At 65.8% G+C, this 56632-nt stretch carries 53 protein-coding genes (1 of these 53 cut by a window edge); 14 read left to right on the top strand and 39 right to left on the bottom strand.

The features are described from left to right. The 7 genes from SB751_RS26715 to SB751_RS26685 form a co-directional block, all read right to left on the bottom strand. Window positions 1-419, bottom strand: the 5' portion of a protein-coding gene (locus tag SB751_RS26715; protein WP_144197795.1) for an aldolase. It extends 361 nt beyond the left edge of the window; the window shows 419 of its 780 coding nt (coding positions 1-419); the start codon lies at window positions 417-419; its stop codon lies beyond the left edge, outside the window. Window positions 420-536: 117 nt separating this feature from the next. Continuing rightward, on the bottom strand, window positions 537-1436 hold the full coding sequence (locus tag SB751_RS26710; RefSeq protein WP_410748727.1) for a LysR family transcriptional regulator: 900 nt from the start codon (window positions 1434-1436) through the stop codon (window positions 537-539). A 157-nt stretch (window positions 1437-1593) separates the two neighbouring features. Beyond that, on the bottom strand, window positions 1594-3129 hold the full coding sequence (locus tag SB751_RS26705; protein WP_144197793.1) for a SpoVR family protein: 1536 nt from the start codon (window positions 3127-3129) through the stop codon (window positions 1594-1596). Window positions 3130-3186: 57 nt separating this feature from the next. Then, complete coding sequence (locus SB751_RS26700) at window positions 3187-4464, bottom strand: YeaH/YhbH family protein (protein WP_144197792.1); 1278 nt, start codon at window positions 4462-4464, stop codon at window positions 3187-3189. A gap of 72 nt (window positions 4465-4536) precedes the next feature. Continuing rightward, the gene (locus tag SB751_RS26695) at window positions 4537-6459 is read right to left on the bottom strand and encodes a PrkA family serine protein kinase (protein ID WP_144197791.1); all 1923 of its coding nucleotides are present in this window, start codon (window positions 6457-6459) and stop codon (window positions 4537-4539) included. 468 nt (window positions 6460-6927) lie between these two features. After that, entirely contained in the window at window positions 6928-7074 is a 147-nt protein-coding gene (locus SB751_RS26690) for a hypothetical protein (protein ID WP_186296829.1), read from the bottom strand. A 306-nt stretch (window positions 7075-7380) separates the two neighbouring features. Continuing rightward, complete coding sequence (locus SB751_RS26685) at window positions 7381-8295, bottom strand: SDR family NAD(P)-dependent oxidoreductase (protein ID WP_144197789.1); 915 nt, start codon at window positions 8293-8295, stop codon at window positions 7381-7383. A 146-nt stretch (window positions 8296-8441) separates the two neighbouring features. On the opposite strand from SB751_RS26685, the gene SB751_RS26680 reads away from it, so the two are divergent. Beyond that, window positions 8442-9344: a LysR substrate-binding domain-containing protein gene (locus tag SB751_RS26680; RefSeq protein WP_144197788.1), complete on the top strand. Its 903-nt coding sequence runs from the start codon at window positions 8442-8444 to the stop codon at window positions 9342-9344. 36 nt (window positions 9345-9380) lie between these two features. Here SB751_RS26680 and SB751_RS26675 read toward each other — a convergent pair whose 3' ends face one another. Beyond that, a complete protein-coding gene (locus tag SB751_RS26675) occupies window positions 9381-10409 on the bottom strand; it encodes a tripartite tricarboxylate transporter substrate binding protein BugD (protein ID WP_144197787.1) in 1029 nt (342 codons plus the stop codon). 280 nt (window positions 10410-10689) lie between these two features. Here SB751_RS26675 and SB751_RS26670 point away from each other — a divergent pair, with 280 nt between their 5' ends. The 3 genes from SB751_RS26670 to SB751_RS26660 are packed head-to-tail and all read left to right on the top strand — an operon-like array spanning window position 10690 to window position 14144. Further along, the gene (locus SB751_RS26670) at window positions 10690-11859 is read left to right on the top strand and encodes an acyl-CoA dehydrogenase family protein (protein ID WP_144197786.1); all 1170 of its coding nucleotides are present in this window, start codon (window positions 10690-10692) and stop codon (window positions 11857-11859) included. A gap of 16 nt (window positions 11860-11875) precedes the next feature. Beyond that, window positions 11876-13258 (top strand): MmgE/PrpD family protein, encoded by a 1383-nt coding sequence (locus SB751_RS26665; RefSeq protein WP_144197785.1) that lies wholly within the window; start codon window positions 11876-11878, stop codon window positions 13256-13258. Between the two features lie 13 nt (window positions 13259-13271). Further along, a complete protein-coding gene (locus tag SB751_RS26660) occupies window positions 13272-14144 on the top strand; it encodes a MaoC family dehydratase N-terminal domain-containing protein (RefSeq protein WP_211943480.1) in 873 nt (290 codons plus the stop codon). A gap of 24 nt (window positions 14145-14168) precedes the next feature. Here SB751_RS26660 and SB751_RS26655 read toward each other — a convergent pair whose 3' ends face one another. The 5 genes from SB751_RS26655 to SB751_RS26635 form a co-directional block, all read right to left on the bottom strand. Then, window positions 14169-15590, bottom strand: a complete 1422-nt coding sequence (locus SB751_RS26655) for a DUF1996 domain-containing protein (protein ID WP_144197783.1) — start codon at window positions 15588-15590, stop codon at window positions 14169-14171. A 108-nt stretch (window positions 15591-15698) separates the two neighbouring features. Continuing rightward, on the bottom strand, window positions 15699-16877 hold the full coding sequence (locus tag SB751_RS26650; RefSeq protein WP_144197782.1) for a thiolase: 1179 nt from the start codon (window positions 16875-16877) through the stop codon (window positions 15699-15701). 3 nt (window positions 16878-16880) lie between these two features. Then, on the bottom strand, window positions 16881-17297 hold the full coding sequence (locus SB751_RS26645) for a Zn-ribbon domain-containing OB-fold protein (RefSeq protein ID WP_144197781.1): 417 nt from the start codon (window positions 17295-17297) through the stop codon (window positions 16881-16883). 19 nt (window positions 17298-17316) lie between these two features. After that, window positions 17317-18861 carry an acetolactate synthase large subunit gene (locus SB751_RS26640; protein ID WP_144197836.1) on the bottom strand — a complete coding sequence of 515 codons (1545 nt, stop codon included), beginning with the start codon at window positions 18859-18861 and terminating at the stop codon, window positions 17317-17319. Between the two features lie 70 nt (window positions 18862-18931). After that, window positions 18932-19684, bottom strand: a complete 753-nt coding sequence (locus SB751_RS26635; protein WP_144197780.1) for a GntR family transcriptional regulator — start codon at window positions 19682-19684, stop codon at window positions 18932-18934. A gap of 228 nt (window positions 19685-19912) precedes the next feature. Here SB751_RS26635 and SB751_RS26630 point away from each other — a divergent pair, with 228 nt between their 5' ends. Next, entirely contained in the window at window positions 19913-20410 is a 498-nt protein-coding gene (locus SB751_RS26630; RefSeq protein ID WP_144197779.1) for an acyl-CoA thioesterase, read from the top strand. 23 nt (window positions 20411-20433) lie between these two features. Here the strand turns inward: SB751_RS26630 and SB751_RS26625 are convergent, their stop codons facing one another. From SB751_RS26625 to SB751_RS26615, 3 genes are all read right to left on the bottom strand, one after another. After that, window positions 20434-21870: an ATP-binding protein gene (locus SB751_RS26625; protein WP_410748726.1), complete on the bottom strand. Its 1437-nt coding sequence runs from the start codon at window positions 21868-21870 to the stop codon at window positions 20434-20436. A gap of 247 nt (window positions 21871-22117) precedes the next feature. Further along, on the bottom strand, window positions 22118-22321 hold the full coding sequence (locus SB751_RS26620; protein ID WP_092293408.1) for a CsbD family protein: 204 nt from the start codon (window positions 22319-22321) through the stop codon (window positions 22118-22120). Between the two features lie 28 nt (window positions 22322-22349). Continuing rightward, complete coding sequence (locus SB751_RS26615) at window positions 22350-22922, bottom strand: hypothetical protein (protein WP_144197835.1); 573 nt, start codon at window positions 22920-22922, stop codon at window positions 22350-22352. Window positions 22923-23195: 273 nt separating this feature from the next. On the opposite strand from SB751_RS26615, the gene SB751_RS26610 reads away from it, so the two are divergent. The 4 genes from SB751_RS26610 to SB751_RS26595 all read left to right on the top strand — a co-directional run bounded on the left by SB751_RS26610 (window position 23196) and on the right by SB751_RS26595 (window position 26668). Further along, the gene (locus tag SB751_RS26610; RefSeq protein WP_144197777.1) at window positions 23196-23714 is read left to right on the top strand and encodes a sigma-70 family RNA polymerase sigma factor; all 519 of its coding nucleotides are present in this window, start codon (window positions 23196-23198) and stop codon (window positions 23712-23714) included. Further along, complete coding sequence (locus SB751_RS26605) at window positions 23711-24502, top strand: anti-sigma factor family protein (protein ID WP_144197776.1); 792 nt, start codon at window positions 23711-23713, stop codon at window positions 24500-24502. The genes SB751_RS26610 and SB751_RS26605 overlap by 4 nt, the downstream gene beginning before the upstream one ends. Before the next feature lie 137 nt (window positions 24503-24639). Next, a complete protein-coding gene (locus SB751_RS26600) occupies window positions 24640-25776 on the top strand; it encodes an FAD-dependent monooxygenase (protein ID WP_410748725.1) in 1137 nt (378 codons plus the stop codon). A gap of 40 nt (window positions 25777-25816) precedes the next feature. Next, window positions 25817-26668, top strand: a complete 852-nt coding sequence (locus SB751_RS26595) for an IclR family transcriptional regulator (protein ID WP_144197774.1) — start codon at window positions 25817-25819, stop codon at window positions 26666-26668. Between the two features lie 22 nt (window positions 26669-26690). Here the strand turns inward: SB751_RS26595 and SB751_RS26590 are convergent, their stop codons facing one another. The 4 genes from SB751_RS26590 to SB751_RS26575 all read right to left on the bottom strand — a co-directional run bounded on the left by SB751_RS26590 (window position 26691) and on the right by SB751_RS26575 (window position 31374). Then, on the bottom strand, window positions 26691-28874 hold the full coding sequence (locus SB751_RS26590) for a xanthine dehydrogenase family protein molybdopterin-binding subunit (protein WP_250025552.1): 2184 nt from the start codon (window positions 28872-28874) through the stop codon (window positions 26691-26693). Beyond that, on the bottom strand, window positions 28858-29298 hold the full coding sequence (locus SB751_RS26585; RefSeq protein WP_211943485.1) for a (2Fe-2S)-binding protein: 441 nt from the start codon (window positions 29296-29298) through the stop codon (window positions 28858-28860). Before SB751_RS26585 ends, SB751_RS26590 begins: the two co-directional genes overlap by 17 nt. A 127-nt stretch (window positions 29299-29425) precedes the next feature. Further along, window positions 29426-30397, bottom strand: a complete 972-nt coding sequence (locus tag SB751_RS26580; RefSeq protein WP_377732614.1) for a Bug family tripartite tricarboxylate transporter substrate binding protein — start codon at window positions 30395-30397, stop codon at window positions 29426-29428. Between the two features lie 110 nt (window positions 30398-30507). Continuing rightward, window positions 30508-31374 (bottom strand): IclR family transcriptional regulator, encoded by an 867-nt coding sequence (locus SB751_RS26575; RefSeq protein WP_144197771.1) that lies wholly within the window; start codon window positions 31372-31374, stop codon window positions 30508-30510. 373 nt (window positions 31375-31747) lie between these two features. On the opposite strand from SB751_RS26575, the gene SB751_RS26570 reads away from it, so the two are divergent. After that, window positions 31748-32263, top strand: coding sequence for a MarR family winged helix-turn-helix transcriptional regulator (locus SB751_RS26570; RefSeq protein WP_144197770.1), 516 nt, complete (start codon window positions 31748-31750; stop codon window positions 32261-32263). A 114-nt stretch (window positions 32264-32377) separates the two neighbouring features. Here the strand turns inward: SB751_RS26570 and SB751_RS26565 are convergent, their stop codons facing one another. The 13 genes from SB751_RS26565 to SB751_RS26505 form a co-directional block, all read right to left on the bottom strand. After that, window positions 32378-33802 (bottom strand): MFS transporter, encoded by a 1425-nt coding sequence (locus SB751_RS26565; protein WP_410748724.1) that lies wholly within the window; start codon window positions 33800-33802, stop codon window positions 32378-32380. Between the two features lie 22 nt (window positions 33803-33824). Beyond that, window positions 33825-34781, bottom strand: a complete 957-nt coding sequence (locus SB751_RS26560; RefSeq protein WP_144197769.1) for a PDR/VanB family oxidoreductase — start codon at window positions 34779-34781, stop codon at window positions 33825-33827. A gap of 56 nt (window positions 34782-34837) precedes the next feature. Beyond that, complete coding sequence (locus SB751_RS26555) at window positions 34838-35803, bottom strand: VOC family protein (protein ID WP_410748723.1); 966 nt, start codon at window positions 35801-35803, stop codon at window positions 34838-34840. Between the two features lie 34 nt (window positions 35804-35837). Then, window positions 35838-37313, bottom strand: coding sequence for an aldehyde dehydrogenase (locus tag SB751_RS26550; RefSeq protein ID WP_313819013.1), 1476 nt, complete (start codon window positions 37311-37313; stop codon window positions 35838-35840). Between the two features lie 12 nt (window positions 37314-37325). Then, entirely contained in the window at window positions 37326-38132 is an 807-nt protein-coding gene (locus SB751_RS26545) for an aspartate dehydrogenase (protein ID WP_144197766.1), read from the bottom strand. A gap of 19 nt (window positions 38133-38151) precedes the next feature. Further along, window positions 38152-39915: a thiamine pyrophosphate-binding protein gene (locus tag SB751_RS26540; RefSeq protein WP_410748722.1), complete on the bottom strand. Its 1764-nt coding sequence runs from the start codon at window positions 39913-39915 to the stop codon at window positions 38152-38154. After that, entirely contained in the window at window positions 39908-40711 is an 804-nt protein-coding gene (locus SB751_RS26535) for an SDR family oxidoreductase (RefSeq protein WP_410748721.1), read from the bottom strand. Before SB751_RS26535 ends, SB751_RS26540 begins: the two co-directional genes overlap by 8 nt. A gap of 22 nt (window positions 40712-40733) precedes the next feature. Next, window positions 40734-41573, bottom strand: a complete 840-nt coding sequence (locus SB751_RS26530) for an IclR family transcriptional regulator (RefSeq protein WP_144197763.1) — start codon at window positions 41571-41573, stop codon at window positions 40734-40736. 31 nt (window positions 41574-41604) lie between these two features. After that, on the bottom strand, window positions 41605-42141 hold the full coding sequence (locus tag SB751_RS26525) for a cupin domain-containing protein (protein WP_144197762.1): 537 nt from the start codon (window positions 42139-42141) through the stop codon (window positions 41605-41607). A gap of 19 nt (window positions 42142-42160) precedes the next feature. Then, a complete protein-coding gene (locus SB751_RS26520; protein ID WP_313819008.1) occupies window positions 42161-42943 on the bottom strand; it encodes an SDR family oxidoreductase in 783 nt (260 codons plus the stop codon). Next, on the bottom strand, window positions 42936-43991 hold the full coding sequence (locus tag SB751_RS26515; RefSeq protein ID WP_250025560.1) for an aromatic ring-hydroxylating oxygenase subunit alpha: 1056 nt from the start codon (window positions 43989-43991) through the stop codon (window positions 42936-42938). Before SB751_RS26515 ends, SB751_RS26520 begins: the two co-directional genes overlap by 8 nt. A 27-nt stretch (window positions 43992-44018) precedes the next feature. Continuing rightward, window positions 44019-44324: a recombinase-like helix-turn-helix domain-containing protein gene (locus tag SB751_RS26510; protein ID WP_409558928.1), complete on the bottom strand. Its 306-nt coding sequence runs from the start codon at window positions 44322-44324 to the stop codon at window positions 44019-44021. A 225-nt stretch (window positions 44325-44549) separates the two neighbouring features. Then, on the bottom strand, window positions 44550-45428 hold the full coding sequence (locus tag SB751_RS26505) for an alpha/beta hydrolase (protein ID WP_313819005.1): 879 nt from the start codon (window positions 45426-45428) through the stop codon (window positions 44550-44552). A 496-nt stretch (window positions 45429-45924) separates the two neighbouring features. Here SB751_RS26505 and SB751_RS26500 point away from each other — a divergent pair, with 496 nt between their 5' ends. Both SB751_RS26500 and SB751_RS26495 read left to right on the top strand, forming a co-directional pair. Next, window positions 45925-47019, top strand: a complete 1095-nt coding sequence (locus SB751_RS26500; RefSeq protein ID WP_149138258.1) for a porin — start codon at window positions 45925-45927, stop codon at window positions 47017-47019. Between the two features lie 157 nt (window positions 47020-47176). Beyond that, window positions 47177-48172, top strand: coding sequence for a Bug family tripartite tricarboxylate transporter substrate binding protein (locus SB751_RS26495; protein WP_144197756.1), 996 nt, complete (start codon window positions 47177-47179; stop codon window positions 48170-48172). Here the strand turns inward: SB751_RS26495 and SB751_RS26490 are convergent. The 4 genes from SB751_RS26490 to SB751_RS26475 form a co-directional block, all read right to left on the bottom strand. Next, on the bottom strand, window positions 48153-48542 hold the full coding sequence (locus SB751_RS26490) for a hypothetical protein (RefSeq protein ID WP_211943493.1): 390 nt from the start codon (window positions 48540-48542) through the stop codon (window positions 48153-48155). The two genes, SB751_RS26495 and SB751_RS26490, sit on opposite strands and share 20 nt — an antisense overlap. Before the next feature lie 26 nt (window positions 48543-48568). Further along, a complete protein-coding gene (locus SB751_RS26485; RefSeq protein ID WP_410748720.1) occupies window positions 48569-49579 on the bottom strand; it encodes a PAAR domain-containing protein in 1011 nt (336 codons plus the stop codon). A gap of 211 nt (window positions 49580-49790) precedes the next feature. Continuing rightward, window positions 49791-52007, bottom strand: coding sequence for a DUF6351 family protein (locus SB751_RS26480; protein ID WP_410748719.1), 2217 nt, complete (start codon window positions 52005-52007; stop codon window positions 49791-49793). 246 nt (window positions 52008-52253) lie between these two features. Continuing rightward, a complete protein-coding gene (locus SB751_RS26475) occupies window positions 52254-52619 on the bottom strand; it encodes a hypothetical protein (protein WP_144197753.1) in 366 nt (121 codons plus the stop codon). A gap of 137 nt (window positions 52620-52756) precedes the next feature. On the opposite strand from SB751_RS26475, the gene SB751_RS26470 reads away from it, so the two are divergent. Together SB751_RS26470 and SB751_RS26465 are read left to right on the top strand one after the other, a co-directional pair. After that, entirely contained in the window at window positions 52757-52972 is a 216-nt protein-coding gene (locus tag SB751_RS26470) for a hypothetical protein (RefSeq protein WP_410748718.1), read from the top strand. Window positions 52973-53191: 219 nt separating this feature from the next. Continuing rightward, window positions 53192-53542 carry a hypothetical protein gene (locus SB751_RS26465; RefSeq protein WP_144197752.1) on the top strand — a complete coding sequence of 117 codons (351 nt, stop codon included), beginning with the start codon at window positions 53192-53194 and terminating at the stop codon, window positions 53540-53542. A 1990-nt stretch (window positions 53543-55532) separates the two neighbouring features. Here the strand turns inward: SB751_RS26465 and SB751_RS26460 are convergent. Together SB751_RS26460 and SB751_RS26455 are read right to left on the bottom strand one after the other, a co-directional pair. Next, entirely contained in the window at window positions 55533-55991 is a 459-nt protein-coding gene (locus SB751_RS26460; protein WP_144197750.1) for a hypothetical protein, read from the bottom strand. Between the two features lie 264 nt (window positions 55992-56255). Further along, window positions 56256-56632 (bottom strand): hypothetical protein (locus SB751_RS26455; protein ID WP_410748717.1); only part of this gene is annotated, 377 nt, incomplete at its 5' end.

The raw sequence follows: 56632 nt of genomic DNA, 5'->3' as shown, positions 1-56632 counted from the left end.
ATCTGGGCGATGACCAGCGGCTGGCGCGCTGCGGCCAGTGCCGAGGCCCAGGGCGAGTGCGTATGGATGATCGAGTTGACGTCCGGGCGCGCGTCGTACACCCACAGATGGAAACGCGTGGCGGGGTTCGGCATGCCGTCACCCGTCAGCGTGTTGAGGTCTCGGTCCACCTCGATGAAGTCGTCCGGCGTCGCCTCGTCGAAGCCGAGGCCGAAGCGCAGCGTCCAGTAGGCGCCGGGGCGCTCCGACCGCACACTGATCTGGCCGGCCAGTCCCGCTTCCTGCTCGGTCATCGCCAGGATGCGGCAGGCGTAGGCCATGGTCTCCTGCATGGTGCGCGGCCTGTTGCGCAGGTGCCTGGCCATCTCGTTGGTGGCGCGCGTGTCGAAGTACGACTTGTCTCTGAGGGGGGCGTTCATGTCTTCTCTTCTCCGTGGAATGCCGGCCGGCAACCAGTGCGGCGGCATGAAGGGAAGTATGAAAACGAGGCGCCTGCCGTGCTATGCAGCCACGCGCATAGCTGCTATCTCACTGCGTCACGGCTTGAGGGTGCGGGCCACCTGCAAGGCCGAGGCGAGCAGGGTGTCGGCCAGCGGCAGCGCGTGGCGGGCGGCGTGAGTGACGGCCACCATGCGGCGACGCAGCAGCGGGCTGCGGATCTTCAGCTTGTGCAACCCGTACTCGTGGAGCAGCTTGTCCGGTAGCCGGCACGGCAGAATGCAATCGCCCACGCCAGCGGAGACCAGCTTCAGAATGGCATCAACGGTCTCGGCCTCGGCCACGTAGGTGGGCTGCAACCCGGCGCTCTCCACCATCCGGCGCAGCGCATAGCCGTGCGGAAAGCCGACCAGGCGCAGCGGCTGCCCGCACAAATCGAGTCCGTCCTGCAAGGCGGACTGCGGCGCATCGGGCCGCTGCAGCGTGACCAGGCACATCTCATCCTCAAACAACGGATGTGTGGTCAGGGTTGCCGTATCGACCGCGGTGTCGTAGACCACGCCAAGATCAGCCTTGCCGCTCTCCACCAGCGCCACCACATCGGCAGAGCTACGTCCCATCAGCGAGAGATTGACATTGGGATGGGCGCTGACAAAGCTGGCCACCACATCGGCGATGAAGTAATAGCTGACGGTATGAACGACTGCCAGCCGGACGGTGCCCTGCGTGGTGCCGTGCGCATCGCGGATCGCATCCACAGCCTGGTCGATCGCGCGATAAGGCCCCTCAAGGGCCTCCTGCAGCTTCTGCCCGGCCTCGGTCAAGGCCACGCCGCGGCCCGTTCGCACGAACAACGGCTTGCCGAGCTGCGCCTCCAGCGTCGCCAGTTGCCGGCTGACACCCGACTGGGTCTGATCGAGATCCTCCGCCGCCTTGGACAGCGACTTGAGTTCGGCAATACGAAGAAAAATGCGGAGAAGACGGTCAGGCGTATCCATGGGAGCGGCTGGCTTCCATGGATGGGCCAGTTAAGTCATTTGTCGACACGGTACAGCAGCCGCGTGCGGCTGCAATGCGCAGATACCCGGCCCAGCCATGGGGCATGGCCGAGTCCGGGTATCAGTGCAGCAACGTTCGTGCCAGTAAAGCGCTCCGTTAAGCCGCCTTCCGATGCTGGTGCTTCCGCTCCGGCTTGCACTCGTACTTGAGTTCGCGCCGGCCGTCCTCGTACGCTACCTCGAGCCGCACGGTGAAGCCCCAGAGTCGCGTCACGTGGCGCACCACTTCGTCGAAGCTGTGCGCCAGCGGGCGGCGGTCGCTCTGCAGGTGACGCAGCGTCAGTGAGCGGTCCCCGCCCACGTCCACGTTTGTCACCTGGATATTGGGCTCCATATTGGAGAGATCGTACTGGTTCGCCAGCAGTTGGCGAATCGCGCGATACCCTTCGTCGTCGTGGATCGCCGTGACGCGCAGCTTGCCTTCGCGGTCGTCGTCGAGCACCGAGAACAGCTTCAGCTCGCGGATCACGCGGGGCGACAGGAACTGGAGCAGGAAGCTTTCGTCCTTGAAGTTGCGCATCGCGAAGTCCAGCGTCTGCCGCCAGTCACTGCCCGCGATTTCCGGCGCCCAGCGGCGGTCCTCCTCGGTCGGGTTCTCGCACATGCGCCGCAGGTCCTGGAACATCAGGAAGCCCAGCGTATAGGGGTTCAGGCCGCTGTAGTAAGGGCTGTGGTACGGCGGCTGGTAGATGACGTTCGTGTGGGCCTGCAGGAGTTCGAGCATGAAGGCATCGTTGACCAGCTTCTCCTCGTACAGCTGATGCAGGATCGTGTAGTGCCAGAACGTTGCCCAGCCTTCGTTCATCACCTTGGTCTGGCGCTGCGGGTAGAAGTACTGCGCGATCTTGCGCACGATGCGCACGATCTCGCGCTGCCACGGCTGGAGCTTGGGTGCGTTCTTCTCGATGAAGTACAGCAGGTTCTCCTGCGGCTCGGGCGGGAAGGCGATTTCCGGTTCCATCGCCTCCTCTTCCTCCTTGAGCAGGTGCGGCCGGTGCTTGGGCAGGGTGCGCCAGAGGTCGTTCACCTGCATCTGGAGGTAGCTCTCGCGCTCGGTCTGGCGTGCCTGCTCCTCGGTGATCGACAGCTTCTTGGGCCGCTTGTAGCGGTCCACGCCGTAGTTCTGCAAGGCGTGGCAGGAGTCCAGCAGCAACTCCACTTCCTGCTCGCCATAGCGCTGCTCACACTCGGCCACGTAGTTCTTGGCGAAGAGCAGGTAGTCGATGATTGCGTCGGCGTTGGTCCAGGTGCGGAACAGGTAGTTGCCCTTGAAGAACGAGTTGTGCCCATAGCAGGCGTGCGCGATGGTCAGCGCCTGCATCGGCATCGTGTTCTCCTCCATCAGGTACGCGATGCACGGATTGGAGTTGATCACGATCTCGTAGGCCAGGCCCATGTGGCCGCGCTGGTAGCTGCGCTCCGAGGCGAGGAAGTGCTTGCCGTACGACCAGTGGTTGTACCCCACCGGCAGCCCGGCAGACGCATAGGCGTCAAGCATCTGCTCAGCCGTGATGATCTCGATCTGGTTCGGATACGTGTCGAGCCCGAAGTCGCCGGCAATGCGGGCGATTTCGCGGTCGTAGCGCTGGATCAGCTCGAAGGTCCACTCCGAGCCCGTGGATAGGTAAGCCATGAACTTCCTCCCTTATCCCATGAACGTACGCGGATGCGCCGCCGTGCTGGCGCGCCGCTACCTGCCACCGGGCCAGGCGGCCCGCTTCTGGAAGAGATCGTGCAGCACCGGGTAGATCTCGTCGGCACCGATGATGCGCTGCATCGCGAAGTGCTCGAACTGGTTCTTCACCGTGAGATATTCCTCCCACAGGTTCTGCGGCTCCTCGGATGCCACCTCCACGTAGGCGTAGTACTGCACCAGTGGCAGGATCGATTCGCGCAGCAGCCGGCCGCACAGTTCGGAGTCCCCCGCCCAGTTATCGCCGTCGGAGGCCTGCGCACAGTAGATGTTCCACTGGCTCGCCGGATAGCGGTCGTGAATCACCTCGACCATCAGCTTGAGCGCGCTGGACACCACCGTGCCGCCCGATTCGCGCGAATGGAAGAAGTCTTCCTCATCCACTTCCTTGGCCACCGTATGGTGACGGATGAACACCACGTCAATCCGCTCGTAGTTGCGCTTCAGGAACAGGTACAGCAGCATGAAGAAGCGCTTGGCGAGGTCCTTGCGGCTCTCGTCCATCGAGCCGGACACGTCCATCAGGCAAAACATCACCGCCTGGGCCTGTGGGCGCTTCTTGAGCACGCGGTTGTTGTAGCGCAGGTCGAGCTTCTCAATGAAGGGCACGCGGTCCACGCAGGCGCGCAGGTGCCGCATCTTCTCCATCATCTCCACCGCCGTGTCCGTATACGGGCCGTTCTGCTCGATCTCCTCGCTGTAGGCGATTTCCAGCTCGCGCAGCCGCTTCTGGTACGGGCTCGACAGCGCGATCCGGCGCCCGAGCGAACTGCGCATCGTACGCAGGATGGAGAGATTCGATGGTGTCCCGTCGATGGAAAACCCGGCACGCACCTTGCGCACCTCGGCAATCTTGGCAAGGTGGCGCTTGGCCAGGTCTGGCAGCGCCATGTCCTCGAAGAAGAAATTCAGGAAGTCCTCGCGCGACAGCGTGAAGACGAAATCGTCCTCGCCCTCGCCGCTGTCGCTGGCCCGCGAGCCGCCGCCACCACTGCCCTGCTGCTGGCGATCGAAGCTGTCACCCCGGACGAACTTCTTGTTGCCGGGGTGAATCCACTCACGCTTGCCGCCCTGGCCGTGATGAAAAATCGGCTCGGTGATGTCCTTGACCGGAATGGACACCTGCCCGCTCTGCTCGATGTCCATGATCTTCCGGCCGGACACCGCCTTCGCCACCGCTTGCCGGATCTGCTCGCGGTATCGCTTGATGAAGCGTTGCTGGTTGACGGCACTCTTGTTGCCGCCGTTTTCGCGCCGATCGATGACCGTAGCCATAAGCCGTCCGCCCGCCTTGATAAGCCGCAACCGCCAGGTCGCGTGGATGAAGGAGACCGCGTCCGGTTGCTGTTACGACGATTTCCTGACGCGCAGATACCACTCCACCAGTAGTCGAACCTGCTTCGGCGTGTACCCTTTCTCCACCATCCGGTTGACGAAGTTCTCGTGCTTGTCCTGGTCCTCCCGCGTCGATTTCGCGTTGAACGAGATCACCGGCAGCAGGTCCTCCGTGGTGGAGAACATGCGCTTCTCGATCACCATCCGCAGCTTCTCGTAGCTGGTCCAGACCGGGTTCTTGCCACCGTTGTTGGCGCGCGCCCGCAGCACGAAGTTGACGATCTCGTTGCGGAAGTCCTTCGGGTTCGAGATCCCAGCCGGCTTCTCCACCTTCTCGAGTTCATCGTTCAGCGCGTTGCGATCGAGGATCTCGCCGGTGTTCGGATCGCGGTACTCCTGGTCCTGGATCCACAGGTCGGCGAACACCACGTAACGGTCGAAGATGTTCTGGCCGTACTCGGAATACGACTCCAGGTAGGCGGTCTGGATCTCCTTGCCGATGAACTCCACGAACGGCGTGGTGAGGTACTCCTTGATGTACGAGAGCAGCTTGGCCTCCTGCTCCGGCGGGAACTGCTCGCGCTCGATCTGCTGCTCGAGCACATAGAGCAGGTGCACCGGGTTGGCCGCGACCTCGGTATTGTCGAAGTTGAACACCTTGGACAACACCTTGAACGCGAAGCGCGTGGACAGCCCGTTCATGCCCTCGTCGATGCCGGCGTAGTCGCGGTATTCCTGGTACGACTTCGCCTTCGGGTCCACGTCCTTGAGGCTTTCGCCGTCATAGACACGCATCTTCGAGAATACGTTCGAGTTCTCCGGCTCCTTGATCCGCGTGAGCACCGCGAACTGCGCCATCATCTTGAGCGTGTTCGGGGCGTTGGGTGCCGCCGAGAGCGAACTGCTGCGCAGCAGCTTGTCGTAGATCTTGACCTCGTCCGACACGCGCAGGCAGTACGGCACCTTCACGATATAGATCCGGTCGAGGAATGCCTCGTTGTTCTTGTCAGCCTTGAATGTCTGCCATTCCGCCTCGTTCGAGTGGGCAAGGATGACGCCATCGAACGGAATCGCGCCGAAGCCTTCCGTACCCTTGTAGTTGCCTTCCTGCGTGGCGGTCAGCAACGGGTGCAGGACCTTGATGGGCGCCTTGAACATTTCCACGAACTCGAGCAGGCCTCGGTTGGCCAGGCAAAGTCCGCCGGAATAGGAATAGGCATCCGGATCGTCCTGCGGGAAATCCTCCAGTTTGCGAATGTCGACCTTGCCGACCAGCGAGGAGATATCCTGGTTGTTTTCATCGCCAGGCTCCGTCTTGGAAATCGCGATCTGCGACAGCACCGATGGCCTGAGCTTGACCACGCGGAACTTGGTGATGTCGCCGTTGAACTCGTGCAGGCGCTTGACCGCCCACGGCGAGGGAATGGTATTCAGGTAGCGCACCGGAATGCCATAGTCCTCCTCCATGATCTTGCCGTCTTCATCGGCCGAGAACAGCCCGAGCGGCGATTCATGGATGGGGGAGCCCTTCAGCGCATAGATGGGAATCTCTTCCATCAGCGCCTTGAGCTTTTCCGCGAGAGACGACTTGCCGCCGCCCGGGGGGCCCAGCAGATACAGAATCTGCTTGCGTTCCTCAAGGCCCTGCGCCGCGTGCTTGAAGAAAGAGACGATCTGCTCGATCGTGTCTTCCATTCCGTAGAAGTCGCGGAAGGCCGGGTAGACCCGGATAACCTTGTTGAAGAACAGTCGGGACAGTCGAGGATCGTGGTGGGTATCCACCAGTTCAGGCTGTCCGATTGCGGCGAGCATGCGTTCGGCAGCAGTCGCGTAGGCAGTAGGATCCTTCTTGCAGATCTCCAGGTACTCCTGGATGCTGTATTCCTCTTCCTTGCGTGCTTCGAAGCGCGTGGCGTAGTGGCCAAAAATGTCCATACCTCACTCCCGTCAGAGTCCCACGTCCGAGGCGAAGGCAGTTTGACTCCCCTAAGACATTCGCGGCAATTTTGCGTTCCACCACCCCGGCCTGGCGGAGTTGCCATGTTGCGAAGTCTTTACTTCATCATAGTCAAATAACGGCGTTCATGAGGACGGAGTTGACGTGTTACGCACGTCCCGTTCGTTCCTTGCGACACGCAATGCAACACAACCTGCTTCGCGTTTCGCACTGCACGAATCCCTCGCTGTTCTCATCCCGCTGCGACGGGCCATTGACCATGCTTGTGACACACCTTACACCTTTCCGGCGTGAAGTGCACAACGCCGTGTGTAACGATGTATCGAATCCAGTAACGTCTGACACGTCTGTCGGTCATGCACCGACATCGCTGCCACAGAATGCCTTCACTATGAAGCCGCACGCGGCCATCCGCCATCGTGCAAACGAACGATTCATGCATGACGTCATGCGCAATGCGTGACCACCACCGCACGACGGCCGGCTTGCACGGCTGCCTCCATGACATGTCTTTCGACCATCGTGCGCGTGACGACGATGACCACGCGCGCGTCGGTGTTTTCACTGCGGCAAGTTGCCGCGCGACGATTCATGACGCGCCGTCAGCAGTGTCGGCCTCCGAGTGCCAATTGGACTTGCACCCCACGCCGAGCCCCGCGCCGAATCCCACGCCCGAACCGCGCCCATGCACCGACATTGCGTTTGCTCCCGGCCCCCGCCCGCGCCACGCACCGCGCAAGTGCGCGCAGTGCGGGCCTGTGCCGCTACGGGACGGGATGAGCACTTTGCGTGCCACGATGGGGGCGTTGCGTTTTGCATCGCAGCAATCGTTGCGGCGAGCGCCCGCACGATCACACGTGCGGGGATCAATACGGGATCAATACGGGATCAATGCGGGATCAGATCGGGTCCCAGTTGATGACGTCGGGCGAGCGCTCGAGCGGGAAGAAGCTGCCGCGCATGGCCGGCATGGCGATCTCCGCCACGGTCTCCGGCGTCCAGCCCTCGCTGGTATGCACCGAGCGCACCGGGCGCGGCTGGCTCATCAGCATGATCTCGTTGGCGCGCACGGCGAAGATCTGGGCGTTGACCTCGCGCGCGGCGTCGCTGGCCAGGAACACGGCCACGGGCGAGATCTTGCCCGCCTCCATCTTCTGCAGCCGGGCCACGCGGGCTTTCTCTTCCGGCGTCTCGGACGGAATCGAGCTGGTCATGCGGCTCCAGGCGAATGGTGCGATGCAGTTCGAACGCACGTTGAAGCGGGCCATGTCCAGCGCGATGGACTTCGAGAGCGCCGCGATGCCGAGCTTCGCCGCCGAATAGTTGGCCTGGCCGAGGTTGCCGATCAGGCCCGAGGTGGACGTCATGTGCACGAACGCCCCGCTCTCCTGGTCCTTGAAGTAGTTGGCCGCCGCGCGGCTGACATAGAACGTGCCGTTCAGGTGCACGTCGATGACGGAGCGCCACTCCTCCTCGTTCATCTTGAAGAACATGCGGTCGCGCAGGTTGCCGGCGTTGTTGACCACCGCGTCGATGCGGCCAAAGTGGTCCAGCGCGCATTGCACGATGGCATTGGCCGAACTCCAGCCGGACACGCTGTCGGTGTTGGCCACGGCCTCGCCGCCCGCCGCTCGGATCTCCGCCGCCACGCGCTCGGCCGGGCCGGCGTCGCCGCCCTCGCCGGTCATGCTCACGCCCAGGTCGTTGGCCACCACCTTGGCACCGGCCGCCGCCATGCCGAGGGCGATCCCTCGCCCGATCCCGCCGCCCGCGCCCGTCACAATCACCACCTTGCCTGCCATCAAACCGCTCATCGTCTCGCTCCTGTTGCGCGCTGGGGCGCCATCGCCGCCGATCCGGGGAACATCCCCGTTTTATTGCGGCGCAAGATACGATAGATTGTCGGCGCTGACTTTGGAATTCACAAATCACAAAAGTGGCCTTTGGCACGAACGAAACCATGCACTACGATTTGACCGACCTGCGCCTCTTCCTCAACGTGGGGGAGACCGAGAACCTGACGCGGGCGGCCGAACGCAGCTTCCTTTCCCTGCCCGCCGCCAGCACGCGCATCAAGCAGCTGGAGGAGGCGTTCCAGACCCAGTTGCTGATCCGGCAGGTAAAAGGCGTGCGCCTGACGCCGGCCGGCGATGCCCTGCTGCGCCACGCGCGGGAGGTATTCCGCGAGCTGGAGTGCATGCATTCCGACTTGCGGCCCTACGCCAAGGGCGTGAAGGGGCGCGTCCGGCTGCTGGCCAACACCACGGCCACCAACTCCTTCCTGGCCACGGCGCTGTCGCGCTTCCTGTCCGAGAACCCCGATGTCGATGTCGAACTGGAGGAGCACCTGTCCGCCGAAATCGTCTCCGCGATTGGCGCTGGCGCGGCCGACCTGGGCATCGTGGCCGGCGAGGTAGCCACCCAGGACCTGGACGCGATGCAGCTCTGCAGCGACGAACTGATCGTGATCGCCCCGGTCAACCATCCGCTGCCGGCCTTCAAGACGCTGCATTTCGCCGATCTGCTCGATAGCTGCCGCTTCGTCGGGCTGAACCAGTTCTCGGCGATCCAGTCCTTCCTGGACCGGATTGCCAACGGCATGGGCAAGCGCATCAGCCTGCGGATCCAGGTGGGCAGCTTCGACGCGGTGTGCCGGATGGTGGAAGCCGGCGCTGGCATCGCCATCGTGCCGAACAGCTGCGCGCGCCGCTATGCCAGCCGCAAGGTCCTGCGCTTCATCCGTCTGGAGGACGACTGGGCGCGCCGCGAGCTGCGGCTCGTGCGCCGGCCCGGGCGCGAACTGCCCCAGTTCGCCGAAACGCTGATCCAGTATCTGGTGGAAGCAGCGCGGGAGCCGGTCTAGCCGCCTCCCGCCGCCGCCCTGGGGGCGAGTTAGCCTTCAGTCAGCCTTCACCCCGGCTTCCTTGATGATCGGCGACCACTTGTCGATCTCCGCAGCCAGCCAGGTGCGCAGCCCCTCGGGCGTCTGCTTGTCCGCCGGCACGATCACCGCGCCGAGTTCCTGGAGCCGCGCCACCACCGCCGGGTCCTTCAGGCCGGCACGCAGCGCGCCGTTGAGCTTGTCGATCACCGCCGGCGGGGTGCCCTTGGGCGCGTAGATGCCGTGCCAGACCTTGACCTCAAAGCCCTTCAGCCCGCCCTCGCGCAGCGTGGGGGTATTCGGCAGCGCGGGAATGCGCTCGGTCGTGGTCACGCCATACAGCTTCACCTTCTCCGCCTTGATATGCGGCAGCGTCTGCGTGGTCTGGTCGCAGAGCACATCCACCTGCCCGCCCAGCAGCGCCGTCAGCGCCGGCGCGGTGCCCTGGTACGGAATCGTCTGCAAGTCCACGCCGATGGCCTTCTGGAACAGCATGCCGCATAGCTGCGACACCGCGCCCAGCCCGGCGTTCGCCAGGTTCACCTTGCTCTGGTTCTGCTTGATATAGGTAATCAGCTCCGGCAGCGTATTGGGCGGCAGGTCGTGCCGGCCCAGCAGCGTCATCGGCACGTCCGCCACCTGGCCGACGAAGCTGAAGTCCGTCAGCGGCTTGTACGGCAGCTTGGAGTACAGCGCCGGCGCCGTGGCCATGCCGTTGTGATGGATCAGGATCGTGTAGCCGTCCGGCGCGGCCTTGGCCACGTAGGCCGCGGACACCGTGCCGCCTGCCCCGAGGCGGTTTTCCACCACCACGCTCTGGCCCAGCGACTTCGACATCGCCGCCGCCACCGAGCGTGCCACCACATCCGTAGGACCACCCGCCGCGAACGGCACCACCATGGTGATGGGCCGGGACGGATACGGGTCTGCCGCGTGGCTGCGTCCGGGCAGGGTCAGGGCCACGGCGGCGGCCATGCCAAGTGCAGCCCACAGCACGTTTCGGCAATGATGGGCGATCACGGCGGACTTCGGCCTGGATGATTTCATACGGCGTCTCCTGGGTGCGCGTGTTGCACGCGTCTGGTTTGAGAATCGATGGCCGCAGCGTGGAAGCAATCGCCGCGCGGCACAATTCCGATTTGCCGAAGGCGGAGCACGGCGCCCGTGAAGTACAAGGGTTCCCCCTAATGACCCCCGCCCCCCCGGACCGGCCGGGCCGGATCTCCCCCCCCCGGCCCCGCCCCAAAGCCTCGCTTCGGCAAATCCGAATGTCCCCGGCGCAGCCCCTCGGGAATAATGGCCACACTTCGACACAGACGACATTGCCATGCTTCCCGAACAGGACCAAGACCAGATTTACCCGGAAATCCGCGAAGCCGTGCGTGACCTCTGCGCAGGCTTCGATTCCGCCTACTGGCAGCGGGTGGAGGAGCAGAACGCGTTTCCGGAGACCTTCGTCCAGGCGCTGACGCAGGCCGGCTGGCTCTCCGCGCTGATTCCCGAAGCCTACGGCGGCTCCGGCCTGCCGCTGACGGCGGCGTCGGTGATCATGGAGGAAATCAACCGCAGCGGCGGCAACTCGGGCGCCTGCCACGGCCAGATGTACGTCATGGGCTGCCTGCTGCGCCATGGCTCCGAGGCCCAGAAGCAGCGCTGGCTGCCGGGCATCGCCTCCGGCGAGCTGCGCATGCAGTCGATGGCCGTGACCGAGCCCACCACCGGCACGGACACCACCAAACTCAAGACCACCGCCGTGCGCCAGGGCGACAAATACATCGTCAACGGCCAGAAAGTGTGGATTTCGCGCGTGCAGCATTCCGACCTGATGCTGCTGCTGGCGCGCACCACGCCGCTGGACCAGGTGAAGAAGAAGTCGGAGGGCCTGTCCGTGTTCGTGGTGGACCTGCGCGAGGCCATCGGCAAGGGCCTGACCGTCCAGCCGATCCGCAACATGGTCAACCACGAGACCAACGAGCTGTTCTTCGACAACCTGGAGATCCCCGCAGAGAACCTGATCGGCGAGGAAGGCCGTGGGCTCAAGTACATCCTCGACGGCCTGAACGCCGAGCGCATCCTGATTGCCGCCGAGTGCATCGGCGACGGCTACTGGTTCGTCGAGCGCGCCAGCAGCTATGCGCGCGAGCGCATCGTCTTCGACCGCCCCATCGGCCAGAACCAGGGCGTGCAGTTCCCCATCGCCCGCTCGTTCGTCAACGTGGAGGCGGCCAGCCTGATGCGCTACAAGGCCGCGCAGCTGTTCGACGCCGGCAAGCCCTGCGGCAAGGAGGCCAACATCGCCAAGCTGCTGGCCGCCGATGCCTCGTGGGAGGCCGCCAACGTCTGCCTCCAGACCCACGGCGGCTTCGGCTTTGCGGCCGAATACGACATCGAGCGCAAGTTCCGCGAGACGCGCCTGTACCAGGTGGCGCCGATCTCGACCAACCTGATCCTGTCCTACGTGGCCGAACACGTGCTGGACCTGCCCCGTTCCTATTGAGATTGCCGAGATTCCCATGTCCGACCAAGCCGCACCGCAATATCCGACGCGCCAGCTTTGCGACTTCCTGGCCCGCCTGACGCTCGACGACGTCCCCGCGCCGGTCATCGAGCGCACCAAGGACCTGTTTCTCGACTGGATGGCGTCCGCCATCGCCGGCAAGGACGCGCCCGCCGTGCGCCGCATCCAGGAATTCGCCGCCGCGATGGGGCCGCAGGACGGCGACGCCGAGGTCTTTGTCGACCGGCGCCGCACCTCGCCCTACTTCGCCGCGCTGATCAACGGCGCCTCGTCCCACGTGGTGGAACAGGACGATGTGCATAACGGCTCGGTCCTGCACCCGGCCGCCGTGGTATTCCCGGCCGTGGTGGCCGCCGCGCAGGCCGAGGGCAAGACCGGCGCCGAGGTGCTGCTGGCCAGCATCGCCGGCTACGAGGCCGGTATCCGCATCGGCGAATTCATGGGCCGCTCGCACTACCGGGTCTTCCACACCACAGGCACGGTCGGCACGCTGGCCGCCGCTGCGGCGGTGGCCAAGCTGTTCGGCCTGGATGCGGAAGGCATCAACCAGGCGCTCGGCACCGCCGGCACGCAGGCCGCCGGCCTGTGGGAATTCCTGCGCGACGCCGCCGACTCCAAGCAACTGCACACGGCCAAGGCCGCCGCCGACGGGCTCCAGTCGGCCTGGCTCGCCCGCGCGGGCTTTACCGGCGCCCGGCAGATCCTCGAAGGGGCGCAGGGCATGGCTGCCGGCATGTCGAGCGATGCCAACCCCGCCGCCCTGACCGATGGCCTGGGCACGCGCTGGGCCACGGCCGAGACCTCGTTCAAGTTCTTCGCCTCTTGCCGCCACACGCACCCCGCCGCCGACGCGCTCAAGGCGCTGATGCAGCGCGATGGCCTGCGCGCCGGCGACATCGCCGCCGTCACCGCCCACGTACACCAGGGCGCCATCGACGTGCTCGGCCCCGTGGTGGACCCACGCACCATCCATCAGGCCAAGTTCTCGATGGGCACCGTACTCGGGCTGGTCGCGTGGTACGCCCATGCGGGCCTGGGCGAGTTCGAGGAGCACGCGCTGCGCGACGCCGAGGTGGCCGCGTTCCGCGAGAAGGTCACCATGGAGCTGGACGACGAGATCAACGCCGCCTATCCGCGCCAGTGGATTGGCCGCGTGACCGTGCGCACCACCGATGGCCGCACGCTAGGCGCCCGCGTGGACGTGCCCAAGGGTGACCCGGACAACACGCTGTCGCGCCCGGAACTGGAGGCCAAGGCGATCCAGCTCGCCGCGTTCCGGCACGGCGCCACGGAAGCCGAGATGCGCACCATCATCGCGCGCGTCTGGCAACTCGAACAGGCGGCGGACGTGCGCGACTGGCTGCCGTTCGCCCGCTGATAGGAAACAACCCATGACCCAGACCCCCACGCTCGAACAACTGCGCGAATGGATCGGCCGCTCGGAGACGCGCACCGAGACCCTCGCGCCCGAACCGGTCCTCGCACTGGCCGCCACGCTGGACCTCGATGGCGAGGCCGTCGCCAGCCAGCCCCTGCCGCCGCTATGGCACTGGCTCTACTTCCTGCCGCGCGCCCCGCAGCGCGATCTTGGCGCCGATGGCCATCCCGCGCTGGGCGGCTTCCTGCCGCCCGTGCCGCTGCCGCGCCGCATGTGGGCCGGCGGCGAACTGACGTTCTCGCGCGGCCTGCGCGTGGGCGACACGGTAACCAAGACCTCCACCATCACCGATGTGCAGCACAAGTCCGGCCGCACCGGCGAACTCTGGTTCGTGACGGTGGAGCACGTGCTGACGGTGGGCGGCGAGACCGCGCTGACCGAGCGGCACGACATCGTCTATCGCGCCATGCCCGAGCGCGGTGCCCCCCAGCCGCCGCGCCCGCGCCTTGTCGTCCATCCCGACACGGCGCAGTTTGGCCGCACGCTGCGGGCCGATCCGGTCATGCTGTTCCGCTTCTCGGCGCTGACATTCAACGGGCACCGCATCCATTACGACCTGGACTACGTGCGTGAGGTGGAAGGCTATCCGGGGCTGATCGTCCACGGCCCGCTGCAGGCCATGCTGATGCTGGAACTGCTGCGGCACGCCCGGCCTGAGGCCCGGGTGGCGCGCTTCGGCTTCCGTGGCGTGGCACCGCTGTTCCACCAGGACACGGTCAGCGTGGGCGGGCAGGACGACCCGGCGCGCGATGGCCGCGTCATCCTGTGGACCGGCGACGATGCCGGCGGCCAGGCCATGCAGGCCTGGGCCGAGGTGGCGCGCTGACGCCGGGGCGCGGCGGCAGCACGGTCAGGAGTTCACCGCGTAGAGGTACAGGATGGCGCCGTACGCGCCCTCCTTGCTGTCGAACTTGAACGCGTTGCCGGACGAGTTGCCCCGGATGCAGAACGACACCGTGTCCTCGCCGGCGGCAATGGCCGTCTTGACCAGATTCGTGACGTTGAAGTACCGGTACTGCTTGTAGGTATCCAGGTACAGCGTGGCCGATGTGCCGCCGCAAGTCGGCGCGTTATGGGAGTTGATATGGTCCTCGTGCCAGTTGGTCGTCGTGCTGTGCGCACTGATGATGGCCGTGGCATCCACGCCGCCGCCCCAGATCAGCAGCCGGTACTGCGGCGTGAACTCGGGCGGGATCTCCAGGGCGCCCTTCGGAATCGGAAACATGATGTAGATCTTCGATTCCGGCTCGCTGCCGACCGCGCGCTGGGTAAACAGCGAGTCCGCCTGCCCGAAGTTGTCGTTCGCGGTTTCGCCGCCGCGCACCGTGGCGTCCGCGGTGACCTGGGTGAATGCATAGGCCACGGTGCTGCTGCAGGACCGGCCGAGGTTCATGCAGTATTCAACCATGTAGCGCATCGCGTCTTCGGTCCAGCCGTTGAAGAAATCGGCATGGGCCGTGTACAGCGAGCCCCAGTTCAGGCTTACCACGTTACCGTTGTCGTCCAGCGTCGGGTCCATCGAAAGCTGCGCGTTCGTCAGGTCCGTCACGGCGCCGATCTGGTAGGCGAGATTGAAGCTCAGGTGCGGCAGCGGCACCGGATAGTCCGCCGGGCAGGTCCCGTCGGAATTGGCATAGGCGATGTTGTTCCGCCCGCTGCGGAACGGATGCAAGTGCACGCCGTCCCAGCAGTTCGGAAACGCCAGCGCGATGTTCAGCTGGACGTTGCCGTTCGCGTCCGGTACGCAATCGTTCGGCGGCGTGCGCGTGTAGCCCCGCTTCGACCCCGTGCAGAGGAAATTGACCGCCACGCTGGGCCCCGAGCCCCGGTGATCGCCGGCCAGCATCTGGAGCCCGGGCGGAATCACCGTGACCCGCCGGTGCGTGTTCGCCGGGAAGGCCCGGTTCTGGTAATAGGTCTTGTGATATCCGGGCGCCACCACGCGTCCATCCGGCAGCATCAGCGAAGGCGCCCAGTAGGCCGTGTTGTCCGCCGCGTTCTCGCAGGTGGAGCTGTGCTCCGTGTACAGGTCTTCCGCCGTGGTGTTGCCGTCGGTGGTGGTATGGCCGAAGAAGTCATGCGACATCGCGATCCCCGGCTTGCCGGGATAGATGATCGGATCGTCGGGCAGGCGGTGCGAGTACCTGCAACTGACGTTGGCGGCACCCTCGCCAACCGCCTCGCCGCGCGCACTCGGGGCGCCTAACCATACGGCGGCCACCAGCAGGCCCCCGCAGAGCACCGCGATCGAGTAATACAGGCGACTTTTCATGATGGAACCCCCTCGCTGTGTGGATGCGAAGGATGTTCCCGCCACGATCCTTGCAGGACAATGGACGATGATGGGTCATCCCTCACCGCGTGTGGTGAGGGATGTAGGTCAGAGCGCCGCCGCCGTGCCCAGCAGCGCGGTGGATTGGCTGGACAAGGTCCCGCCGTTGCCGTGCACGAGCGCGATCTCCGCCCCCGCCACCTGCCGTTCGCCGCACTCGCCGCGCAACTGCCGCACCGCCTCGATGGTGATGAACATGCCGTACATGCCCGGATGCACGCACGACAGGCCGCCGCCGTTGGTGTTCACGGGCAGCCGCCCGCCCGGGGCGATGGCCCCGCCGCTGACGAACGCCCCGCCCTCGCCCTTGGCGCAGAAGCCCAGGTCCTCGAGGAACAGGATCGTGTTGATCGTGAAGGCGTCGTAGAGTTCGAGCACGTCCACGTCGGACGGCTTGAGGCCCGCCATCGCGAAGGCCCGGGCGCCGCTTTCCTGCGCCGCCGTCACCGTCACGTCCGGCATCGACGAGATCTGCCGATGCCAGGTGGCCGTGGCGTTGCCGAGCACGTACACTGGCGGCTTGGCCAGCGCCTTCGCACGGTCGGCCCGCACCATCACGTAGGCGCCGGCGCCATCGGTCACCAGGCAGCAGTCGCGCACCGAGAGCGGGTCGGACACCATGCGGGCGCCCAGCACGTCCTCGATGGAGAGCGGGTCGCGCATCATCGCCTCGGGGTTCATGCGCGCCCACTGGCGCGCGGCCACGGCCACCTCGGCCAGCTGCGTGCGCGTGGTGCCGTACTGGTGCATGTGGCGCGCGGCAGCCAGCGCGTAGGAGGTGATCGGCGCCAGCGGCTGGTAGGGGTTCTCGTACGGCTGCGGGTCCAGCACGGCGCGCACCTTGCCGATGCCAGCCCGGCCCACCGTGGACGTGCGCTGGTTGCTGCCGTAGCAGACCAGCACGGCGTCGCAGAGGCCGGCTTCCAGCGCCATCATCGCCGGCAGCATGTGCGAGACGAAGCTCGAGCCGCCAATCATCGTGCTGTCCACGAACTTCGGCTGGATGCCGAGGTACTCCGCCACCGGCATGACCCACATGGTGGCGCCGACGCTGGCCGTGGCGATGCCGTCGATGTCGCGCATCGACATCCCCGCATCCTTCACGGCCGCCTTGGCCGCCTCCACGAGGATTTCCATCTCGGTCTTGCCATGGGCTTCGCCGAGGCCCGCCTGGCCCACGCCGACAATGGCCACGCCGCCGCGCAGGTGCGATCCGTTGCTTGCCATGGTTCAGCCCTCCCCAACCAGATCGAACACGACCAGCGCCGGTTCGGTATCGCTCTTTTCCGGCGCCACGCGCGCCACACGCGCCTTGACGCGCATGCCGATGCGCACATCGGCCGGGGCGATGCCCTCGACCCGGCTCATCATGCGCACGCCTTCGTCCAGGTCTACCAGCACCACGTTGTAGTCGCCACCCGCATCGGGCTTGCGGCGCACCACGCTGGTCGAGTAGACCGTGCCGGTGCCGGCAGGCGCGGTCCAGGCCAGCGCGTCGCCGCCGCAGTGCGGGCAGATATTGCGCGGATAGAAGACATGGCGATGGCAGTCCTGGCAAAGCTGGATGCGGAACTGGCCGGCGGCCAGCGCCTCGGCGTACTGCTTGTCCGGACCGGGATCGGTCACGGCAGGAGTGGATTGCGGCATGGGGTCTCCGGAAGGCAGGTCAGATCACGAGTTCGATCAGGAACGGGCCCTTGCGCTGGTTGGCCATCGCGAAGAGATCGGCAAAGGTCTCCATGTTGTCCGCGCGCGCGGCCTCCACGCCCATGCCGTTGGCCATCTTGACCCAGTCCAGGTCCGGGTTGCCGAGGTCGAGCATGTCGAGCGCGGTCTTGCCCGGGTTGGCGCCCACGCCGGCCAGCTCGCCCAGCAGGATCGCGTACTTGCGGTTGGCCAGCAGCACGATGGTGACGTCGAGCTTCTCGCGCGCCATGGTCCACAGCGATTGCAGCGTGTACATGCCCGAGCCATCGGCCTGCAGGGCCACCACGCGGCGGTCGGGCGCGGCGATGGCGGCGCCGGTGGCCAGCGGCAGGCCGGCGCCGATCGCACCGCCGGTCAGCTGCAGCCAGTCGTGCGGGGCGGCGTGCACGGTGCCCGGATAGAACGCGCGGCCAAAGCTCACGCTCTCCTCCACCACCACGGCCTGCTCCGGCAGCAGCGCGGCCAGCGTCTGCGCCACGGCCTCGGAGGTCACGGCGCCCTTGGCGGTCTCGCGCGGCACCTGCGTGGCGGCAGCCGGCAGCGCGGCGTTGCGGGCGCCCAGTTCGTCGGCCAGCCGGGCCAGCGCCTCGGCAAGATCTTCCTCAGCGCGGGCCAGCACATGGATATTGGCGTCCTCGGGGTACGGGCGCGGCGACTGGCCCGGGTAGGCGAAAAACGTCACCGGCGCCGGCGCGCCCACCAGGATCACGTTGCGGATGCCGGCGAGCTTGGCGCGGGCGGCATCGCCCGAATAGGGAATGCGGTCGATCGCCAGCCGGCCCCGGCCACGCGTGACGCGGGCGTTGGACATCGGCGTGATCAGGCGGGCGTCCGTGGCGGCGGCGATGCGGTGGGCGTCAGCCAGCGCGGCTTCGCGCAGCGCGCTGCCGGCCAGCACGATCAGCGTGGGCTGGCCGCTGCGCAGCACGCGCGCGGCGTTCTGCACGGCGTCCGGCGAGACCTTGGGCACCGGGAGCGCCGGCAGCGGCGCGGCCACCTGTCCGCCGGCATCCCAGCACACATCGGACGGCAGGATCAGGCTGGCGACACCGCCCGGCGCGCCGCGTGCGGCCTGCACCGCCACGGCGGCGTCAGCGCCCACCGAGGCGGCACGGGTGGCGGTGCGCGTCCACACGGACACCGGACGCGCCCAGCCTTCGGTATCGGCGGTCAGCGGCGCATCGAGCGGCCGGTGGTAGGTCGCCTGATCGCCAATGATGTTGACGATGGGCGTTTGCGCGCGCCGTGCGTTATGGAGATTCGCCAATCCATTCGCCAGCCCCGGGCCGCAGTGCAGCAGCGTGGCGGCCGGCTTGTCGGCCATGCGGGCGTAGCCGTCGGCGGCACCGGTCACCACCCCCTCGAACAAACCCAGCACGCAGCGCATGCCGGGAATGCGGTCCAGCGCGGCCACGAAGTGCATCTCGCTGGTGCCAGGGTTGGCGAAGCAGGTGTCCACGCCGCAGGCCAGCAGCGTCTTGACCAGGCTTTCCGCGCCGTTCATCGGGGATTGGGTCGTCTCCATGTCTCGGGTTCCGTTCGGGTGATTAGGTGGGTCTGAGGGATGTGCCGCATCAGCCACGTGATGCCAGCAGGTCGAAATCAAGGCAGACGAATTCCGTCGGGAACTCGATCCGCGCGTAGTACACGATCACATCGTCCACGCAGGCGAAGCGGCGCAACTCGGCCACCGGCGCGCCAACCGGCAGCTCCAGCGCCTTGGCCGCATCGCCGCCGGCGGCCACGATGGACAGGCGCTGGCGTGCCGCCGAGACCTGCAGGCCGGGAAAGCGGTCCAGCACCGGCACCGAGGCGCCCTGGCGGAACGCCTCCGGCTCGCGTGCAAACACCGCCGCTTCGATATAGACCTCGCCTACGGCAAACGGCCGGCCGTCCAGCCGATGGGCGCGATGCAGGAAGTGATAGGCGGCGGCGCGGCGGCCGTCGCACGGCATGCCGAGGTCATCCGGTAGCGGCACGTCTGCGGTGGATTCGACGATGGCCTCGGTGGACAGGCGGTCTCCCACGGCCACGGCCTGATCCCAGCTTGTGGGCAGTGCCAGCGGGCGGCGGTCACGGCCCGCCGCCTTGACGAAGGTGCCGCGCCCGCGCGAGCGCGCGACCAGCCCTTCGGCATCCAGCTGGGAGATGGCGTGGTGCATCGTCATGCGCGCCACGCCATATTCGCGGCAAAGTGCTTCGAGTGACGGAATCTGCTCACCGGGCCGCCATGCGCCGCTCTCGATCTGCCGGCGGAAGATCGTGGCGAGCTGGAGATAGACAGGCTCGCGGCTGCGGGAAAGAAGTTGGGCGGCGGCGTCGGACATGCGCAGCGCGGGGGCGCACTAATAAGATAGGGCGACTTTATAAAAGTCTAGTTGGCTAGACTACTAGGGTTTACGGCAGAGCCCTTATCCAGAGCCGGTTTCGCGTGTGTTTACCCCTCCACGTCCCGCCCATGGCCACTGCCAAAGCCCCGCAGAATGCCTCCATGCCCCGCGCGACGCCGGGGCGGGCGTGGCTGCCGCTTTGCAGCCATCTAAAGGAGTCATTCCATGTTGATGCGAGACGTGATCCCGCAAGTGCTGAACCGCGGTACGGCCCTGCTTGGCCAGTACGTACTGGAGACCCCGCCTCAAAAGACCTTCCACCATGCCATCGACATCTATCTCAAGGATTCGAATGCGTTCATGAACACTTACTTCGCCCGGTACTTCGAATGGCAGGGCATCTGCCGCGAGCGCTGGTTCCACGAATGCATCCACGGCAACCTGCTGGCCGCCGGCGGCGTGTTCGTGACCAAGCGCGCCCACCAGGAGTACGTGGAGGAAACCTTCCCGTTCCAGCGTGTGGACTGCTACCTGAACACCTTCCAGGTGCGCCAGTGCTCGGCCTACCTGCTGTTCCGCTTCTGCGTGGAGGGGCGGCCGGTGTCGCTGGGCTACCAGCAGATCGTGTTCGCGGGCCGGGACAAGCGCATCACGCGCTTCCCGAAGGAAATCATCGAAAAGGTGAAGGAGTACGAGCTGGTGCTGCCGCCGCTGACTAACTGATGGGTCGCGCGCCGCCGGCTGGTTCAGCCGGTGGCGCGCGTGGGGAGGGGGCCGTCCGGCTGGTCCGGCTGCTCCGCCGTGGGGTGGAAGCGCGGCAGCCGCAGCGTGAAGGTGGTGTGCACGCCCGGCACGGACTCGCAGTCGATACGCCCGCCAAACGCCTCGGCCACGCGGCGGCAGAAGGCCAGCCCGAGGCCGTTGCCGCTTCCGTGGGCCTTGGTCGAGAAAAACGGGTCGAAGATGCGCGGCAGCACATCAGCGGGAATGCCGGAGCCCGTATCGCGGCAGCGCAGCAGGTAGAAGCCGCCCACGGCCTCGGCCGAGATCTCGATCCCGCCCTCACCCTGCACGCGCACGGCGTAGAGGCCGTTCTTCAGCAGGTTGAACAGCACGTAGACCAGCAGCGTGTCCGAGCCCACGAAGCGCCAGCCGGCAGGCATCGGCGCCAGGCGCACGCGCTCGCGCTCGCCGGGCTGGAACGGGTAGCGCGCCAGCGCCGCGTCCACGCAGGCGGCCAGCCCGTGCGGGGCAAAGCTGCGCCGGTCCACGCGCTCCAGCGTGACGGAGGCCAGCGCCATGTCGATGACCGTGCTGGTGCCGTCCACCTCACGCGTGATGCCCTCCACCACCGTGGCCATGCGCGCGAGTTGCCCGGGCCGCAGGCGGTCTTCGACCAGCCCGTGCGCCACGGCAAGCTGGTAGCCCTCGATGATCTGCGGGAAGGTCCGCGCCATCTCCTGCGCCTGCATGCGGATGGTGGCCAGCGGCGTGCGCACCTCGTGCGCCACCGTGGCCGCCAGCGAGTACGGGTGCATGAGGTTGTAGCGCACCACGGTCACGGCGAGGATGCCCAGGCTCAGCGCGATGCACACCACGCCCGGCGGATAGAACGCGTAGCCGTAGTTGACCGCGTAGTCGACCGCGGCCAGCGAATAGAGGCCCAGGCTCAGCAGGCACAGGTTGAAGCGGCGGCGGCGCTCCACCGTGGCATTGGCGCGCGCCGCCCAGAGCAGCCATGCGCACCGGCACGCCAGCACCGCGGTCTGCGCCACATGCAGCGGATGCAGCGGCCCGACCTTCGGATAATCGCCAAAAAACAGGGTGTAGTAGCCGGACACCACCTGGCTCGTGGTCAACAGCAGCACGGCGAGGATCAGGCTCAGCCCGTACGAGGCCAGCACGGCGGGCCGCTCGCGGCGGCACTCGGTGACCTCGCAAATGAACTGGTAGAACGTGGTCGGCAGGAACAGGATGAACAGGTAGCCGACCTTGGCGAGCACCACTGCCACGTCCGGGTGCGTGGCCTGGAACAGGAACGCCCAGGTGCCCTGCCACGCGAAAGTGGTCACGCACATCAGGAAGAACGCGGCCGACACGCGTGTCACGCCCTGGGTCACGAGCACATAGAGCCCATACCCAAGGAAGATCGCGGAAACGAAGGCGGGAAGGATCGCGTACATGCACAGCCGCGATGCGCGCGGCGCAGCAGGAGGGACCGCCATGGTACGGCGTGCGCGATCTGTCCGCACTAAAATTGGCTGTATTCAGACCTAAGCCGCGCTGAATTCGCAACGGTTGCGGCCCTGCCCCACCGAAGGGGAATGGTGTTATCGGGCAGCTTTGCGCGGAAACAGAAACGGCGGGACTGATAGTCCCGCCGTGCAGAATGGCCACCGGCATCGCTGCCGGCCCCGCGCTGGCTTACGCTTACCAGCGCGTGTCGCGTTCCCAGGCCTTCAGTTCTTCCTCGGTGCGCTCCTTGGTGTAGCCATAGCGCTCCTGGATGCGGCCGGCGAGCTGGTCACGCTTGCCGTTGATGACCGTGAGGTCGTCATCGGTCAGCTGGCCCCACTTTTCCTTGACCTTGCCCTTGGCCTGTTCCCACTTGCCTTCGATCTGGTCCCAATTCATGTCTGGCTCCTGGTTGCTATCTGACTGATTACTTGGCGTACTTGGCCTTCACGTTGGCCTGGCACTTGTCCTTGGCATCGCCGGACATCGCATCGCACTTTTCCTTGTCAGCCTTGTAGGCGGCGTCCATGGTGTCCTTCTTGGCGTCGGCGCGGGCTTCGGCTACGTCGGTGCTGGTGCCCGTGGCGGCGGCCTTCTCGGTCTTGGCGGCGCCCAGGCTGCGTTCGTGGGCAGCCTTGGCTTCCTTCACGCACACGTCCTTGTCGTTGCCCTTCTTGTCGTCGCACATTTCCTTGGCGACGTCGTAGTCACGGTCGGCCTTGGTCTTCATGGCCTTGGCGTGGGCCTTGTCGGTGCCGTCGCGCTTGGCTTCGGCGTTGGCCTTGGCCACGTCGCGGTCACGCTTGGCTTCGGCCTTGCAGACGTCCTTGGCGTTGTCCTTGAGGCCGTCGCACTTGCTGCTGGCCGCCTTGTAGTCCGCATCCGCCTGCTTCACGGCGGCGTCGTAGTCGGCTTTGGAGCCGGCCTGGGCGTAGGCAAAGCCTGCCGGGGCGGCAAATACCATCGAACACATTGCTGCGGCAAGCCACTTTTTGGTCATCATGTCGTGCTCCTTTTCTTGGTGGATCCTATGGAACCCTGTTCGGGCCACACGCCGCTTCCTGCTCGCCGCGTCATGGCCACGCTGTACTTGCAGGTTACGTTTCCCCACCAGATCAAAGCAGAAGACCGCTGCTGAAATGTACGTAAGACAATTCCCACACTTCACATTTTTGTTCAGTGGCAATGGAATAAAGTCGGGCACCGAGGGAATAAGCGCCCGCGCCGTTCGTCTTACGCTGCGAGCGGTACAAGCACTTCCCGGAATTTCGCCATGAGCCAGACCCTGACCGACGACGCCCTGCGCGAAGTCATTCCCCGCCTGCGGCGCTTCGCCCTCACGCTGACCCGGCACGAGGCAAGCGCCGACGACCTGGTGCAGGCGTGCCTGGAGCGCGCGCTGTCGCGCGGCGCCGCCCGCCACCACGACGGCGACCTGCGCGCATGGTTGTTCACAATCTTGTACCGCCAGTTCCTCGATGGCCAGCGCCGCGCCAAGCGCTACGCCGGCGTGCTGGCGCTGTTCGGCGTGGGTGACGATGCCGACATGGCGCCCTCCACCGAGGACGTGGTGCTGGCCCGCTCCGCGCTGCAGGCCTTCAACCACCTGCCGGCCGAGCAGCGCGCGCTGCTCACGCTGGTCACCGTGGAGGGCCTGACTTACCAGGAGGCTGCCGATACGCTGGGCGTGGCCATCGGCACCATCATGTCCAGGCTGTCGCGCGCCCGCAAAGCCATGCGCGACATGACCGAGGGCCAACCCGCCCGTCCCCCCGTCCAGGTCCTGAAATGACCCTCCAGAAGACGACCCAACACTCCCTGCTGCCCGCCGACGCCGAACTCCATGCCTATGTGGATGGCGAACTCGACGCCCCGCGCCGCGCCCAGATCGACGCGCTGCTGCCCACGCACCCGGACCTCGCCCGCCAGATCGACGCAATCCGGGCCGCCGCCCAGCAACTGCGCGCGAGCCTGCCGGAGCCGTCTCCGGCGGACACCCCCGCGCGGCTCGACCCCTTCCGCATCCGCCGCACCCTGCGCGACCGCACGCAGCGGCGCATGGCCGTGGCCGCCTCGCTGGTGATGGCGCTCGGCATTGGCGGCATGGGCGGCTGGCAGACCCGCGAAATCGCCATGCGCCAGAACTACCTGCCGATGGCCGATGCCGTGCAGGCCTACCGCATGTTCGCGGCCAGCGAGGGCCCGCAGGTGGTGGATGTAAGCGCGACCGATCCGCGCGCGCTCCAGTCCTGGCTTGACCGTCACTTCGTCCAGCCCGCCCCGCTGCCCGATTTCACCCAGTACGGCTTCCGGCCCGCCGGCGGGCGGCTGATGCCGACCGAGCAGGGCACGGCGGCAATGGTCCTGTACCGCAACAACCAGGGCCAGACCATCGTCTATTACGTGCGGCCGCCGGGCAACCTGCTGCGCTTTGGCAACGGCAACCGGCAGGACGGCAACCTGCTGGCGCAGTACTGGCGGCAGGGCCGCTATTCCTATGCCGTGGTCAGCCCCACCGATACGCCGGTGACGCGCACCCTGCAGCAGGCGATCGAGCCGTCACGCCGCGATGCCACCTAAATAAGTACTGCCAGAAACCCGCTTGACGGGAGGCGCCGTGCTCAATATTCTTTTTATGAACTTATCGTTCATATTTGAACATTTCATTGAGCAGCCGGCCGACGCGTGACGCATCGGCCACCACACGGAGCGCCCCCATGGTTTCAGGAAAGATCGGCATCAACGGTGCCGGCATTGGCGGACTGGCCGCCGCCATCGCCCTGCGCAAGCTCGGCCTGGATGTTGTGGTGTACGAGCAGGCGGCGCGGTTCGCGCGCGTTGGCGCGGACATCAATCTCACGCCGAACGCGGTGCGGGCACTGGACGGCCTGGGCGTCGGCGCCGCGCTGCGCGAAACGGCAGCCCGCCCCACGCACCGCATCAGCCGCACCTGGGACACCGGCGCGGAAACCTCCCGCCTGGCCATGTCGAACGAAGCCGAGCAGCGCTACGGCGCGCCGCAGCTGACCATGCACCGGGGCGACCTGATGGCCGCGCTGGAAGCCGCCGTGCCGGGCGCCTGCGTGCGGCTGGCACACAAGGCCACCCACATCGCGCCGAAGAACGGCGGGCGCGGCGCCACGCTGCGCTTCGCCAATGGCAATACTGAGGATGTGGACGTGCTGATCGGCGCCGACGGCATCCACTCCATCGTCCGCACCGCGCTGCTGGGCGAGGAACACCCGATTTTCACTGGCGTGGTGGCCTACCGCGCCGTGGTGCCGGCGGAGAAGCTGGCCGGCGTGCCCAACCTCGGCGCCTTCACCAAGTGGTGGGGGCCCGAGCCGACCAGCCAGATCGTGACCTTCCCGCTCAACCGCGGCCGCGAGATCTTCGTGTTTGCCACCGTGGCGCAGGACAGCTGGCGCAACGAGTCCTGGACCACGCCGGGCCGGGTCGAGGACCTGCGCGCCGCCTACGCCGGCTTCCATCCCGATGCCCGCGCCCTGCTCGACGCCTGCGACGACGTGCTGATCTCCGCCCTGTACGTGCGCGACCCGCTGCCGTCCTGGTCGGCCGGCCATATCGCGCTGATGGGCGATGCCTGCCACCCGATGATGCCGTTCATGGCGCAGGGCGCCGGCATGGCGATCGAGGACGGCGTGGTGCTGGCGCGCTGCCTGGCCGAGGCCTGCGACGACACCATCCCCGAGGCGCTGGCGCGCTACCAGGCGGCCCGCCACGACCGCACCAGCCGCATCCAGATCGGCTCACGCGGCAACGAGTGGCTCAAGGCCGGCGGCAACGCGGACTGGGTGTACGATTACAACGCCTGGAACGTGGCGCTCGGCTGATCCTGCCTGCACCCGTTCCGTTTTTCTTTTCCCCGAGCCGATGCCCAAGACCGCCGCGCCAGACGACTCCCTCGACAACGCCACTGAACTGGACAACGACGATGCCAGCGGCGCGGCGCAGGCGCTTGTGACCCCGGTCATGCGCGGCCTGCGGCTGCTGCGCTTCATTGCCGAGGGCGGCTCGACCGCCAACCTGAGCGAGGTGGGCCGGCGCATCGACATGAACCGCGTAACGGTGATGCGCCTGCTGGCCACGCTGGAGCACGAGGGCATGGTCGAGCGGCTGCCGCAGGGCGGGCACACGGTGGGGTTCTCGTTCCTGAAGCTGGCGTCACGCGTGCTGGCGGCGAACGACCTCACCACCTTCGCGCGGCGCGTGCTGGCGCAGCTGAGCAGCTCGCTGCAACTGTCGGCCTATCTGGCCGTGCCGGACGGCGGCCACGTGCTCTACCTGCTGCGGGACATGCCCAACACCGGGCTGGTCAGCAACATCCAGGTCGGCAGCCGCGTGCCGGCGCACCTGACCACGCCGGGGCGGATGCTGATTGCGCACCTGTCGCCGGAGGCGCTGCGCGAGCGGCTGGGCGATGACCCCCTGCCGACCGTGACCGGCCAGAGCCCTGCCACCCACGCCCGCCTGGCCGAGATCCTCGGCGCGGACCTGGAGCGCGGCTGCGCGTGGAGCTTCTCGGCCTTCGAGCCGGGCATCGACGCCTGCGCCGCGCCAGTGATGGACGCCACCGGGGACGTGATCGCCGCGATCAGCGTGGCCGGCCCGCAGCAGCGCTTCGAGGCGGACGGAACGCTGCGCGAACGGGTGGAAAAGGAAGTGAAGGCGGCGGCGAAGGATCTGTCGGCGCTGCTGGGGTACCGGGCGAACGGCAAGCGCTGAGGGGGTCTCCCCCCCCCAGCCGTCAAACCTCCAGCTTCATCGGCATCGACCTGCGCCGGGCCTTGGTCGCCTGGTACAGCGCGTGCGCCACGGCTGGCGCCACCGGGCCAAGGGAGACCTCGCCGCAGCCCTGCGGGGGCCGGTCGCTCGGCACGATCACCACGTCGATCTTCGGCATCTCCGCCAGTTGCAGCAGCGGATAGTCGTGGAAGTTGCTCTGCTGCACCACGCCCGCCTTGAACGTGATCTCGCTCTTGAGCGTGTTGGTCAGCGCAAAGCCGATGCCGCCCTCGATGTTGGCGCGGATCAGGTTCGGGTTGATCGCCCGCCCGCACTCCACCGCACACACCACGCGCCGCACGCGGAACGCCTTGCCGCTGCGCTCCAGTTCCAGCGCCATCGCCACATAGGTCTGGAACGCCTCGCCCCGCCCGGTGTAAAGGTTGAACGTGAACCCGCGCGACACGCCGGGCGCCGGCTTGCGGTCCCAGTTCGCCGCCTTGGCCGCCGCGTCCAGCACGCGCAGCGCCAACGGGTTGTGCGCCAGCAGCGCGCGGCGGTAGCGGTACGGGTCCGTGCCCGCCGCGTCGGCCATCTCGTTGACAAAGCTCTCCAGCATGAAGATGCTCGACGTGGAGCCCACGCTGCGCATGAAGCTGACCGGAATCGGCTGCTTCACATCAATCATCTCCACCTTCAGGTTCGGCACGCGATAGACGCAGTCGTAGATGGCCTCCAGCATGGTCTCGTCCCAGCCGCCGTGCTTGGCCATGCGCTCGGCCTTGATCACGCCGTAGAGCGACTGGCCGGTGAGCCGGGCATGCAGCGCGCGCGGCAGGCCCTTGTCGTCGAGCACCGCGCGGAAGCGCCCCGACACGCCGGGCCGGTAGAAGCCATGGCGGATGTCGTCCTCGCGCGAGCGGATGACCTTGACCGGCTTGCCCACTGCCGCCGAGGCCCGCGCCGCGTGCACTACGAAGTCCGGCAGGAACTTGCGCCCGAAGCTGCCGCCGAGGAAGGTGGTGTGGACGATGATCGTCTCGGGCTGGCGCTGGTAGAGCTTGCCGAGCGCGTTGCGCACGAAGTCCTGGCCCTGGATCGGCCCCCAGACCTCGATGGCGTCCTCGCGCACGTGCACGGTGGCGTTCACCGACTCCATCGTGGCGTGGACGATGTACGGCGTGTGGTAGTCGGCCTCGACCACCTTGCCGCCGCCGGCCAGCACCGCGTCCGGATCGCCCAGCTTCGTCGCCACCACGGCCTCCGGCGCGCCGAGCGCGGCCTGGCGCGCGGCCAGGATCTGGTCGCTGTCGAGCGACCTGGCCGGGCCGGGATCCACCTCCAGCTCCAGCGCATCGGCGCCCTTCCTGGCGAGCCAGTAGCTCGTGGCCACCACGATGGCGGCGTCCGGCGCCTGCACCACGGCCTGCACGCCCGGCATGGCCTTGACAGCATCGGCGTTGCGCAGGCCGGTGACCTTGCCGGTCACGGTGGGGGCGAACTTCAGCGCGCCATACAGCATGCCCGGCACCTTCACGTCGATGCCGAACTCGGCGGAGCCATCGACCTTGGCCGGCGTGTCCAGCCGCTGCAGGTCCTTGCCGATCAGCTGGTGCGCGGCGTCGTTCTTGAGGCGCGGCGCCGGGTTCAGCGGCAGCTTCGCCGCTTCCTCGGCCAGCTCGCCATAGCTGAACGAGCGGCCCGTGGCGCCGTGATAGACGCGACCTTTCTCCGTGTAGCACTGGCCCGGGCGTACCTGCAGGCGCTTCGCGGCGGTCATCACCAGCACCTCGCGCGCCTGCGCGCCGGCAATGCGCAGCCGCTGGTAGAACAGCGTGGCGGACATCGACGCGCCGACGAACTGCTGCGGCTCCTCGTACGCGGCGCCGGTGCGGTAGGCGTCCCGGCCGGTCACGAAGGTCACGGCCACCTGCTGCCAGTCGGCGTCCAGCTCATCGGCCAGCACCTGCGGCATGCCGGTATAGACGCCCTGCCCGCATTCGCACTGCGACAGCCCGAGCGTGATCTTGCCGTTCGGCTCGATCCAGATCCAGTCCGTGATCTCGTGCGTGCCGTGCGGGCCGCTGTCCACAGTGCGGGACGCCAGCGCCGGCAGCGGAATGCAGAGCGCGCCGGCCAGCGCCATGCCGCCCTTCAGGAAGCCGCGCCGGGCGGGGCTGGCGATACGGTCACTTTGCGGCTGCATGAACGGCCTCCCGGATGCGGTGGTAGGTGGCGCAACGGCACAGGTTGCTGACCGATGCGTCGATCTCCTTGTCGGTGGGGTGCGGATTCTGCTTGAGCAGCGCCGTCACCGCCATGACCATGCCGGACTGGCAGTAGCCGCACTGCGGCACGTCCTTGGCGATCCAGGCCCGCTGCACCCTGGACGAGCGGTCCGGCGAGAGCCCCTCGATGGTGGTGACCGTGCGGCCCGCCACGCTGGAGACCGGCGTCACGCACGACCGCTGCGCGTTGCCATCCACATGCACGGTGCAGGCGCCGCAGGCGCCGATGCCGCAGCCGTACTTGGTGCCGGTCAGGCCGGCGTCATCGCGAATCACCCACAGCAGCGGCGTATCGCCGTCGCCGTCGAAGCGGGTCGCTTTTCCGTTCAACACAAAATCCATGATTGCCCTCGCTCGTGCAAGAAGTCACGCTGAAATGACGGCCGCAGGCCACCCTGCACGGCGCAGGGTGCGGCCAGGTACGACTCGGTTGGAAACTTGGGGAGGGGCGTCTGAGGACGCCGGGAGGCTATTCCGCCGTGATGTGGTACGTGCGGATCAGCGTGGCCCACGCGGCGGTATCGTCGCGGATGCGAGCGGCCAGGGCGTCTGGGGTGCTGGCCATGGGTTCCAGGCCCTGGCGCTTCAGGTCATCGCGCACGCTCGCGGTGGCGAACAGCGCGCGCACATCGGCGGCCAGCGCATCGGCCAGCGGCTGGGGCGTGGCGGACGGCACCAGCAGGGCGTACCAGGAACTGACGTCGATGCCGGGCATGCCCTGCTCGGCCAGCGAGGGCACGTCCGGGGCCGCCGGGGAGCGCTTCGACTGCGTCACGGCCAGCGCGCGCAGCGCGCCGGACTGGATGAACGGTGCGAGCGTGGGCCACGTGCCGAGCAGCACGGGCACCTGCCCGCCCACCACGTCGGTCACGGCCTGCGTGGTGCCCTTGTACGGCACATGCAGCATGGTCACGCCGGCCTTGTTGCGGAACAGCTCGCCGGCCAGATGCAGGCCGCTGCCGACGCCGGGGCTGGCGTAGCCGAGCGGCGATTTCGCCTGATCCGCCTGCCTGGCCAGCGCGATCAGCTCCGGCACGGTGCGCGCCTTGACCGCCGGGTTCACCGCCAGCACGTTGGGCGAGCTGGCCAGCAGCGAGACGGGCCGGAAATCGCGCGTGACGTTGTAGGACAGTGCGGGGAACAGCGTGGGGTTGATGGTCAGGTTGCCGGCCGGCACCACCAGCCAGGTGCAGCCATCGCCCGCCGCGCGGCGCACGGCGTCGATGCCGATATTGCCGTTGGCGCCGGGCTTGTTGTCGACGATCATCGTCGCGCCCTTGCGCTCGGACGGCTGCGGCAGCTGCTGGAGGCCCTGCGACAGCGTGCGGGCGAGCTGGTCAGCCGGGCCGCCGGCCGGGAACGGCACCACGATCCGCACCGTGTGACAGGCCGGGGCGGCCTGCGCCACGCCCGGCATCGCCACCATCCCCCCCATCGCCATGATCGCCATCATCGGCAGCACTGCCGCCGCCCTGCCCATCCACCGTGCTTTCCTCATGCCAGCCCCGTTCCTTCCGTGATTTCACCATCCGCCGGGGCGTCAGCCCGGCGTCATTCGTTGGCCACCCTGTCCTGCAAGGTCGGCCGGTAATCCAGCAGGCGCGACAACTCCCCTGCCGCCTCGCGCACCTTCTCGACCATCGAGTCAAGCAGCGCCGGATCGATCCGGGCTGCCGGGATGGTCGCCCCCAACGCCGCCACCACGCGCGCGGTACGGTCACGCACCGGCGCGGCGATGGTCGAGATACTGGCCTCGAAGAAGCCCTCGTGCAGCACGTAGCCGCGCTGGCGGTCACGCTGCACCATCTCGTACAGCTCCTCCACGGTGCGCGGCGTGCTGTCCGAGTACACCTCCAGCCGTGGCTCCGGATACAGCTCCCGCAGCGCCTCCAGCGACAGGTCTTCCAGCAGCACGCGCCCCAGCACCGTGGCATGCGCCGGCAGGCGGGTGCCCACGTTCACCGTGCTGGTGAACGGCCGCGCCGCCACCGACTTGGCCACGTACACGATCGACCGGCCATCCCGCACCACCAGGTTGCACGGGTAGTGGATGTCGTCGCGCAGGCGGTCCAGCAGCGGCCGGCCCAGCTCGGTCAGCTCCAGCGAGGCCAGGTAGTCGAAGCCGAGCCGCAGCACTGCCATGCCGAGGCGGAATTCGCGCCCGCCATCGGTCCGTTCCACGAAGCCCATCATCTCCAGCGTGGCCAGCAGCCGGAACACCGTCGAGCGCGGCACCTTCAGCCGCCGCGCCAGCTCCGCCGCCGACAGCGTGCGGTCCTTGCTGCTGAACTCACCCAGCAGCCTCAGCCCGCGCTCCAGCCCCGGCACGATGTACTTGTCCTGTGTGTCCTGCGTTTCCTGCTGCACTTCCTGCTGCACTTCCTGCTGCGTTTCCTCTCTGGGAAGGTCCTGGTTCATGGTCTCTCTCTGCGTAGCGTTCGGTCCTGCCGCCTGGCTTTCTGCAACATCAGCCGGCTGGCAACGGATCCGTATAACATGCGGCGTCGCGCACAGCACGATCGCACACACGTCTCCACCTCGAACCCTAGCAGATATGTTTTATCTATGAAACCCGGATTCACATCAGGAACGAATCCAGAGTAGGGCGACTTTGTTGATGACTCAACTTAAGTCAATCCCCGATTGACATCACCCCTGCGATCTGCCGTGTTTTGCTGCGTGGCACAAAGTTGCGAGCCCCGCCAGCTGTGAGACAATCGCGGCCGGTTTCCGGCCGTCTTGCGGCATCCCGCGGCATCCCGCGGCATTCTTTCCCCGCTTCCACTTCGCCATGTCCAGCCCCACCTCCGCACACGAACAAGCCCCTCCGGCCGCCGATCCCTGGTCCGAACTCGACGAGGCGGGCACGGGACTCACCGTCAACGACTTCCTGACGACGATGTTGAGCCAGCTGGTCACGGCACTGCGCAACAGCGTGACCGAGCCATACGCCACGCAGTTCGAGCTGACCGTACCGGAATGGCGCATGCTGGCGCTGCTGGCGCACGGCAAGGAGCTGTCCTTCGCGGAGATGGTCAAGCAGTCCACCTCGGACAAGGCGCTGGTCAGCCGCACGCTGCGGCTGCTGGAGGACCGGGGGCTCGTCACGCTGGAGTCCGAAGGCAGCACGCCGCGCCGACGGCTGGTCTGCCGCATCACGCCCGCCGGCGAGGCGCTCCACGCCCAGGTGATTCCGCTGGCCCGGCGCGGGCAGGCATCGGTGATCCGCCTGCTGACGCCCGAGGAGCGCCACGGCCTGTACACCGGCCTGCGCAAGCTGCACGGCATCTGCACCGCCCGCGACTGACCCCGTCGCCAGACAGAAAAAGCAAAAAACGCCCCGCGCCGGTACAGGCCGCGGAGCGCAATGACGACATGATGATCGTCGAAGACCCAACAATACGTTTCAGCCGTCCGGAGGCTAGACCTCCAGTTCCTCCAGCACCTGCCCCTTGGTCTCGATGCCGAGGAAGAACACGGTCACGGCGGCCAGCAGCGGCACCACGGCAAGCCCGTAGAACGCCAGGCTCAGGTTGCCGCCGCCGATGGTGCTGGCGATCAGGCCCGGGGCAAAGATCGCCGAGATCTTGAGCCACGCGCCGCCCAGCCCGCAGCCCATGGCGCGGATGCTGGTGGGGTACAGCTCCGGCGTGTAGACGTAGGCGGTGATGAAGCCGCAGGCCAGGAAGCCCATGGCCAGCGCGCAGAACGTGGCCACCACGTAGACCGTGGAGGCGTGGAACACGCCCGCCAGCACCAGCGACACCGCGCACAGCACAAAGGACACGTTGATCACCGGTTTGCGGCCCACCTTGTCCACCACCATCGCGCAGATCAGCGACCCGACCACGCCCAGCACCGAGGCCCCTGCCGCCAGGTTCAGCGCCAGTTGCAGCGGCGCGTGGTAGACGGTCTTGTAGACCGTGGGCAGCCAGGTCGACAGCCCGTACTGGATAAAGCCGCAGGTTGCCCACAGCATCCACACGGCCAGCGTGCGGCCGATATAGGCGCGGCCAACGAGGTCCCGCACGCGGCGGCGCGGGTGGCGGGCCGTCATGGCGTCGAACGCCGAGGTATCGCCCACCGGCGGCAGCGGCTGCCTGGCGCGGGCCTCGAAGGCGCTCAGCGCCGCATCCGCCTCGCCCAGCCGGCCCTTCTCGGCCAGCCAGCGCGGCGACTCGGGAATCAGCTTGCGCAGCACGAAGAACAGCACGATCGGCACGCCGCCCAGAAAGTACATCACCTCCCAGCCGTAGCGCGGCACCAGGAAGGCCCCCAGCGCGTTGGACACCATCAGCCCGATCGGGAACACCACCTCGTACAGCAGCACGAAGCGGCCCCGGCCATGCGCGCGCGTGACCTCGTTGATATAGGTGGCCGCCACCGGCAGTTCGCCGCCCAGCCCCAGCCCCTGCACGATACGCAGGAGCGCGAAGATCTCGAACGAAGGCGCAAAGCCGCAGGCAATACTCATCAGGCCGATGATGCCCGCGCTCCAGCCCACCGAGCGCAGCCGGCCAAAGCGCTCGGCCAGCGCCGGGAACAGCAGCGCGCCCACCAGCTGGCCCACCGAAGGCGCCGCGATCAGGAAGCCGATCTGGCCCGGTGTGAGCGACCAGTTGGCAATCAGCAGCGGCAGCGTGGCCGCGATGGCGATCACGTCGAAGCCATCGAAGAAGGTGGCGAGGCCGATCAGCAGCCGGGCGCGGATATGCATCGCGTTGCCGGGCATCCGCTCGATACGGGCGATGATCTGGCCGCGCGTGACTGCGCGGGGGCTGGTTTGGGGGTGCGCGGGGGCCGTGGCGCTGGCTGATGCCGCGCCGTCTACGCTATCGATATACATCTGTGGAAGTGTCCTCAGCGGCTCAAAGGTCCAGCACGAGCCGCTGGCCCTTGCATCCGGATACGCACACCATCATGGTGTTGTTGGCGGCGCGCTCGCTGTTGCTGAGCACGCTGTCGCGGTGATCGGGGCAGCCGTCGAGCACGGCGGTCTCGCACGACCCGCACACGCCCTCCCGGCAGCTGTACTCCATTGCCACGCCGGCTTCCAGCAGGGCATCGAGCAGTGACTTGCCGGACGGCACGCGCACGTTGGCGCCCGTGCGTTGCAGCGTGACGCTGTACTCGCCCTCCTGCACTGCCTCGGTAGCCGGGTCGGCGGCAAAGCGTTCGATGTGGACGTTGGCGTAGCCGTGGGCCGCGCAGGCAGCCTCGAAGGCGTTGAGCATCGGGCCCGGGCCACAGCAGTAGAAGTGCGTGCCGGCGCCCTGCCCGGCCAGCATCGCCTGGAGGTCCGGCGGCGCGCCCTGCTCGTCGTCGAAATGGAAGCGCACGGCGTCGCCATAGGCCGACAGGGTGTCGACGAAGGCCGCCTCCTCCCGCGAGCGGGCGCAGTACAGCAGCGTGAACGCCCGGCCAAGCTCGGCCAGCCGACGCGCCATGCAGACGATGGGCGTGACGCCAATGCCGCCAGCCACCAGCACTGTGTGCGCGGCATCCTCGTTCAGCGCGAAGTGGTTGCGCGGCGCCGCCACGGTGAGGGTGCTGCCCACGCGCAGCTGCTCGTGCACGAAGCGCGAGCCGCCCCGGCTGTTGCGATCCTGCAGCACGCCCACGGTGTAGCGGTCGCGCGCCTCGGGCGCGCCGCACAGCGAATAGCTGCGCACCAGGCCGTTGGCCAGGTGGAGGTCGATATGCGCGCCCGGGCTGAATTCGGGCAAGGTGGCGCCGCTGGGGTCGCGCAGCTCGATGCTGACCACACCGCGCGCCTCGAACCGCATGGCCTGCACGCGCATCGTCAGGGATTGACTGGCACTCATGACTGCTTCCTTCTCAATGCTTGCCTCGCCAGAGGCAACGACACTTCAACACCGATTTAGCGCTTTTCCGTGAGGAACTTGCCCTGCGGGCCGCCGGCGTTCTTCTGGCGGCGCGTATTGCCGTCGATGCCGCCCTCGATGGCCCATTCGGCGAACACGGTCGGGCCCGGCTCGAAGGCGCGCGGCTCCCAGTGGGCGTCGAGCTGGTCCTCGTCGGCGTAGTACTCGATCAGGCCGCCGGCCGGATTCTTGAAGTACCAGAAGTAGGCGGACGAGATCGGGTGGCGGCCCGGGCCAAGCTGGGTGTCCCAGCCCGTACGGGACATATGCATGCCGCCGCCGAAGACCTCGTGGATGTCCCGCACCGTGAACGCCACATGGTTCAGGCCGCGCTTGGGCTGCGGCAGTTGCAGCAGGAACAGGTCGTGGTGACCGCCCTCGGCCGCGCAGCGCAGGAAGGCGCCGCGTTCCGGATAGTTGTCCGACTGCACGAAGCCGAACTTCTCCACGTAGAAGCGCTCAGTGGCCTTCACGTCCGTGACGAAGAACACCACGTGGCCCACCTCGATGGGCGCGGCGCGCTCGTAGACCGGGCTGCGCTGGTTCAGGCGCGGCTTGTCGTTCCACGTGTTCATCACCGCGCACTCCACCTGCACTTCGCGCTTGCGCGAGACCTGGAAGCGCACGGCCAGCCCGTTCGGGTCCGTGCAGCCCACGCGCGCGCCGTCCTGCTGGCGCACGAAGCTCGGCTCGGTGCCGATGGCGTCGGTAATCGCCTCCAGCGACGCCTGATCCGCCACGCCCCACACCACCTCGCGCAGCGTGGGGCCGTCCTCGATGGCCGGCGCCAGCGCCGGATCGGCGATCTTGCGCACCAGCACGCGGCAGCCGTTCAGCGTTTCGAAGTCCAGCGCCTCGGCGTCGTCGCGCTTGACGGTCAGACCCCAGTCACTGAAGAAGCCACGGCACGCGTCGAAGTCGTCGGCGCCGTAGGTGATTTCGTCGATTCCCAATACCTTCATCTTGCTTCTCCGTCCTGCCGGTTGATACCCGGGCTCAGTTGGCCCACGGCAGCGGTTGTTCGTTCAGGCCCCAGTACACGGCCTTCTGTTCCATGTATTGCAGGATGCCCAGTCGTCCCTTCTCGCGGCCCAGGCCGCTGTCCCGCCAGCCGCCGAACGGGGTCGAGATCGAGAACTGCTTGTAGGTGTTGATCCACACGTTGCCGGCTTGCACGGATCGTGCCACCCGCCAGGCGCGCTTGTAGTCGCGCGTCCAGATGCCGGCGGCCAGCGCGTAGATGCTGTCGTTGGCCTGGGCGATCAGGTCGTCCTCGTCGTCGAACGGCATCGCCACCAGCACCGGCCCGAAGATTTCCTCCTGGCAGATGCGCGCGTTGTTGTCGAGCCCTTCGATGATGGTCGGCGTGTAGAAATAGCCGTTGGCCAGGCCCGCCACGTCCGGGCGCATGCCGCCCGTGCGCAGCTGGCCGCCATCTTCCACGCCCATCGCCACGTAGGATTCGATGCTGTCGCGGTGCCGGTCGGTGATCAGCGGCCCCATCTGGGTGCGCGCGTCGGCCGGATCGCCCACGCGCAGCCTGGCGGCGGCGGCGGCCAGGCGGTCCATGAACGGCTCGTACTTCGCGCGTGCCACGAACAGGCGCGAGCCGGCGATGCACGATTCGCCCGACGAACTGAAGATGCCATACAGCACGCCGTTCACCGCGTGGTCCAGGTCGGCGTCATCGAAGACCATGGTCGGGGACTTGCCGCCCAGCTCCAGCGACACCGGCATCATCTTGTCGGCGGCGATGTGGGCGATGTGCTTGCCGGTGGTGGTGCCGCCCGTGAACGACACGCGGCGCACCAGCGGATGCTTGGTGATGGCGTCGCCGATCACCGAGCCCTTGCCGGGCAGCACGCTGATCAGGCCCCGGGGCACGCCAGCTTCCTCGCAGATCGCGGCCAGTTCCAGCGCCATCAGCGGCGTTACCTCGGCCGGCTTGACCACCACGGCGTTGCCGGCGGCGAGCGCAGGCGCCATCTTCTGCGCCTCGCTGGCAATCGGCGAATTCCACGGCGTGATGGCGGCCACCACGCCCATCGGCTCGTAGACGCTCATGGTCAGGCAGTCGCCCCGTTGCGGCGTAATGGATTCCTCCATGGTCTCGCAGGCGGCGGCGAAGAACTGGAACGTGGCGGCGGCGCTGGCGACGAGCGCGCGCGTCTCGCTGATCGGCTTGCCGTTGTCCAGGCGCTGGCGCTGGGCCAGCGGCTCGGCGCGGGCGCGGATCAGCTCGGCCACCCGGTACAGCACGGCGGCACGCTCATGCGGCTTGCGCTGCGCCCAGCCGCTGGTCAGGAACGCGCGATGGGCGCCCTGCACGGCTTCTTCCACATCGGCCAGGCTGGCCGCGTTCAGTTCGGCCACGACCTCGCCGGTGGCGGGGTAGCGCGTGGCGTAGCGGTCGCCCGAGCCCAGGCGCCAGGCGCCTGCGATGCAGATCGGGAGGACTTGTTGTGTGCTCATGTCAGATTCACTTCAGATCGACACCGCGTGGGCGCGGTTGCCGAGGGCGCGCACCACGCTGAACACGGTCAGCGCGGACGTCTTGGGGTTGGCCGCGAGGGGCTTGCCGCGCATGGTCAGCTCGAAGCCGCCAAACGCGCCGCGTGCTTCCACGTGGTGGACGTTCTCCTCCGCGTGCGGATCGGCCAGCAGCTTGACCGAGGTGCGGTCGAGGCCGAGCCCCGCCAGCGACACGGTGGCGGCCACATTGGCGTTCTTCGGATAGAGCCGCGCGGCGTCGCGCGCGGTGCCTTCGAAGATCACCGTGGCTTCGGTCAGGGCGTCGAGGTCGAACAACTCCGCCGCCGGCGTGCCGGCCCAGGCGCGGGCCGGCTTGCGGCCGGTGTAGATGACCTCGTCCAGCCCGCCCACGCGGGCGGCAGCCAGCGCGTCGATGGCGCCGATGGCGCCCGACAGCAGCTGCACCTGCGTGTTGCCACGGCGGGCCGCCGCTTCCAGGCGCTCGGCCATGCCCGGCTCGGACAGCGCGCCGACCGACACCACCATGCACGGAATGCCACGCTCGAGCGCCGGCACGATGTGCTCCTCCAGCGCGCGATGGCCCGCGCACTCCACGAGCAGGTCCGGGCGGCGGTCGCCGTCGGCCAGCCCGGTGGCCACGCGCACATTGGGCGCCAGCGCCGACAGCGCGCCGCGTGCCTCGTCCATCGTGCCCGCCGGCACGATCACAACGTCGAACACGACATCCGGGTCCGACTTCAGCAGTTCCAGCACGCCGCGGCCAATCGCCCCGCAACCCACCATGGACACATGCAGCATGGACGTTCTCCTGGTTGGCTTAAGCCGCCGCAGCAGCAGCAGCAGCGGCTGCCGCCGGGGTCGATGCGGGGCTGGCGGTCGGGCTGGCGGTCGGGCTGGCGGTCGGGCTGGCAATCGGCTGCTGCTTGTTGACCGGCGGGCCGGCGAACACGGTCTTGAAGCTGCCGATGGACAGCATGTCGATTTCCAGCAGGAACGGGCCCGGCTCGACCGTGGCCTCTTCCAGCGCCGCGCCGATGTCGGCGAGGTTGCTCACGCGGCGGTGACGCAACGCGAGCGACTTCGAGAGCTGGGCGTAGTCCGGCGTGTGCAGGTCCACGTAGTGGCGGCGGCCGCCGTACTGCGCGTCCTGGATGTTCTTGATCACGCCGTAGCCCTTGTCGTTCATCAGCACGATGACCATGTCGGCACGCTCCTGCACCGCCGTGGCGAGTTCGCCCAGGTTCAGGATGAAGCCGCCATCGCCGGCCAGCGTGAAGGTCTTCTTGCCCGAGGCCGTGGCCGCCGCGCCAATGGCGGCGCCGATGCCCATGGCGAGGCCCTGGCCGATACCGCCGCCCAGCGCGTGCACACCGGCGCGGGAGTCGAAGATCTGCAGGTGGCGGTTGCCCCAGGTGCTGTTGGACACCGTGACGTCACGCACCCAGTTGAAGTTGCGGCCCACCGCCTGCTGGAGCGCCTGCACCAGCGCGCTGTACGGGCCGAGGCCGTCCACCAGCGCGCCCACGGCCACGTCGTGGGCACGGCGCAGGTCGGCGGCGAAGCCGGCGTCCACTTTCAGGCGGCCTTCAAGCCGATCGGCGAGGCCATCCAGCGCCAGCGCGGCGTCGCCGCTGACGAAGTGGTCGCTCTGGTAGCAGCGGCCTTCCGAGGCCGGATCGGCGTCGATGCGCAGCAGCGGGCGCGGCAGCTTCAGCTCGTACTTCAGGGTTTCATTGCCGCGCAGGCGCGAGCCGACCACCAGCATCGCATCGCACGTCTGGTAGAAGGTCTCGATGGGCTTGTGGAGGTTGTAGGCGCCCAGCGAGCGGGGATCGTCCTCCGCCACGATGCCACGGCCCTGCGTGGAGGTGACCACGCCAAACCCCATGTCCAGCAGGCGCTTGACCTGCTGGCAGGCGTGGCGCGCGCCGCCGCCGAGCCACAGCATCGGCCGGCGGGCCTTGGCCAGCTGGTCGGCCAGCGCGTCGAGCGCGCGGGCCGAGGGCTGGTGCTGCGGCACCGGCAGCGGCTGCAGGTCCGCCGGCATCGGGATCAGCGCGGCCTGGATGTCGATGGGGATCTCCACGCTGACCGGGCCGGTCGGCGCCGTCAGCGCGGTCTGCACGGCCAGCTTGATGGTGGAGAGCGCGGTGTCGGCGCTGCGGATGCGGAAAGCGGCCTTCGACACGGCCTTCAGCATGGTGAGCTGGTCCGGGGCTTCGTGGATGTAGGCGAGGCTCTGGTCCAGGTACGGCGTTTCGATCTGGCCGGTGATGTGGAGCAGTGGCGTGCCGGCCGTCAGGGCCTCGACCATGGCGCCGGCGGCATTGCCCGCCGCGGTGCCCGTGCTGGTCAGGCAGACGCCCAGGCCGCCCGTGGTTCGGGCGTAGGCATCGGCCATGTTGGTGCCGCCCGCTTCGCCGCGCGCCGGCACGAAGCGGATCTTGCCGCGCTCGCCCATCGCATCGAGGATGGGCATGTTGTGGATCGAGATCACGCCGAAGGCGGCCTTGACGCCGCACTGCTCGAGGAAGGCCGCGATGGCGCAGCCCACGGTGACTTGTTGTTGTTCGTTACGCATGACGGGAGAGTCCTCCGGAAATATCGATATGGCTGCCCGTGGTGTACGAAGACAACGGCGAGGCAAGGAACAGGATGGCGCGGGCGGCTTCCTGCGGCAGGCCGAGACGGCCCAGTTGGATGTTCTTCTGGCGGGCCAGACGCGCGGTCCACGCGGTCCAGTCCAGGTGGCGGTCTTCCTCCGGGCGCACGTCGAAGCGGCGGCGCCACTGGCCGGACTCGACGAGCCCGATCAGGATGCCGTTCACGCGCACGCCGCGCGGCGCGAATTCGGTGGCCAGCGAGCGCACGAGGTTGTGCACGCCGGCGCGCGCCGCCGAGGTCGCCACCATATGCGGCTCCGGCTGGGTGGCGAGCAGCGAATTTACGCAGACCACGGCGCCCTGCCCCGACTGCTCCAGCTGCGGCAGGAAGGCGCGGGTCGGGTGGATCACCGAGAAGAACTTCAGTTGCAGCTCCTCCAGCCACGCCGCGTCCTCGGTGCTGGCGAAGGTCGACACGCGGCCCTGGCCGGCGTTGTTGACCAGCATGTCCACCGGGCCAAGTTCGCGCGCCACGTCGGCGGCGAAGGCGTTGACCTGCGCGGCCTGCAGCACGTCGCACCGGGCCGCGTAGAGGCGGCAGCCGGTGAAACGTGCGCGCAGCGAGGCCTCGGCCTGGCGCAGCCGCTGTTCGTCACGGCCGCACATGGCCACGGCGGCGCCGGCTTCCAGCAACAGTTCGACGGTCGCCAGCCCGATGCCGGAGGACCCGCCGGTCACGACGGCTACCTTGCCGTCGAGTTGAATCATGGACATCGTCCTCACTCCCCTCTTTTGCTCATTCCCGATGTAAAGACACGACCTTGCCGTGCCCGTTGGCCCGATGCGGCCGGTAATCCAGCAGCCGCGACAGCTCGCGCGCGGACTCCCTCACCCGCTCCACCATCAGCCCGAGCTGGTCCGGGTCGATGCGCGACGCCGGGATCGTGGCGCCCAGCGCGGCGGTGACCTTGCCGGTGCGGTCGCGCACGGGCGCGGCGATGGTGGAGATGCTGGCTTCAAAGAAGCCTTCGTGCAGTACGTAACCGCGCGAGCGGTCTTGCTGCACCATCTCGAACAGCGCATCCACTGTGCGCGGCGTGCTGTCCGAGTAGATCTGCAGCTGTGGCTCCGGATAGATCTCGCGCAGCTGCGCCAGCGACAGGTCTTCCAGCAGCACGCGCCCCAGCACGGTGGCATGCACCGGCAGGCGCGTGCCCACGTTGACGTTGCTGGCGAACGGGCGCGACGCCGCCGACTTGGCGACGTAGACCACCGAGCGCCCGTCGCGCACCACGAGGTTGCACGGGTACTCGATTTCATCGCGCAGCTTGTTCAGCAGCGGCGCGCCCAGTTCGGTCAGCTCAAGCGAGGCCAGGTAGTCGAAGCCGAGCCGGAGCACGGCCAGGCCCAGCCGGTATTCGCGGCCGCCGTCGGCGCGTTCCACGTAGCCCGTGGCTTCCAGCGTCGCCAGCAGGCGGAACACCGTGGAGCGGGGTACGTCGAGCCGGCGCGCAAGGTCGGCCGCCGACAGCACGCGGTCACGCGCGCTGAACTCGGCCAGCAGGCGCAGGCCACGCTCCAGGCCGGGCACGATGTACCGGTCCTGGATCTCGGCGGGCAGTGGTTGGGTGCTCATGGCTAGCGATGTCGACGGTCGGCGCGCGGGTTCAGCGCTTGACCTGGGTGAGCGGGTGCTCGGGTGGGTACGTCGGCGTGATCGGCTTCTTGGCGCCGAGCATCACGCACATCAGCGCGTCTTCCTCGCCGATGTTGATTTCCTCGCGATACACGCCCGGCGGCACCGAGACGAGGTCGCGGTCGGTCAGGATGGTCTCGAAGCGCTCGCCGTCCTTCTCCAGGATCAGCTTGATCTTGCCGCGCAGGATGAAGAAGACCTCTTCCACATCGGTGTGCAGGTGCGACGGGCCTTCGTGGCCGGCCGGGATGATCATCGTGGAGAACGTGAAGTGCTCGGACGGCACCGTGTTGGTGTCGGCGGCCACGCCGGTACCGCCGGTGCCGAGGTAGCGCATCTGGGCGCGACGGTACTTCGGGTCGTAGTCGGCCTGGAACTTCAGGGCGTCCCAGTCGTACCGGCGGGTGGAGAAGCGCGCCACGCGGCTCTCCATCCACTGGTCGAACGAGGCGTCGGCAGGACGCTCCCAGCTGCGCTTGATGTTTTCCTGTTGGGACATATCGCTCATTTGATCGGGTTCCTTGGTTTCAGTGCATGACAAAGCCGCCGTTCACGGCCAGGGTCTGGCCGGTGACGAAGCGGGAGAGGCCGGACAGCGCGAACAGCACGGCGCCGCAGACATCGTCGGGGACTTGCTCGCGCTGGAGCGCGCGCTGGTTGCGGTACAGGTCGTGGCGGTGCTGCGGCACGTATTCGGTGGCTTCCACCAGCGTGAGGCCCGGCGCCACGGCGTTGACCGTGACCTGCGCATCGCCCAGTTCACGGGCCAGCGAGCGGGTCATGCCGATGATGGCGCTCTTGCTGGCCACGTAGGCCAGCAGGTTGGGCGCGCCCCACAGCGGGGTGTCCGAGGCCAGGTTGACCACGGCGCCCCGGCCGCTGGCGCGCAGCGCGGGCGTGCAGGCGGCGGTCATCAGCCAGGTGCCGCGCACGTTCACGTTCATCACGCGGTCCCAGGTGGCCACGTCCAGCGCGGTCAGGTCGCGGCCGCCCGAGTCGGTGACCGCGCCGTTGTTGACCAGGCCGTCGAGCCCGCCGAGCGCTGCCACGGCGGCGGTAGCGCAGGCCTGTACCGAGGCCGGGTCGTTGAGATCCAGCGTCAGCGGCACGGCGTGGAAGCCGCGCGCCTGCAGGGCGGCGGCCGATTCCTGCACACGATCGGCGAGGATGTCGGCCATCGCCACGGCGCCGCCGGCTTCGGCAATCGCGGTGGCGAAGGCCAGGCCGAGGCCGCGCGCGGCGCCGGTCACCAGGACCTTGCGGCCGGCAAGGAGGTTGGCCGTCGGGTTGCCAACTTCGGCGTCACGCATGGCTGGGGACTCCGCCTGCCGGTTGCAGCATCGCCACCGGTTCGTTGGCCACTTCGGCATCGGCGCGGCGCTTCAGCAGGCGGCGGACGCGGGTAATGCCGGCGTCGTGCTGGTACAGCATCTCGTGGTCGCGCGCGTTCGGCGCCATCGACTCCAGCACCACGCGGTCTTGCTCGAGGACGTCCCAGTGCAGCCCTTCCAGACGGTTGCGATACAGGAAGCGCCACACGTCGCGCTCCCAGCCCTGCACGTGGCGGGTGCGCCAGAAGAACACCAGGCAGTGGTCCTCGTCCACCGGCGTAGCCATGCCGACGATGCCGAACGGGCCGCCGGGGCCGACCTTGTCACGATAGGGGATGGACAGGCGCAGCCAGAGCGTGCCGGTCTCGCCGAATTCCACCCAGTCGAAATTCACGCCGCGCTGGCCGGTCTTCTCGAAGATCAGGCCGCTGTCGGTCTCGCGGATCTGCATGACGGCCGACTTCTCGCCGCTGGCCATCGAGTGCGAGACGGCGTGCAGGTAGGCGCCGTGCATCGGGTCCATGACGTTGTCGATCGCGTAGCGGTAGTTGCAGTCCCAATGGGCCACGCAGAGGAAGTTGCTGTGCTCGTCGCTGACCAGTTCCTCGGGCAGGCGCAGGGCGTCGGCTTCGGCCGGGGCGCTGTCGCCGAACCACAGGAAGATCGCGCCGGCCTGCTCCTGCACCGGGTAGCTGCGCACGCAGGTGCGGCCTTCCAGCGGGCAGCTCTCCACGGCCGGCACGCTCTTGACCTGGCCGTCGCCGCCCACCTCCACGCCGTGGTACCAGCAGGCCACGCGGTCACCGAGGTTCCAGCCCATCGACAGGCGTGCGCCACGGTGCGGGCAACGGTCTTCGAGCGCGTGCAGCGCGCCGGCGTTGTCACGCCACACGACGATGTTCTGGCCCAGGCGGGTAATGCCGATGGGGGCGTGGGTGACCTGCCACGACGCCGCCACCGGATACCAGTAGTTGCGCAGGCCGCTGTTCAGGCGCGCTTCGGCACGTGCTTGCTTGTTCGATTCCATGTCTTTCTCTCGCTTGGGGTTCCGGAGTCAGGCGCCCAGGCGGCGCATTTCGGCGAGGAACGCAGTCTCGGTCCACGGCTGGCCATCGGCGGCCAGGAAATTCGTGCGGTTGAACGCGCGGACGATGTCGCCCGGGTTCTTGGCGCCGCCCTCGAACGCAGCCTCCAGGGCATCGGCGAGCGCGTTCTCGTACGCGGTGGGTGCCGCCGCACGGGTCTGCCAGACGATGTTGGCAACCTTGCCCGGCTGCTCGATATGGCCCTTGCCCGCTACGTTGTTCGGCGCGGGGCGCTCCCACGGCACCAGGTTCGGGTTATACGAGAGGCTTTCCATTGCGCTTTGCTCCATGGCTTGCTTTGTTGGGGACGGCGGGTTCAACCGCGCTCGCATCCTCAGGCTAGTTTGTTTTACCTGTGAAACACGAGTTTAAATATTGAACACAGGTACGACTATAGACAACGACGCTTCAAAAATTGACTAGGGTTAACCCCTTGAATCGCCAGATCGTGGCGGAGAAGTGACCGGTAGCCGGCTGCTATCGGTCCTGAAACCCTTGCCTCAGTCGTGCAGCGTGGCGCAAACCCGTTGGGCGACGGCCTGGGGCTGCTCGATGTAGCAGGCGTGGCCGGCGTCGGCGATCAGGTGGAACGGAAACTGGAATCGCCCGGCCAGCGCGGACGAGGCGGCCGGCGTGGTCACCACGTCCTGGGCGCCACAGCCAACGTGCATGGGGCGCGAGGCGTCAGCGAGGTATTCGTCGATGTCATCGCCACAGAGCAGTGCCACGGCCTGGCGATAGCCGTCCGGATGCAGGCGGCGCATGTTCCAGCGCACCCAGGCCTGGGCATCGGGCGTGGCCGCCGGGCTGAGCAGGCGGGTGGGGCCGCGCTGGGCGAGACCATCGACGCCAAGGGTGTCGAGCGCTTCAAGCCGCTGGGCCGATACCTCGCGCGACTTGGTCTCGTTGCCCGGCGCGCCATAGCCGAGCGCGGGACTCAACAGGAGGAAGCCGGCCGGTTGCATGTCTGATGCGGCATGGGCGGCGTAGCCGGCGGCCATCAGCGCGCCGAGCGAATGGCCGACGATCAGGTCCGGGCTCACCTGGAGCGCAGCCAGCAGTTGCTCCAGCCGTGCGGCGTAGTCCTGGGCGGTGGGCGCGGACATCGGCAACGGGGTGGAATCGCCGTAACCGGGCGCGTCCCACGCAATGACCCGCGCCCCGGCGGCGAGCAGGCTCGCGCAAGGCAGCCAGGACGCCGCGCCGGAACTGATGCCGTGCAGCAGCACGATCACCGGACCGCGCGCGCCGCCGACCCGGCAAGACACGCGTGTGCCCTGCGCATCGACCATCACGGTGCGCGCCGCGAAATGGTTGTCCAGTGCCGCCAGGAGGTCGGCGCCCGGGTCAAGTGCTCGATGGGGCGCGTTTTGTTCCATATGTGAAACCTGTATTTATGAATAAAACTCCTCGACTATAGGCCGGGTTCCGGGACGTGCGGGATCAGGGTAAACAAGTAGAAGAAATCCACGCCAGGCGCGCCGCCATCACGCAAGGTCCGCACGGCCTCGGCATGCCCCGCAACGGGGCATCGGCGGATTTCACCCGAAAGCGGCTTTCTGCATGGCTTTGCCGAGCGAGGACTGACTTCGCCCGCGCTGCCACTTTCGCAAAGGCGGTGCGCCGCCGTGGAAGCCGCGCACCACAACGATTCCAGGGCTTTGTGGCATCGGCGCCATGCCGCGGCGTCGCCATGTGGCCTCACTAGGGTTCCCCCTGATCTACGCCGCAGGCTCTCCTGTCTATATTTCGCTGAACGTTTCCTATGTAGTTCATTGTTTTACTAATGAAACGAACAGACGGATCGGTCCCCATCATTGCCCGGCCGGACGGAAACGCAGACGAGCCCACGAAAACTAAAGAAGGAAACGGTAGATGAAGATCGGAAAGTACGCGGCAGGCCTGCTGGCCGCAGCGCCCCTGCTGGCCTCGGCGCAATCGTCCGTCACACTGTATGGCGTGGTAGACACCGGCGTCGAGTTCGTCAACAACGTCGGCGCGGCCGGCAATAGCGTGGCTCGCATGAACACGCTGACCGGCACCGTACCGTCCCGCTGGGGCCTGCGCGGCACCGAGGATCTCGGCGGCGGCCTGAAGAGCGTCTTCGTGCTGGAGTCCGGCTTCGCGCCGGATTCGGGCACCGCCAACCAGGGCGGGCGCCTGTTCGGGCGCCAGGCGCTGGTCGGCCTGAGCGGCAAATGGGGCCAGGTCTCGTTCGGCCGCCAGTACACCATGCTGTTCTGGGCCGTGCTCGACCCGGACATCCTCGGGCCGAACGCGTTCGGCTCCGGTTCGATGGACAGCTACATCCCGAACACGCGCGCCGACAACGCCATCGCGTACAAGGGCACCTTCGGCGGCCTGACCGTGGGCGGCACGTACAGCTTTGGCCGCGACGTGGCCAACGCCGGCCCAAGCCCGGCCGGCACGAACTGCGCTGGCGAGAATCCGGCGGACAAGTCGCAGTGCCGCGAGTGGTCCGCCATGATCGGCTGGGACCAGAAGACCTGGGGCATTACCGCCGCGTATGACTCCCAGCGCGGCGGCCCGGGCGCCTTCGCCGGCCTGACCAGCAGCAGCTTCCGTGACGACCGTGCCTCGCTGGCCGGTTACGTGCTGCTCGATCGCACCAAGATCGGCGCCGGCGTGATCCGCCGCGAAAACCAGGGCAGCGCCACGCCGATCTCGGCGCTGTACTACATCGGCGCCGCGTACGACATCACGCCCGCGTTCACGCTGGCTGGCCAGGTCTACTATCTGAACTACAACAGCAGCGATAACAAGTCGATGCTGTACGCCATCCGCGGCATGTACAACTTCAGCAAGCGCACGGCCGTCTATGCGACCGCCGGTTTCATCAACAACGACGGCAACCTGACGTTGTCCGTCAGCGGCGCGCAGGCCGGCGCCAACACGAAGCCGGGCGGCCAGCAGTTTGGCGCCATGCTCGGCATCAAGCACATCTTCTAATAGCGGCGGACGCATGCGGCGCCGGGCAGCGTGTCCTCTGCCTAGGCGCCGCTCGCCACAAGCCCGATGGGAAATCCGGCACAGCACCGTTTCCCCACTCCTTCGCGCAGAGATGCCCCCGCATCGGGCGCGAACCCTGACAAGAGGTGTTTCGATCATGAAGACTGTCCGCCGCAACGTACTCGCCGCCATGGGTGCGGCCTTCGGCGCTGCCGCCCTGCTCTCCGCCCTGCCCGCGATGGCCCAGGGCAGCTACCCCAACAAGCCGATCACCATCGTGGTGGCCTACCCCGCCGGCGGCGACGTGGACGTGCTCGCCCGCCTGATGGCCGACAAGCTCGGCGCGCGGCTGAAGCAGTCGGTGGTGGTGGAAAACCGCACCGGCGCCGCCGGCACCATCGGCAGCGCCTACGTGGCGCGCGCCGCCGCCGACGGCTACACCCTGCTGTTGGCGCCCAACACGCTGTCGATCGCCCCCCTGGTGCTGAAGTCCGGCACCGGCGCCACCTACGACGTGCAGAACGACTTCACGCCGATCATCCAGCTCGGCACGCAATCGCTGTTCGTGGTGGTGGCCAAGACCACCGGCATCACCAAGATGAGCGACCTCGTGGCGCGCGCCAAGGCCGGCAAGCTGGAGACGTATGCCACGCCGGGCAATGGCTCGCCGATGCATATCATGGGCGAGATGTTCAACAAGTCGGCCAGCGTGAAGATCGCGCAGGTGCCGTACCGTGGCACGGCGCCCGCCATCGTCGATGTGCTGGGCGGACAGGTGCCGATGACCTACGTGACCTACGGCGCCGTGGCGCAATACGTCGGCAACGGCAGCCTGGTGCCGCTGGCCGTGGCCGACACCAAGCGCTCCCCGTTCGCGCCGAACGTGCCGACGCTGGGCGAGCTGGGCTACAAGGACGTGGAGATTGGCGCGTGGCAGGCGATGCTGGGCCCGAAGAACCTGCCGCCCGAGATCGTCCGCACGCTGAACAGCCATGTGAACGAGATCCTGAAGCAGCCCGACGTCATCGCCAGGATGGCGACCATCGCCGTCACACCGGTCGGCGGCGAGCCGGCCGTGCTCCAGAAGCTGATTGCGGCGGACACCGCCCGCTACACCAAGCTCGTGAAGGAATTCAACATCCAGGCCGATTAGGCGTCTGAATCTTGAAGGTGCCGGCGCCGAAAACACCGGTAGTACTGGCCACCCCGGCATTGCTGCCGGGGTTTTTTTGTTTGAGCTGATCCCGAATCCAGAACACGGAGACGGCGTACGACATCACCAAGAAGAGCATGCCGGCTAGTAACATCCCCACCATTCGCCATCGATAAACATGGCGCCTCAGGAAAGCGATCACGAGCACCACCAGCCCGGCAAGGATAAGCAAGAGTCCGAAGAACGCGGCAATGGCGAAGTAGGCGGCGGCAGGTCCGACGTACAGATCGTTGCGCTTGAACGGTGTCAGCATCAATGCGATGCAATAGATCATGCCGTCCAGGGCAAACAGCACGGCGATCCCTTGCATAACCCTCAGGAGCACAGCTTTCGGCCTCATCGCAGCCCCTCTTGGCGCAGTCGCTTTGCCAACTCCGTCCAGCGGCGTGGGCTGTCATCCATCACATGCGCGTAGTAAAAGTGGCCTTCCCCTTTATTGGCAATGAACTGCTTTGCAAGAACAGGTGAAGTGGCAATCAATTCACCCCAAGGCATGCCCGCGTAGATCGGGTCACCGTGCCTCCCGAGATCGATCGTCACGACCTTTCTGATGTTCGGGTGCGCAAGGAGGTCCGACAGGAATTCGACATCGATCGGTGACGCGATTAAGACGAGATGGTCTATCACGTGCCCTCCTCGCGCATATGACCACGCGGTCTGCGCAGCGAGCAATGAGCCATAGCTGTAGCCGACAAGGTTGAACTGAGGCGCCTCAGGCACCATTCCGCTCGTAATCGTCCACTCGCCATCGTCGCGATAGCGCACACTGAATCCGGATCTGATCGCGTCCAGGATCATGCCAACCGGCGCCGTTCCCTCTGGCAAATCCGCTGTCGCCGAGTTCGTCAAGCCGGCGAAACAGTGCTCGATCCCCGCCTTCCGGAACGCCTCCAGTTGTGGCCGCACGTAGTCTCCGTCGAGCCCAGCTCCGCCCCAGTACAACGTCCCGCGCGGCCGCAGAAGGTATTCGTTCGTCGACGGTTTTTCCGCAGCCAAGTGCGTTACACCGGGATTCGGCGTGGCGGCTACCGCGGCTTCCTCCTCCTGCTCTGGCGACCGGTCTACTTCGATCGAAAAGATATGCTGCGACGGCAGCACGCGCGGGTGCTCCTTGCACTTGCACAACACGCGCGCGCCCGACACCAGAATCTGCTTCCCATGCAGCGAATATCTCGGATCGCAGTCGTTGTACACCGGCCCGCCCACCTTGCACGCCGGGCAGGTCGCATGGTCGCCTTCCACGCCAACATTGACGCCGTGGTGAATCGTGTACGTGTTGAGCGCTATCAGTACGCCACCTGTCGTGGTGGCGTTGCCGTTCAACAGTACACAGCGCAAATCCTGCATGACCCTTCCTCCTTATCCAGACGATGGCTGGCACCTTCGCCCTGTTCGAGGAAGAAATCTTTGGCGCAAATCAAGGAAAGGATGCGGCGAGATGCGCTGCTTTCGGTGCGGATCTGAGGGGAAATAGGAAGGGTCCGACCGGCTCAGAATTGAAGCGGGGCGGGTATCGGCTCTCCGGCCGGCCCGCCCCAGTTCCGCCTGGTACCCGCTTCTAGGACTTGGTGATATCAAACACAACGTTCACTGGCGATGGGCCGAACGATCCGTTCGGGACCACGCCGGACTGGTTGACGCCCGGCTTCGTCCAGTCGCACACACCGTTGGGGAAGATGGTCTGCAGACGCGTCATCTCTGCGCCCGAGAACATCACCGTGTAGTCAGACGCCGCAATCGGCTTCAGCGTGCACTTGATGATGTTGCCCGCTACGGGCCCGCCCGCTGCGATGCGCGTGGCCGTCCACGAGGGGAACAGCCCGTTGCAGGTGGTGTTGCCGATGGCACTCAGCGTCTGGCGCTCGTTGACGAAGGTCGCGGCGTCGCTCCAGCAACCATCCACCGCCGTGGCCGGCTTGTGGGTGACCACCTTGTCCTTCTGCGCGGTGGTCGTCACATCGGCCTTATAGGCCGCCACCCATTGGATGAAGGTGTTCCACGCCGTATCGGCCGGTACAGGATTGCCGCGCCACATCACGTGGTTGTTGCTGTCGCCGTTGGCCGCCACCATCCGCTCGCGCAGGGCGAAGTGGAAGTACTGGTAGTGGTAGCCCGAGTCGTCGTTATAGATGCCCGTCACGTCGAACACGGGGATGGCCGCCAGCCCGCCATTGGTGCCGATCTGCAGGCCGCTCTGCTGCGCGCGCAGGATGGCGCCGGGGTCACCCTCGGTGCGATTGGCCACATAGTTGGCATCCTGGTCATAGCCGCCGACGTTCTCGTTCAGGTCCAGGAACTGCGTGGTGGTGATCGCCCCGCTGTTCAACGCCGCGAGGCCGTACTGCACGCCCACGTTGTCGTAGGGCCTGAGCGCGAAGCCGGTGGCCTTGTCGACGCCGTAGATGTTCTTCGCGGCATCGTAGACCGTGGGGCGCACGCCGGTCTTGTTGTTGACCGGGTCATAGCGCACCGACGTTGGCACCACGCTGTTGAAGACGCCGGAGTTGTAGCCCGCGTAGTCCACGCGCGCCGGCACCGGATCGGTACGGCCAGCCTGATTGGCGGCATCCTCGAAGGCCTTGCGGCTCTTGTACCCGGTGACCGCCGCGATCTGCGCATCAGTCAGCGCCGATGGAAACAGCGTGATGTAGTGCGTGATCAGGTGCCCGTCAGACCCTGCGAAGGCAATCGAGAGCGGGTCGGGAAAGGTGCACGAGATCAGCACGCCATCGAACAGCCCTGGAATGCGGTCTGCCGGCTGCGTGCTGCCATAGGAGCCGCCCGAGCAACCCGCGCTCACCGTGAACACCGGCACGCCGAAGCGTTCTATCGTGGCTTCCTTCGACATCATTGCCGCCTCGCTGGCCAGCACCGCGTTGCAGTTGTTCGACGCATGCTGGAGCGTGTTGGCGAACGTTGCATAGCCCTCGGCCAGCCGCTGCGTGTTGAGCAGGCTGAAGTCGAAGCCTGCGCTCTGGATGTTGCCGATCGCCCCGCCCTGGATATACCAGCCGCCGGGGCAGCCGAAGCCTTCCACGGCGATGAGGCGCCGGTTCCAGGCCTTGGGCGGAGAAGTCGGCGTGGGTGCGGATTCGGTCGTCGGATCATGCAGGACGGCGTTCTGGTAGATGCCGCGGTCTACGGTACCCGTTTCCACGCGCACGATGAAGGGCGCCTGGGTGCCGCTGAGCGTGGTGACCGTTGCCACGTCAGCCGGGCGTGTCGAGGTGTCGGTCATCGGCTTCAGCGCCCCGCCCTGCGTGGACTGGTAGAGATAGGTCACGCGCGTGGCCACGCTGCAGTTCTCGTCGAGCGGCGCGCCGAGCGTGGAGCCGTCCGGCAGCGCGAACGTGCTGGTCTGGCAGACGAACGGCGTCTGGAAGGGACCCGAGATCACCGGACCAGTGATCGGGTAGTTGGTCATCGTGATGGTCTTGGAAGCCTTGCCCACACTGGCCGTCACGGAATTCGTGCCATTGACGAGCCCGGTCAGCACAGCTTGCTGGTGGGAGGAATCGGTGGGACTGGTCTTGAACTGGGCGCTGACGTCATTGCCGTTCAGCGAGACCTTGAGGGGGCGATCGTTGTTGACCGTGGAAGGCACGCCGATGTCGATCAGCGCATTGCCGCCGGTCACATAATCGGGTTGCGACGAAAGCAGCTGGACGGTTGGCGCGATGCCCGGGTCATCGTCTCCGCCTCCGCCGCACGACGAAAGGCCGATTAGCATAATGCCGGCGAGCGCGACGCCGAGCATTCTCCTGATGGATTTCATGGGAGTCTCCTAATGTTTTTAATGTTTTCAGACAGGCCTGTCATGGATCAGCTGCCTGAGGCCAGCTTAGGAGGCGGTCATCGGCTTTACAACGCGCGTGCAAATTCGCAACGATGCCTTGAAAGAACTGCGCGCGTCTGTGATGTGCGGTTCATCGCCTTAAGGCGTGGCGTGTAAGAACGCCAAGAAACGTGGTGCGATGCGGGGTGGATTTCCTGCGCGCGTTGAAGTTTTGGACGCTGGCTTTTACAACGCGGCGTCCACCATCGCGACAGCCAACCCGACGAGCAACGCCACGGCCGAACCGATAAACCAGCGCACCGTCTGCCGATATTCAGCGACGGCATCATCCTCGATCCGCAGCGCGCGAAATAGCGCGACGATCTGCAGCGCCACGGCGATCAGCAGTGCGGCAGCGGCGAGGATCGCAAGCGTGCCCCATCGCCCAGGTGTCTCGAGCCCCCAGAATTTCCAAAATGCCAGCGAGAAGCCAAGCAGGACTGTAATCGCCGTGATGATGCCTTGCCGGAATCCGGAAGGAACGACTTGCGGCGTGGGAGGTTGGGGCGGGGTGGACGCGGCGTCTTGCTGGGCGGGAGGTGGCAGGGTCATGGCTTGCCTTGTCTTCTGGGGCGCCAGTCGAGTATAGGTGCCGGGATCCACAGAATGCGAATCCTCTCATGGACTGGCGAGGGTGGGATGAGGAAGACTGATCCGACTGAACGACCTACCCGAGATCAAGGACGCGTATGCCCGAATCTAAACTGCCTTCGCCCGCCGAGGCGACACCCGGTCCATCGACCCGCGCGGCCAACGCCGAGGCCGTCCTGGCCGGCCTCGACGGGGTGCTGGAACTACTGGAGAAGCAGAGCGAGACGTCCGAGCCGTCATATAACGCCTACTGCCTGCTTGGACTGGTGCGGGGGAAGTTGGCGGAGGTGCTGCGGGAAGCCAGCCAGCGCTAGGGCCGGAGGCTTCTTCCAGCCGTCAGTTAATGGCCACGACGCCGGACGTCTCCGCCGAAATGGTCTCCACGCCCAGCAACGGGGCGGCGGTCAACTTGACCGGCCCCGCGCCTGGCGCGAGCCAGACCTCATGAATGACCCGTGTAGTGGTCCAGCCATGCTGGGGGCCAGCAACGAATTCCGGCGCTTTTCGGTGAGACTATTCATATACAGCTCTTAATGAGCAAAGAAAAGCCGTCGACAAACGATTTTGCTCACACGCTTTTCCTCAAGCGCTCCCCGCACGACGCACAACAGTCGGGGAAAATCGCGACGCCAGGGCCGGTTGGATTCATAATTACCTCGCCACATTTTGGACAGCGATACTTAAAATACATAAACCAAACTACTACCAACACAGCAAGAAAGAATATTACATTTCCGACGATTTTACTTTATATCAGCACGCTGGAAGTAATGCCAGAAAAAAGGACAAATCCAACGAGAATGATCAATCTTCGCCTTAGTTTATTAAACGACACGACCGAATTTTCAACTTCTTTATTAATCATTGTCGGCCTTTATATTTAAATGCGATCAGATTTACTTTCGCCTCAACCCCAAGACCAAATTCAGGGACAACCACCCTGCGCAATTCAAATCAACGAATCATCATCACCATCTTTGTACGTCTCCTTTGCCCTACGCCAGTCCGACTTCCCAAACACTCGGAGCCCAGTTAATTGAGCTCTAGCCTAAAATCCACCGACGGATAAAAGAAAAAATCCAATGAATATCATCGCCGACACGATATATTTCGAATCGATCTCAATTACTAATCAGCCAAACAATAGTATCGTACCGAGAACAATGAAGATTGCTTGACTAGCTCCAGTGAGGTTTCCATCCTTATACAGCCTACTTATCATATTTTTCTTCATATACACGACTCCACGCTGAATTACGGGATCCTTTGTTCTATCCATTGCAGAGATTCCTTTTACAGTCTCGCTAAATTCATTGATTGCAGGCCCTGCCTTGCGTGTCCTTGATATATGTCACCAGTCGCTTTATCGAAAACAATTAACGAAACCTGTCGCCCTTTCGACTCCACGGGCAGCGTCGGTGACTCCGCTGCGGCAATAGCTTCGGCGCGCCGGGCCGGCGCCTGCACCGTGGCAGCGCGCTCTCGGGCTTCTTGTTGGTGGAGTCTGGATTGGTCTTGCTCGGCGTTGGTTAGGGCGGCGGATTGGCCGGGCGCGGGACGACGTGAGCGTGAGCAGGGAGCACAGAAAAGGCGATGCCACCCGGGAACGAGGCCGCCACCGCAAGGGGAAAGGATTTGGGATGCATGTCAGGCGATATCAGCCAGAGGCGCCTTAGAGGTGCGCTCAAGGCTTTGAGGAAACTGCGACAGAACGAACCGTATATATCCATCTTCCGATCGCCGCCGCATACGAATTACTCGTTCGTCGCACAGTAATTCTGCCATCTTCTGATAATCATATGAATGAACGATGATAACGATACGTTCATCGATAATTTCATGACGATTGGCACGAAATCAAATAAATCCCCTAGACGCCCGCCTTTATACCAAACCAATAGAGACAACAACGCAGACATCGCAATGAAAATTTCTGTGCAACATAGAAATATGAGCAACGAGCAATACCGGGAACGACGGCACGCTGCTAAATAATTTTATTACACATCGCATGTTTCACACCCTACTCATCACCGCGCTCCTTATATGTCTCCTTTGCACGCCTCCACGCCGACTTTTCAAAAGGACGAATTCCTAGCAACCCTGCCCGGGAGCTAACACCTCCAATAATCATTAAAAAGAACCCCGCTACAAACATGATGGCTCGCAAAAATCTTGGGAGGCATTCAAAGTAAAGTCCCGAACACCCAATAGCAATTCCGCCAACAATGAAGATTGCCCGAAACATTGGACTAACATTCCCATTCTTGAGACCTGATATCTTCATTTTCGGAAAACTCCATTCCACCTATCATTTACCCGGTTCTTTATAGCATCTATGCCAATTTCTTTGATAAAAATAGACTCGTAAATTTACCCACTCTTAGCGGAAAATATCTTTATATCGTCCATAGCGTCATCTATCGCTCCAAATAACGCTGTCTCTGCCATCAACGATTGGAGTGTTTCGCATATCGCAGTGAGGCCCACGCCCGGAGATCGGCGGACTAAGTGCCCAAAACAGGTTATCGCCAGCGCCCGCAGAGAAACTTCCCTGCGCATATCCAGCGCGACATCGCGAAGCACTTGCACAACACGCTCAACATCTGTTTCGTACATTGCAAGGCTTACGCAGGCACGAGCCGCATCGGCTTGATTGTCAGAATTCAACAGATCTTCCGCCTGCCTTAGGCTTAGGGGTATTGGGTCTTCATAGTTGCGATGATTGTGGCGAAACATTTACAATGACCCATGTTTAATCTATTTTATCCTCGAATTCTGCAGCATTGCCCGCCCCCGAGAGGTGTTTTTGCCACCGGCGGCACGACGTTCATCTGCTTTGACTTCTAAAGTTTAATTAGCTACGAACTTCCTCTAAATACTTTCCCATTGCTGCCGCGATTCATTCCACACTTCCTTACTCCCGAAAATCTCCACGACCCGCTTTCCGTCGCGGAACTGATACCTGCCAGGGTAAGAATATCGCTGCGGAAGAGGAGGCCATTCCCAGCGATCATCGGCACGACCCTCGATCTTTTCACTAGCCACCTTTGCCAGGTCCTCTTTGATGTCCCAGAAGAAGTTACTCAAGTTATGAGCAAATATCTGCGCCTCCACAAGGGCGCACCTTGCCGTTAAAAGGTCTCCCTCCACCATTGCTTCGTCATATACACGCATCAGTTCAGACAAGCTGACTACGTCACTTGCAAAACGCTGATCATTATCTCTCGAATAGTTCAAATTGAAATCATCATCGATTTTCTGTGGAGACAATCCCCTTGCACTAGCGAAATTCCACAACGAGTCTCTAATTTTTCCAAAAATTTCTATCATTTCGATGTCCTTCCTATAGCAGCTTGCGTTTTCTCCGCATTCAGCGCTCCATCCAAATTCATCACGTACGTGGACTTTCCGTTTATATCGAGGACTTCAGATGATTTTTGTGGTCGCCATCGAGATACACCTGATCGCCTTTCTTCAGATACGGCCCAACGTCATCCGTCACTCTGTAGACACTTTGACCGTCATAGATCTTCGTAGTCTTCCGAATTGATTCGTTTAACTTTGCTCCAAAACCATCGCCGGTCAAACATTGTTTCATATTACCGACTGATCCCGCTCCGACGCGATAGTCTCCTCAACGAATACTCTGCCAAAAACCTTGGTCTTCTCCGCGTCGAAGATCTTGCCGACGCTCTGGGTGGCGTTCTCCGTATTTCGGTTCAGGCTGGCAATGATCTCTTCCGCAGTCTTGCCGGTACGCGCCGTCTGGCCTTCGGCGTTGGTGATCGTTACCGTAACGTCCGTATCGCGCTCCGCGTTGTTCCCGCCGGATTGCCCTTGATCAGTCACTGCTGTTGCCGGGTCAGCGTCGCGATTGCAGTTGCGACTGCCGTAGTCGATGTCGATGTCGATGTCGATGTCGATGTCGATGTCGATGTCGATGTCGATGTCGATGTCGATGTCGATGTCGA

Source organism: Cupriavidus sp. SIMBA_020 (assembly GCF_046535395.1).
GTDB classification, from domain to species: domain Bacteria; phylum Pseudomonadota; class Gammaproteobacteria; order Burkholderiales; family Burkholderiaceae; genus Cupriavidus; species Cupriavidus campinensis.
Note: the sequence above shows the minus strand (reverse complement) of the source record. Positions and strands in the feature narration are given on the sequence as shown.

Coding starts and splice junctions, on each gene's coding strand:
- SB751_RS26650 (WP_144197782.1), bottom strand. CDS start 16,877: ATGGCAAGCAACGGATCGCACCTGCGCGGCGGCGTGGCCATTGTCGGC.
- SB751_RS26520 (WP_313819008.1), bottom strand. CDS start 42,943: ATGCGTGACGCCGAAGTTGGCAACCCGACGGCCAACCTCCTTGCCGGC.
- SB751_RS26570 (WP_144197770.1), top strand. CDS start 31,748: ATGTCCAGCCCCACCTCCGCACACGAACAAGCCCCTCCGGCCGCCGAT.
- SB751_RS26685 (WP_144197789.1), bottom strand. CDS start 8,295: ATGAGCGGTTTGATGGCAGGCAAGGTGGTGATTGTGACGGGCGCGGGC.
- SB751_RS26475 (WP_144197753.1), bottom strand. CDS start 52,619: ATGACCCTGCCACCTCCCGCCCAGCAAGACGCCGCGTCCACCCCGCCC.
- SB751_RS26500 (WP_149138258.1), top strand. CDS start 45,925: ATGAAGATCGGAAAGTACGCGGCAGGCCTGCTGGCCGCAGCGCCCCTG.
- SB751_RS26485 (WP_410748720.1), bottom strand. CDS start 49,579: ATGCAGGATTTGCGCTGTGTACTGTTGAACGGCAACGCCACCACGACA.
- SB751_RS26540 (WP_410748722.1), bottom strand. CDS start 39,915: ATGCGTAACGAACAACAACAAGTCACCGTGGGCTGCGCCATCGCGGCC.
- SB751_RS26615 (WP_144197835.1), bottom strand. CDS start 22,922: ATGACCAAAAAGTGGCTTGCCGCAGCAATGTGTTCGATGGTATTTGCC.
- SB751_RS26605 (WP_144197776.1), top strand. CDS start 23,711: ATGACCCTCCAGAAGACGACCCAACACTCCCTGCTGCCCGCCGACGCC.
- SB751_RS26585 (WP_211943485.1), bottom strand. CDS start 29,298: ATGGATTTTGTGTTGAACGGAAAAGCGACCCGCTTCGACGGCGACGGC.
- SB751_RS26490 (WP_211943493.1), bottom strand. CDS start 48,542: ATGCAAGGGATCGCCGTGCTGTTTGCCCTGGACGGCATGATCTATTGC.
- SB751_RS26640 (WP_144197836.1), bottom strand. CDS start 18,861: ATGAACGGCGCGGAAAGCCTGGTCAAGACGCTGCTGGCCTGCGGCGTG.
- SB751_RS26575 (WP_144197771.1), bottom strand. CDS start 31,374: ATGAACCAGGACCTTCCCAGAGAGGAAACGCAGCAGGAAGTGCAGCAG.
- SB751_RS26580 (WP_377732614.1), bottom strand. CDS start 30,397: ATGGCGATGGGGGGGATGGTGGCGATGCCGGGCGTGGCGCAGGCCGCC.
- SB751_RS26465 (WP_144197752.1), top strand. CDS start 53,192: ATGAGCAAAGAAAAGCCGTCGACAAACGATTTTGCTCACACGCTTTTC.
- SB751_RS26545 (WP_144197766.1), bottom strand. CDS start 38,132: ATGCTGCATGTGTCCATGGTGGGTTGCGGGGCGATTGGCCGCGGCGTG.
- SB751_RS26705 (WP_144197793.1), bottom strand. CDS start 3,129: ATGGCTTACCTATCCACGGGCTCGGAGTGGACCTTCGAGCTGATCCAG.
- SB751_RS26510 (WP_409558928.1), bottom strand. CDS start 44,324: ATGGAAAGCCTCTCGTATAACCCGAACCTGGTGCCGTGGGAGCGCCCC.
- SB751_RS26660 (WP_211943480.1), top strand. CDS start 13,272: ATGACCCAGACCCCCACGCTCGAACAACTGCGCGAATGGATCGGCCGC.
- SB751_RS26560 (WP_144197769.1), bottom strand. CDS start 34,781: ATGAGTGCCAGTCAATCCCTGACGATGCGCGTGCAGGCCATGCGGTTC.
- SB751_RS26600 (WP_410748725.1), top strand. CDS start 24,640: ATGGTTTCAGGAAAGATCGGCATCAACGGTGCCGGCATTGGCGGACTG.
- SB751_RS26620 (WP_092293408.1), bottom strand. CDS start 22,321: ATGAATTGGGACCAGATCGAAGGCAAGTGGGAACAGGCCAAGGGCAAG.
- SB751_RS26495 (WP_144197756.1), top strand. CDS start 47,177: ATGAAGACTGTCCGCCGCAACGTACTCGCCGCCATGGGTGCGGCCTTC.
- SB751_RS26675 (WP_144197787.1), bottom strand. CDS start 10,409: ATGAAATCATCCAGGCCGAAGTCCGCCGTGATCGCCCATCATTGCCGA.
- SB751_RS26680 (WP_144197788.1), top strand. CDS start 8,442: ATGCACTACGATTTGACCGACCTGCGCCTCTTCCTCAACGTGGGGGAG.
- SB751_RS26670 (WP_144197786.1), top strand. CDS start 10,690: ATGCTTCCCGAACAGGACCAAGACCAGATTTACCCGGAAATCCGCGAA.
- SB751_RS26470 (WP_410748718.1), top strand. CDS start 52,757: ATGCCCGAATCTAAACTGCCTTCGCCCGCCGAGGCGACACCCGGTCCA.
- SB751_RS26625 (WP_410748726.1), bottom strand. CDS start 21,870: ATGTACGCGATCCTTCCCGCCTTCGTTTCCGCGATCTTCCTTGGGTAT.
- SB751_RS26550 (WP_313819013.1), bottom strand. CDS start 37,313: ATGAGCACACAACAAGTCCTCCCGATCTGCATCGCAGGCGCCTGGCGC.
- SB751_RS26590 (WP_250025552.1), bottom strand. CDS start 28,874: ATGCAGCCGCAAAGTGACCGTATCGCCAGCCCCGCCCGGCGCGGCTTC.
- SB751_RS26530 (WP_144197763.1), bottom strand. CDS start 41,573: ATGAGCACCCAACCACTGCCCGCCGAGATCCAGGACCGGTACATCGTG.
- SB751_RS26525 (WP_144197762.1), bottom strand. CDS start 42,141: ATGAGCGATATGTCCCAACAGGAAAACATCAAGCGCAGCTGGGAGCGT.
- SB751_RS26535 (WP_410748721.1), bottom strand. CDS start 40,711: ATGTCCATGATTCAACTCGACGGCAAGGTAGCCGTCGTGACCGGCGGG.
- SB751_RS26610 (WP_144197777.1), top strand. CDS start 23,196: ATGAGCCAGACCCTGACCGACGACGCCCTGCGCGAAGTCATTCCCCGC.
- SB751_RS26630 (WP_144197779.1), top strand. CDS start 19,913: ATGTTGATGCGAGACGTGATCCCGCAAGTGCTGAACCGCGGTACGGCC.
- SB751_RS26690 (WP_186296829.1), bottom strand. CDS start 7,074: ATGAATCGTCGCGCGGCAACTTGCCGCAGTGAAAACACCGACGCGCGC.
- SB751_RS26515 (WP_250025560.1), bottom strand. CDS start 43,991: ATGGAATCGAACAAGCAAGCACGTGCCGAAGCGCGCCTGAACAGCGGC.
- SB751_RS26595 (WP_144197774.1), top strand. CDS start 25,817: ATGCCCAAGACCGCCGCGCCAGACGACTCCCTCGACAACGCCACTGAA.
- SB751_RS26695 (WP_144197791.1), bottom strand. CDS start 6,459: ATGGACATTTTTGGCCACTACGCCACGCGCTTCGAAGCACGCAAGGAA.
- SB751_RS26635 (WP_144197780.1), bottom strand. CDS start 19,684: ATGTCCGACGCCGCCGCCCAACTTCTTTCCCGCAGCCGCGAGCCTGTC.
- SB751_RS26505 (WP_313819005.1), bottom strand. CDS start 45,428: ATGGAACAAAACGCGCCCCATCGAGCACTTGACCCGGGCGCCGACCTC.
- SB751_RS26565 (WP_410748724.1), bottom strand. CDS start 33,802: ATGTATATCGATAGCGTAGACGGCGCGGCATCAGCCAGCGCCACGGCC.
- SB751_RS26460 (WP_144197750.1), bottom strand. CDS start 55,991: ATGATAGAAATTTTTGGAAAAATTAGAGACTCGTTGTGGAATTTCGCT.
- SB751_RS26555 (WP_410748723.1), bottom strand. CDS start 35,803: ATGAAGGTATTGGGAATCGACGAAATCACCTACGGCGCCGACGACTTC.
- SB751_RS26645 (WP_144197781.1), bottom strand. CDS start 17,297: ATGCCGCAATCCACTCCTGCCGTGACCGATCCCGGTCCGGACAAGCAG.
- SB751_RS26665 (WP_144197785.1), top strand. CDS start 11,876: ATGTCCGACCAAGCCGCACCGCAATATCCGACGCGCCAGCTTTGCGAC.
- SB751_RS26710 (WP_410748727.1), bottom strand. CDS start 1,436: ATGGATACGCCTGACCGTCTTCTCCGCATTTTTCTTCGTATTGCCGAA.
- SB751_RS26480 (WP_410748719.1), bottom strand. CDS start 52,007: ATGAAATCCATCAGGAGAATGCTCGGCGTCGCGCTCGCCGGCATTATG.
- SB751_RS26655 (WP_144197783.1), bottom strand. CDS start 15,590: ATGAAAAGTCGCCTGTATTACTCGATCGCGGTGCTCTGCGGGGGCCTG.
- SB751_RS26700 (WP_144197792.1), bottom strand. CDS start 4,464: ATGGCTACGGTCATCGATCGGCGCGAAAACGGCGGCAACAAGAGTGCC.